The sequence below is a fragment of the Flavivirga amylovorans genome, assembly GCF_030540875.1.
Taxonomy (GTDB): Bacteria; Bacteroidota; Bacteroidia; order Flavobacteriales; family Flavobacteriaceae; genus Flavivirga; species Flavivirga amylovorans.
Map to the genome: position 1 here is coordinate 1 of NZ_JAUOEM010000010.1, position 57,671 is coordinate 57,671.

At 31.9% G+C, this 57,671-nt stretch carries 58 protein-coding genes and 1 tRNA gene (1 of these 59 running past the window's edge); 27 read left to right on the forward strand and 32 right to left on the reverse strand.

Annotated features, from left to right (window positions below; genetic code table 11):
* The 8 genes from Q4Q39_RS19560 to Q4Q39_RS19595 all read left to right on the forward strand — a co-directional run.
* Positions 1-2,908 (forward strand): T9SS type B sorting domain-containing protein (locus Q4Q39_RS19560; RefSeq protein ID WP_303284275.1); only part of this gene is annotated, 2,908 nt, incomplete at its 5' end.
* 29 nt (positions 2,909-2,937) lie between these two features.
* Positions 2,938-3,870, forward strand: a complete 933-nt coding sequence (locus Q4Q39_RS19565) for a PorP/SprF family type IX secretion system membrane protein (RefSeq protein WP_303284276.1) — start codon at positions 2,938-2,940, stop codon at positions 3,868-3,870.
* Positions 3,871-3,884: 14 nt separating this feature from the next.
* Positions 3,885-5,780, forward strand: coding sequence for an OmpA family protein (locus Q4Q39_RS19570; protein ID WP_303284277.1), 1,896 nt, complete (start codon positions 3,885-3,887; stop codon positions 5,778-5,780).
* Positions 5,781-5,915: 135 nt separating this feature from the next.
* Positions 5,916-6,440, forward strand: coding sequence for an isopentenyl-diphosphate Delta-isomerase (idi, locus tag Q4Q39_RS19575; RefSeq protein WP_303284278.1), 525 nt, complete (start codon positions 5,916-5,918; stop codon positions 6,438-6,440).
* Positions 6,437-6,847 carry a 6-pyruvoyl trahydropterin synthase family protein gene (locus Q4Q39_RS19580; RefSeq protein WP_303284279.1) on the forward strand — a complete coding sequence of 137 codons (411 nt, stop codon included), beginning with the start codon at positions 6,437-6,439 and terminating at the stop codon, positions 6,845-6,847. Before idi ends, Q4Q39_RS19580 begins: the two co-directional genes overlap by 4 nt.
* Positions 6,848-7,819 carry a type I phosphomannose isomerase catalytic subunit gene (locus Q4Q39_RS19585; RefSeq protein ID WP_303284280.1) on the forward strand — a complete coding sequence of 324 codons (972 nt, stop codon included), beginning with the start codon at positions 6,848-6,850 and terminating at the stop codon, positions 7,817-7,819.
* Between the two features lie 27 nt (positions 7,820-7,846).
* The gene (locus Q4Q39_RS19590) at positions 7,847-8,116 is read left to right on the forward strand and encodes a hypothetical protein (protein ID WP_303284281.1); all 270 of its coding nucleotides are present in this window, start codon (positions 7,847-7,849) and stop codon (positions 8,114-8,116) included.
* A gap of 61 nt (positions 8,117-8,177) precedes the next feature.
* Positions 8,178-8,251 (forward strand) — tRNA-Thr (locus tag Q4Q39_RS19595).
* 221 nt (positions 8,252-8,472) lie between these two features.
* Here the strand turns inward: Q4Q39_RS19595 and Q4Q39_RS19600 are convergent.
* Positions 8,473-9,171: a DUF4369 domain-containing protein gene (locus Q4Q39_RS19600; RefSeq protein ID WP_303284282.1), complete on the reverse strand. Its 699-nt coding sequence runs from the start codon at positions 9,169-9,171 to the stop codon at positions 8,473-8,475.
* Positions 9,172-10,003: 832 nt separating this feature from the next.
* Between Q4Q39_RS19600 and Q4Q39_RS19605 the strand changes: the two genes are divergently transcribed.
* On the forward strand, positions 10,004-10,669 hold the full coding sequence (locus tag Q4Q39_RS19605) for a M15 family metallopeptidase (RefSeq protein WP_303284284.1): 666 nt from the start codon (positions 10,004-10,006) through the stop codon (positions 10,667-10,669).
* A 59-nt stretch (positions 10,670-10,728) separates the two neighbouring features.
* Here the strand turns inward: Q4Q39_RS19605 and Q4Q39_RS19610 are convergent, their stop codons facing one another.
* Positions 10,729-11,076 carry a DUF6249 domain-containing protein gene (locus tag Q4Q39_RS19610; protein ID WP_303284285.1) on the reverse strand — a complete coding sequence of 116 codons (348 nt, stop codon included), beginning with the start codon at positions 11,074-11,076 and terminating at the stop codon, positions 10,729-10,731.
* A 141-nt stretch (positions 11,077-11,217) separates the two neighbouring features.
* Between Q4Q39_RS19610 and Q4Q39_RS19615 the strand changes: the two genes are divergently transcribed.
* Both Q4Q39_RS19615 and Q4Q39_RS19620 read left to right on the forward strand, forming a co-directional pair.
* Complete coding sequence (locus tag Q4Q39_RS19615; protein WP_303284286.1) at positions 11,218-11,805, forward strand: RNA polymerase sigma factor; 588 nt, start codon at positions 11,218-11,220, stop codon at positions 11,803-11,805.
* Entirely contained in the window at positions 11,786-12,199 is a 414-nt protein-coding gene (locus Q4Q39_RS19620; protein WP_303284287.1) for a hypothetical protein, read from the forward strand. The genes Q4Q39_RS19615 and Q4Q39_RS19620 overlap by 20 nt, the downstream gene beginning before the upstream one ends.
* Here Q4Q39_RS19620 and Q4Q39_RS19625 read toward each other — a convergent pair.
* The 12 genes from Q4Q39_RS19625 to Q4Q39_RS19680 form a co-directional block, all read right to left on the reverse strand.
* On the reverse strand, positions 12,196-12,699 hold the full coding sequence (locus tag Q4Q39_RS19625; RefSeq protein WP_303284288.1) for a cupin domain-containing protein: 504 nt from the start codon (positions 12,697-12,699) through the stop codon (positions 12,196-12,198). The two genes, Q4Q39_RS19620 and Q4Q39_RS19625, sit on opposite strands and share 4 nt — an antisense overlap.
* Positions 12,700-12,715: 16 nt before the next feature.
* Positions 12,716-13,636: a sterol desaturase family protein gene (locus tag Q4Q39_RS19630; protein WP_303284289.1), complete on the reverse strand. Its 921-nt coding sequence runs from the start codon at positions 13,634-13,636 to the stop codon at positions 12,716-12,718.
* A gap of 95 nt (positions 13,637-13,731) precedes the next feature.
* Positions 13,732-14,973, reverse strand: coding sequence for a DEAD/DEAH box helicase (locus tag Q4Q39_RS19635; protein WP_303284290.1), 1,242 nt, complete (start codon positions 14,971-14,973; stop codon positions 13,732-13,734).
* A 42-nt stretch (positions 14,974-15,015) separates the two neighbouring features.
* Positions 15,016-15,651 (reverse strand): MOSC domain-containing protein, encoded by a 636-nt coding sequence (locus Q4Q39_RS19640; protein ID WP_303284291.1) that lies wholly within the window; start codon positions 15,649-15,651, stop codon positions 15,016-15,018.
* Between the two features lie 16 nt (positions 15,652-15,667).
* Positions 15,668-17,326, reverse strand: coding sequence for a sulfatase family protein (locus tag Q4Q39_RS19645; RefSeq protein WP_303284292.1), 1,659 nt, complete (start codon positions 17,324-17,326; stop codon positions 15,668-15,670).
* 66 nt (positions 17,327-17,392) lie between these two features.
* The gene (locus Q4Q39_RS19650; protein ID WP_303284293.1) at positions 17,393-18,079 is read right to left on the reverse strand and encodes a helix-turn-helix transcriptional regulator; all 687 of its coding nucleotides are present in this window, start codon (positions 18,077-18,079) and stop codon (positions 17,393-17,395) included.
* 103 nt (positions 18,080-18,182) lie between these two features.
* A complete protein-coding gene (locus Q4Q39_RS19655) occupies positions 18,183-18,560 on the reverse strand; it encodes a VOC family protein (RefSeq protein WP_303284294.1) in 378 nt (125 codons plus the stop codon).
* A gap of 126 nt (positions 18,561-18,686) precedes the next feature.
* The gene (locus tag Q4Q39_RS19660) at positions 18,687-19,382 is read right to left on the reverse strand and encodes a DUF8737 domain-containing protein (RefSeq protein WP_303284295.1); all 696 of its coding nucleotides are present in this window, start codon (positions 19,380-19,382) and stop codon (positions 18,687-18,689) included.
* Between the two features lie 74 nt (positions 19,383-19,456).
* Positions 19,457-20,035 carry a Crp/Fnr family transcriptional regulator gene (locus Q4Q39_RS19665; RefSeq protein WP_303284296.1) on the reverse strand — a complete coding sequence of 193 codons (579 nt, stop codon included), beginning with the start codon at positions 20,033-20,035 and terminating at the stop codon, positions 19,457-19,459.
* 163 nt (positions 20,036-20,198) lie between these two features.
* On the reverse strand, positions 20,199-20,654 hold the full coding sequence (locus tag Q4Q39_RS19670) for an SRPBCC domain-containing protein (RefSeq protein ID WP_303284297.1): 456 nt from the start codon (positions 20,652-20,654) through the stop codon (positions 20,199-20,201).
* Entirely contained in the window at positions 20,647-20,976 is a 330-nt protein-coding gene (locus Q4Q39_RS19675; RefSeq protein ID WP_303284298.1) for an ArsR/SmtB family transcription factor, read from the reverse strand. Before Q4Q39_RS19675 ends, Q4Q39_RS19670 begins: the two co-directional genes overlap by 8 nt.
* A gap of 292 nt (positions 20,977-21,268) precedes the next feature.
* A complete protein-coding gene (locus Q4Q39_RS19680; RefSeq protein WP_303284299.1) occupies positions 21,269-21,598 on the reverse strand; it encodes a hypothetical protein in 330 nt (109 codons plus the stop codon).
* A 337-nt stretch (positions 21,599-21,935) separates the two neighbouring features.
* Between Q4Q39_RS19680 and Q4Q39_RS19685 the strand changes: the two genes are divergently transcribed.
* Complete coding sequence (locus tag Q4Q39_RS19685) at positions 21,936-22,163, forward strand: hypothetical protein (protein ID WP_303284300.1); 228 nt, start codon at positions 21,936-21,938, stop codon at positions 22,161-22,163.
* A gap of 271 nt (positions 22,164-22,434) precedes the next feature.
* Positions 22,435-22,749 (forward strand): hypothetical protein, encoded by a 315-nt coding sequence (locus tag Q4Q39_RS19690; protein ID WP_303284301.1) that lies wholly within the window; start codon positions 22,435-22,437, stop codon positions 22,747-22,749.
* A gap of 201 nt (positions 22,750-22,950) precedes the next feature.
* Here the strand turns inward: Q4Q39_RS19690 and Q4Q39_RS19695 are convergent, their stop codons facing one another.
* From Q4Q39_RS19695 to htpG, 5 genes are all read right to left on the reverse strand, one after another.
* The gene (locus Q4Q39_RS19695; protein ID WP_303284302.1) at positions 22,951-23,283 is read right to left on the reverse strand and encodes a hypothetical protein; all 333 of its coding nucleotides are present in this window, start codon (positions 23,281-23,283) and stop codon (positions 22,951-22,953) included.
* Between the two features lie 177 nt (positions 23,284-23,460).
* Positions 23,461-24,684 (reverse strand): hypothetical protein, encoded by a 1,224-nt coding sequence (locus tag Q4Q39_RS19700; RefSeq protein WP_303284303.1) that lies wholly within the window; start codon positions 24,682-24,684, stop codon positions 23,461-23,463.
* A gap of 893 nt (positions 24,685-25,577) precedes the next feature.
* Positions 25,578-27,275 carry a phytoene desaturase family protein gene (locus tag Q4Q39_RS19705; protein WP_303284304.1) on the reverse strand — a complete coding sequence of 566 codons (1,698 nt, stop codon included), beginning with the start codon at positions 27,273-27,275 and terminating at the stop codon, positions 25,578-25,580.
* A 186-nt stretch (positions 27,276-27,461) separates the two neighbouring features.
* Positions 27,462-28,217 (reverse strand): leucine-rich repeat domain-containing protein, encoded by a 756-nt coding sequence (locus tag Q4Q39_RS19710; RefSeq protein WP_303284305.1) that lies wholly within the window; start codon positions 28,215-28,217, stop codon positions 27,462-27,464.
* A gap of 299 nt (positions 28,218-28,516) precedes the next feature.
* Positions 28,517-30,427 carry a molecular chaperone HtpG gene (gene htpG / locus Q4Q39_RS19715; RefSeq protein ID WP_303284306.1) on the reverse strand — a complete coding sequence of 637 codons (1,911 nt, stop codon included), beginning with the start codon at positions 30,425-30,427 and terminating at the stop codon, positions 28,517-28,519.
* A 257-nt stretch (positions 30,428-30,684) separates the two neighbouring features.
* On the opposite strand from htpG, the gene Q4Q39_RS19720 reads away from it, so the two are divergent.
* Complete coding sequence (locus Q4Q39_RS19720) at positions 30,685-31,692, forward strand: 3-oxoacyl-ACP synthase III family protein (RefSeq protein ID WP_303284307.1); 1,008 nt, start codon at positions 30,685-30,687, stop codon at positions 31,690-31,692.
* Positions 31,693-32,305: 613 nt separating this feature from the next.
* Here the strand turns inward: Q4Q39_RS19720 and Q4Q39_RS19725 are convergent.
* From Q4Q39_RS19725 to Q4Q39_RS19735, 3 genes are all read right to left on the reverse strand, one after another.
* A complete protein-coding gene (locus Q4Q39_RS19725; protein WP_303284308.1) occupies positions 32,306-33,166 on the reverse strand; it encodes a fructosamine kinase family protein in 861 nt (286 codons plus the stop codon).
* 33 nt (positions 33,167-33,199) lie between these two features.
* Positions 33,200-33,739, reverse strand: a complete 540-nt coding sequence (locus Q4Q39_RS19730) for a dihydrofolate reductase family protein (protein ID WP_303284309.1) — start codon at positions 33,737-33,739, stop codon at positions 33,200-33,202.
* A 78-nt stretch (positions 33,740-33,817) separates the two neighbouring features.
* Entirely contained in the window at positions 33,818-35,032 is a 1,215-nt protein-coding gene (locus tag Q4Q39_RS19735) for an RsmB/NOP family class I SAM-dependent RNA methyltransferase (protein ID WP_303284310.1), read from the reverse strand.
* A 141-nt stretch (positions 35,033-35,173) separates the two neighbouring features.
* Between Q4Q39_RS19735 and Q4Q39_RS19740 the strand changes: the two genes are divergently transcribed.
* The 8 genes from Q4Q39_RS19740 (at position 35,174) to Q4Q39_RS19775 (ending at position 40,765) form a co-directional block, all read left to right on the forward strand.
* Positions 35,174-35,752, forward strand: coding sequence for an RNA polymerase sigma factor (locus Q4Q39_RS19740; RefSeq protein WP_303284311.1), 579 nt, complete (start codon positions 35,174-35,176; stop codon positions 35,750-35,752).
* A gap of 40 nt (positions 35,753-35,792) precedes the next feature.
* The gene (locus tag Q4Q39_RS19745) at positions 35,793-36,104 is read left to right on the forward strand and encodes a hypothetical protein (protein WP_303284312.1); all 312 of its coding nucleotides are present in this window, start codon (positions 35,793-35,795) and stop codon (positions 36,102-36,104) included.
* A gap of 6 nt (positions 36,105-36,110) precedes the next feature.
* Positions 36,111-36,620 carry a Spy/CpxP family protein refolding chaperone gene (locus Q4Q39_RS19750; RefSeq protein ID WP_303284313.1) on the forward strand — a complete coding sequence of 170 codons (510 nt, stop codon included), beginning with the start codon at positions 36,111-36,113 and terminating at the stop codon, positions 36,618-36,620.
* 253 nt (positions 36,621-36,873) lie between these two features.
* Positions 36,874-37,170, forward strand: a complete 297-nt coding sequence (locus Q4Q39_RS19755) for an EF-hand domain-containing protein (protein ID WP_303284314.1) — start codon at positions 36,874-36,876, stop codon at positions 37,168-37,170.
* A 478-nt stretch (positions 37,171-37,648) separates the two neighbouring features.
* Positions 37,649-38,428: a YHYH protein gene (locus Q4Q39_RS19760; RefSeq protein ID WP_303284315.1), complete on the forward strand. Its 780-nt coding sequence runs from the start codon at positions 37,649-37,651 to the stop codon at positions 38,426-38,428.
* Between the two features lie 63 nt (positions 38,429-38,491).
* Entirely contained in the window at positions 38,492-38,995 is a 504-nt protein-coding gene (locus Q4Q39_RS19765) for a toxin-antitoxin system YwqK family antitoxin (protein ID WP_303284316.1), read from the forward strand.
* A complete protein-coding gene (locus Q4Q39_RS19770; RefSeq protein ID WP_303284317.1) occupies positions 38,992-39,615 on the forward strand; it encodes an SCO family protein in 624 nt (207 codons plus the stop codon). Before Q4Q39_RS19765 ends, Q4Q39_RS19770 begins: the two co-directional genes overlap by 4 nt.
* Positions 39,616-39,694: 79 nt before the next feature.
* A complete protein-coding gene (locus tag Q4Q39_RS19775) occupies positions 39,695-40,765 on the forward strand; it encodes a WD40/YVTN/BNR-like repeat-containing protein (protein ID WP_303284318.1) in 1,071 nt (356 codons plus the stop codon).
* A gap of 93 nt (positions 40,766-40,858) precedes the next feature.
* Here Q4Q39_RS19775 and Q4Q39_RS19780 read toward each other — a convergent pair whose 3' ends face one another.
* The 7 genes from Q4Q39_RS19780 to Q4Q39_RS19810 form a co-directional block, all read right to left on the reverse strand.
* Entirely contained in the window at positions 40,859-41,296 is a 438-nt protein-coding gene (locus Q4Q39_RS19780; protein ID WP_303284319.1) for a sensor of ECF-type sigma factor, read from the reverse strand.
* Between the two features lie 13 nt (positions 41,297-41,309).
* On the reverse strand, positions 41,310-41,810 hold the full coding sequence (locus Q4Q39_RS19785) for a hypothetical protein (RefSeq protein ID WP_303284320.1): 501 nt from the start codon (positions 41,808-41,810) through the stop codon (positions 41,310-41,312).
* A 36-nt stretch (positions 41,811-41,846) separates the two neighbouring features.
* Positions 41,847-42,389, reverse strand: a complete 543-nt coding sequence (locus tag Q4Q39_RS19790) for an RNA polymerase sigma factor (RefSeq protein WP_303284321.1) — start codon at positions 42,387-42,389, stop codon at positions 41,847-41,849.
* A gap of 283 nt (positions 42,390-42,672) precedes the next feature.
* A complete protein-coding gene (locus Q4Q39_RS19795; RefSeq protein ID WP_303284322.1) occupies positions 42,673-44,496 on the reverse strand; it encodes an ABC transporter ATP-binding protein in 1,824 nt (607 codons plus the stop codon).
* Positions 44,496-46,226 (reverse strand): phospho-sugar mutase, encoded by a 1,731-nt coding sequence (locus Q4Q39_RS19800; protein ID WP_303284323.1) that lies wholly within the window; start codon positions 46,224-46,226, stop codon positions 44,496-44,498. Before Q4Q39_RS19800 ends, Q4Q39_RS19795 begins: the two co-directional genes overlap by 1 nt.
* Before the next feature lie 144 nt (positions 46,227-46,370).
* Positions 46,371-47,321: a glycosyltransferase family 2 protein gene (locus Q4Q39_RS19805; protein ID WP_303284324.1), complete on the reverse strand. Its 951-nt coding sequence runs from the start codon at positions 47,319-47,321 to the stop codon at positions 46,371-46,373.
* 39 nt (positions 47,322-47,360) lie between these two features.
* A complete protein-coding gene (locus Q4Q39_RS19810; protein WP_303284325.1) occupies positions 47,361-47,891 on the reverse strand; it encodes a DUF4199 domain-containing protein in 531 nt (176 codons plus the stop codon).
* Between the two features lie 159 nt (positions 47,892-48,050).
* On the opposite strand from Q4Q39_RS19810, the gene Q4Q39_RS19815 reads away from it, so the two are divergent.
* From Q4Q39_RS19815 to Q4Q39_RS19830, 4 genes are all read left to right on the forward strand, one after another.
* The gene (locus Q4Q39_RS19815; protein WP_135876988.1) at positions 48,051-48,302 is read left to right on the forward strand and encodes a type B 50S ribosomal protein L31; all 252 of its coding nucleotides are present in this window, start codon (positions 48,051-48,053) and stop codon (positions 48,300-48,302) included.
* 160 nt (positions 48,303-48,462) lie between these two features.
* A complete protein-coding gene (locus tag Q4Q39_RS19820; RefSeq protein WP_303284326.1) occupies positions 48,463-49,638 on the forward strand; it encodes a GlmU family protein in 1,176 nt (391 codons plus the stop codon).
* 77 nt (positions 49,639-49,715) lie between these two features.
* Positions 49,716-50,630, forward strand: a complete 915-nt coding sequence (locus Q4Q39_RS19825; protein ID WP_303284327.1) for a TolB-like translocation protein — start codon at positions 49,716-49,718, stop codon at positions 50,628-50,630.
* 731 nt (positions 50,631-51,361) lie between these two features.
* A complete protein-coding gene (locus tag Q4Q39_RS19830) occupies positions 51,362-52,057 on the forward strand; it encodes a lysoplasmalogenase family protein (protein ID WP_303284328.1) in 696 nt (231 codons plus the stop codon).
* Here Q4Q39_RS19830 and Q4Q39_RS19835 read toward each other — a convergent pair.
* The 3 genes from Q4Q39_RS19835 to Q4Q39_RS19845 are packed head-to-tail and all read right to left on the reverse strand — an operon-like array spanning position 52,044 to position 56,632.
* Positions 52,044-53,669 carry an ABC transporter substrate-binding protein gene (locus Q4Q39_RS19835; RefSeq protein WP_425555577.1) on the reverse strand — a complete coding sequence of 542 codons (1,626 nt, stop codon included), beginning with the start codon at positions 53,667-53,669 and terminating at the stop codon, positions 52,044-52,046. The two genes, Q4Q39_RS19830 and Q4Q39_RS19835, sit on opposite strands and share 14 nt — an antisense overlap.
* 34 nt (positions 53,670-53,703) lie before the next feature.
* On the reverse strand, positions 53,704-55,464 hold the full coding sequence (locus Q4Q39_RS19840) for an MFS transporter (protein WP_303284329.1): 1,761 nt from the start codon (positions 55,462-55,464) through the stop codon (positions 53,704-53,706).
* Between the two features lie 10 nt (positions 55,465-55,474).
* Positions 55,475-56,632 (reverse strand): ATP-binding cassette domain-containing protein, encoded by a 1,158-nt coding sequence (locus Q4Q39_RS19845; protein WP_303284331.1) that lies wholly within the window; start codon positions 56,630-56,632, stop codon positions 55,475-55,477.
* A gap of 147 nt (positions 56,633-56,779) precedes the next feature.
* Here Q4Q39_RS19845 and mtaB point away from each other — a divergent pair, with 147 nt between their 5' ends.
* Positions 56,780-57,671 carry the 5' portion of a tRNA (N(6)-L-threonylcarbamoyladenosine(37)-C(2))-methylthiotransferase MtaB gene (mtaB, locus tag Q4Q39_RS19850; RefSeq protein WP_303284332.1) on the forward strand. It continues 449 nt past the right edge of the window, so the window shows 892 of its 1,341 coding nt (coding positions 1-892); the start codon lies at positions 56,780-56,782; its stop codon lies off the right edge, out of view.

Below are 57,671 nucleotides of genomic sequence, written 5' to 3' on the forward strand. Positions count from 1 at the left end.
AGGTACCCCGAACGCAGAGATCACCTATAACATAGACGGGGGGGGCAATACGACGATCACATTAAGCGGAGCAGGCAGCGCGACCTTGAGCGCCTCCAATACCGCCAGCAGTACGGTTAACCTGGTCAGCGTGGAGAACACCACTACGAGCTGTAGCCAGGCTGTAACGGGCAGTGCGACAGTCACAGTAAATCCATTACCAATAGCTGCTCCAATTACAGGTCCTTCAGAGGTTTGTGTAGGCGAAACGATTGATTTGACCGAAGGAACAACTGGTACTATAAATTGGACTTCATCAGACATTAGTATTGCTATTGTAGATGCTAGTGGTGTAGTAACAGGAGTTGATTTCGGTACTGTTAATGTTTATTATGAAGTAACTGATACGAATGGTTGTACCTCTTTACCATCTGCAAATTATACAATTATTGTAGGATCTTCTACTGATACAGATGGAGACGGTTTAACCGATTGCGAAGAGACTACAGGTATTGATGATCCATCAACACCGGAAGTACCAACAGGTACGAGTGATGAGAACGATCCATGTGATCCGATGCATACTGCTGTAGCGTTAATCGATACAGACGGAGACGGACTTACCGATTGTGAAGAGACTACAGGAATTGATAATCCTGCTACACCTGAGGTGCCAACCGGAACTAGTGACGAGAACGATCCATGTGATCCGATGCATACTGCTGTAGCGTTAATCGATACAGACGGAGACGGACTTACTGATTGTGAAGAGACTACAGGAATTGATAATCCTACTACACCGGAAGTACCAACAGGTACGAGTGATGAGAACGATCCATGTGATCCGATGCATACTGCTGTAGCGTTAATCGATACAGACGGAGACGGACTTACTGATTGTGAAGAGACTACAGGAATTGATAATCCTGCTACACCAGAAATACCAACAGGTACGAGTGATGAGAACGATCCATGTGATCCAATGCATACTGCTGTAGCACTAACGGATACCGATGGCGATGGTTTAACCGATTGTGAAGAAACTACAGGAATCGATAACCCTGCTACACCTGAAGACCCAACTAGTTATGGTCCAGGTCCATTTGATCCAAATAATGCCTGTGATCCGGTAGGTATTACTACTATTGATAGTGATGGAGACGGGCTTACTGATTGTGAAGAAACCACAGGAATTGATGATCCTGCTACACCTGAAGTACCAACCGGTACGAGTGATGTGAACGATCCATGTGATCCGATGCACACTGTTGTAGCGTTAACCGACACAGATGGCGATGGTTTAACCGATTGTGAGGAGACTACAGGAATCGATAACCCTGCTACTCCAGAAGTACCAACGGGTACGAGTAATGAGAACGATCCATGTGATCCGATGCATACCGTTTTAGCATTAACCGATACAGATGGAGATGGTTTAACCGATTGTGAAGAAACCACAGGAATTGATAACCCGGCTACCCCAGAAGTACCAACCGGAACTAGTGATGAGAACGATCCATGTGATCCGATGCATACCACTGTAGCATTAACAGATACCGATGGGGATGGTTTAACCGATTGTGAAGAGACTACGGGAATCGATAACCCGGCTACACCTGAAGTACCAACTGGTACGAGTGATGAGAATAATCCTTGTGATCCATCACATACAGCCGTAGCGTTAACCGATACCGATGGTGATGGTGTAACAGATTGTCATGAGTTAACACCACCAGACGGAGAAAGTCCTACTGATCCAAACGATCCTTGCGATGCTATATTAGCAGATATTACATTAGTTCAAACAGGAGTTTATTTGGTAGTAGATTGTGATGGAGATGGTGTGACAAACGGAGACGAGCTAACACCACCAGATGGTGAGAGTGCCACGGATCCAAATGAACCATGTGACTTTATTACTAGTGATATCACGTTAACCCCAGATGCAGCATTTTTAGCAGCAGACTGTGATGGAGATGGTGTGACAAACGGAGATGAATTAACACCACCAGATGGTGAAAGTGCCACGGATCCAAATGTACCATGTGACTTTATTACCAGTGATATGACATTAACCCCAGATGCAGCATTTTTAGCAGCAGACTGTGATGGAGATGGTGTCACAAACGGTGACGAATTAACACCTCCAGGAGGAGAAATGCAAACAGATCCGCATGACCCATGTTCATACAGACCTTCAGATATTACTGTAGTCGTAACAACGACAGCAGATTGTACAGCTGGATTAGAGGTCACTAAATATGCAGATGCGTCAGATATAGAATTAGGCGATGAAATTAGATATACCATCGAGGTAGAGAATACAGGAAATGTAACGTTAACTGATGTTGCTCTGATAGATATCTTCACAGATATTAACGGTAATCCACTAACCTTAACTGAAGAACCAGTATTTGATGATGCCGATCTAGGCAGCACAGAAGGGACTCTGTTAGTAGGTGAGATAGCTACTTATACAGCTACTTTTGAGATTACACAGCAAGCGATTAATTCCGGAGGTGTTATGAATAGTGTAGAAGCCTCAGGTATCAGCCCAAGTTTTGAAACTGTAACCGATATAAGTGATGATGGTGATGATGTAGATGGGAATACAGAAGATGATCCAACTGAGACCGAATTAGGTTGCTTAATAGTCATCAATGAATTCTCACCAAATGGAGACGGAGTCAACGAGTTTTTAATTATAAACTGTATCACCAATTATCCAAACAATAAGTTAGAGATCTATAACCGTTGGGGTAATATCGTTTATAAAAAGAATGGTTATAACAACGAATTTGAAGGAACATCTAATGGAAGAAGTACCATAAACGGTACAGAGAAATTACCAGTAGGAACCTATTACTATGTATTAGACTTAGGAGATGGTTCTAAACCAAAGGTAGGATGGTTATACATTAACAGATAAAATAGAGCAAACACCTAAAGAAATTAAAAATGATAAAGCTATCTTCATTAACAAAAAATTTGATTTTAATAGTGTTTGTTACACTATTAGGTCTAGAGTTAAATGCCCAGCAAGACCCGCAGTACACACAATATATGTATAATACGATGAGTGTGAACTCAGCCTATGCGGGTCAGAGGGATGTATTAAGTATCACAGGTCTATACCGTACCCAATGGGTTGGGATGGAAGGTGCGCCCAAAACAATAACTTTTGGAATTCATTCCCCTTTAAGAAGCAACCGTTTGGGACTAGGGTTAAACCTAGTAAGTGATAAACTAGGCCCAGCGAGTGAAACCAATGTAGATATTAATTTCTCATATACCATCCCTATAGATGAAATACGAGGGACTGAGCTATCTTTTGGGATAAAAGGAGGTTTTCATTTATTAGATACAGATTGGAGTAAAGGTGTATTCCAATATCCAGATAGAGTTTTTAATGATAATCTAAGTTTATTTTCTCCAACTATAGGAGCAGGCTTATATTTACACTCAGAAAAGTGGTATTTAGGACTTTCTGTTCCGAACTTTTTTACAACAGACCATTATGATGATGTTCAAGAGTCTATAGCTACAGAACGTTTACATTATTTTTTAATAGCAGGATATGTATTTGATATAGGAGAAAATACAAAACTGAAACCAGCAGCATTGGTAAAGGCTGTTTCTGGGGCACCATTAATAGCCGACTTATCCTTGAATGCATTGTTTAATGAGAAACTAACCTTAGGATTAGGTTACAGGTGGGACGATTCCATCAGTGGATTAGCAGGTTTTCAAATAAATCCGGGACTATTTATCGGTTATGCATACGATTTAACCACGACAGGGTTGAATAACTATAACAGCGGATCGCACGAAATAATGCTGCGATTTGAATTACAACAAGCAGGGAGAATATTATCACCAAGATTCTTCTAAAAAGATACAGGGACATGAAAAAAATATTATTAATACTACCGTTATTGACATTACTGTTTGTAAACGTATCCTTTGGTCAAAAAGGTGTAACCAGAAAAGCGAAGAAGACATACAATAATTTATCGTATGTAAAAACGACCGAACAACTATTAGAATTGGCAAACGAAGGGAATAGAAACCCTGAGCTGCTAGAGAACTTAGCTAATTCCTTTTATTTTAATAGTAAAATGGAAGAAGCTTCACAATGGTATGGAGAGTTAATAGCTCAAAAAGAAAAAAACATAAATCCTGAAAACTACTTTAGATACTCTCAAGCTTTAAAAGGTATAGGAGCTTATGACAAAGCAGATAAAATCTTAAAAGAATTTATGAGATTACAGCCAGAAGATTCCAGAAGTAAACTATTTCACGCAGATTATTTAGAAACAATTGAAAAACTTTCGGATGATTTTGAGATGAATAATCTAGAAATCAATACCCCATTATCAGATTTTGGAACTTCAATATATAAGGAACAATTAATATTTGCATCCTCAAGAGGAGACGATGAAGAACTGTATAATTGGAACGAACAACCCTTTTTAGATATTTATGAATTGAATGCTAACGGAACAGCCGCAGAGATAAAAGGCGATATAAATACAAAATATCACGAATCGTCGACTGCCTTTACAAAAGATGGCAAAACAGTATACTTTACAAGAAACAATTACTATAAAGGAGAATTCAAAAAGAATTCAAAAAGAATCCATGGCTTAAAAATATATAAAGCTGAATTGAAAGAAGAAGGTTGGACCAATATAGAACCATTACCATTTAATAGTGACGACTATAATGTAGCCCATCCTGCTCTTAATGTAGATGAGACAAAATTATATTTTGCATCCGACATGGAGGGGACTTTAGGTGCATCCGATATTTATGTGGTAGCAATAAATGAGGATGGTACTTATGGTGAACCAAAAAACTTAGGTTCTAAAATAAATACTGAAGGCAGAGAGAACTTCCCATATATAAGTGAAAAAGGGACGCTTTACTTCTCATCTAATGGTCATCCGGGTTTAGGAGGGTTAGATGTATTCTATTTCAGAAATATAGAAAACATAGCTGCTTCAAACAATAAGACGATCAATATCGGGAAGCCAATCAACAGTTCGAAAGATGACTTTGAGTACATTATAAACGAAACCAGCTATGAAGGGTATTTATCTTCAAATAGAGAAGGTGGAAAAGGGGATGATGATATTTATAGCTTTACGAGAAATCCGTATCTACAATATATAACAGGAACTGTAGTCGATAAGAAGACGAATCAGGTTATATCTGATGCAGATGTTGTAATTTATAATCACGCTAATGAAGTTGCTAAGACATTAAAGTCTGATGCAAACGGAGCATTTAGTTTGAAGCTATCAGGAAGTCATAGTGAGTATAAATTAGGGGTGACAAAAGCAAACTATAAAGAAGCCATAGAAGTTTTTGATATCGATACAGATGCATTAGAATTACAACTAATAGCTAAGTTAGAGCGAAATGAAGTGGACTTATTTAAGTTATTAGATTTAAATCCTATATATTTTGATTTTGATAAATCTATTATACGATCTGATGCAGAATCTGAATTAACAAAGATCATTAATTATATGAAGGAGTATCCGGAAACAAAAGTAGATGTAAGATCTCATACAGACTCCAGAGGAGACAAAGCATATAATTTAATATTATCCAATAGAAGGAATAAATCGACGATAGATTACCTTGTAGAAAAAGGAGGAATAGATGCAGGTAGGTTTACAGGACAAGGTTATGGTGAAACTATACTAATAAATAAATGTTCAAAAGGAGTTAAATGTTCTGAAGAGGAACACCAAGCTAATAGAAGAAGTGAGTTTATATTAGTAAAGGACTAACGTTATTATATATTTATCAAATAAAGAAAAGCATTCGTATAACTATGAATGCTTTTTTATTTTATGGTGAAGCTTTAATTTTAATTTCTGATTAGAATATGTTTTTTAATATTTACTTGGTATTTTTGCTTTTCTATGGAAGAAGAAAAAGTAATTCTGGTAAATGAAAAGGATGAACAAATTGGGTTAATGCCAAAAATGGAAGCCCATGAAAAAGCTTTATTGCATCGTGCATTTTCAGTTTTTATTTTTAATAATAAAAATGAATTAATGCTTCAGCAGCGAGCTTTTGGAAAGTATCATTCTCCTGGTCTTTGGACGAATACTTGTTGTAGCCATCAACGGGATGGTGAAACTAATATTGAAGCAGGAAAAAGACGATTACAAGAAGAAATGGGATTTGTAGTTGCTTTAAAAGAATCAATTTCATTTATCTATAAAGCGCCTTTTGACAACGGATTAACCGAACATGAGTATGATCATGTACTGTTAGGTAACTATGAAGAGGAACCTACTATTAATCCGGAAGAAGTAGCTAGCTGGAAATGGATGCCTTTGGAAGAAGTAAAAGCAGATATTCTATTAAGACCAGAATTATACACAGAATGGTTTAAAGTCATTTTCGATAAATTCTACGAACACATAAATATTTCTAAATGAAGGTAACTGTTAGTAGGAAAGCACATTTTAATGCAGCACATCGGCTGTACAGAAAAGATTGGACTTTTGAAAAGAATGATGCTATTTTCGGTAAGTGTAACAATCCTAATTTTCACGGTCATAATTACGAACTTATTGTTAGTATAACAGGTGAGATTGATCAGGAAACGGGTTATGTTATTGATATGAAAATTTTAAAAGAGCTTATAAAAGCTGAAGTTGAAGACGCTTTCGATCATAAAAACTTAAATGTAGAAGTACCAGAATTTAAAGACTTAAACCCAACAGCAGAAAACATTGCTGTCGTAATTTACAATAAAATGAAGTTAAAGTTGGCGTCACATTTAAAATTGGAGATTACCTTATTTGAAACACCTCGTAATTTCGTAACCTATTCAGGAAAATAAATGAATAACACATTATACCCAATTAAATTCAGTCCTATTTTAAAAGAAAAAATATGGGGTGGACAAAAATTAAAAACCATTCTCAATAAAAAAAGTGATTTACCAAATATAGGTGAAAGCTGGGAGATTAGTGATGTAGAAGGGGATACATCTATAGTGTCGAATGGGACTTTAAAAGGGCATTCTTTAAAGGTGCTTTTAGAAACTTTTAAAGGTCATTTAATAGGAAATAAAAACTATAAAGTATTTGGAGATAAATTTCCTTTACTTATAAAATTTATTGATGCCCGAGAAGATTTATCAATTCAATTACATCCTAATGATGAGTTAGCAGCTAAAAGACATAACTCTTTTGGGAAAACAGAAATGTGGTACACGCTACAAGCGGATGAAGGTTCCAACTTAATCGTAGGCTTTAATCAAGACATGACCTCAGAAAAGTATTTAAGCCATTTAGAAGATAAAACACTTACGGATATTTTAAATTTTGACGAAGTAAAAGTTGGTGATACTTATTTTATTGAAGTTGGTCGTATTCACGCTATAGGAGCAGGAGTTATGGTAGCCGAAATACAACAAACAAGTGATATTACATATCGTGTTTACGATTGGGATAGAGTAGATGATGAAGGTAATGAAAGAGAGCTACATAATGATTTAGCCATAGATGCCTTCGATTTTAATATGCCAGATAATTTTAGAGTGGCATATTCTAAAACGGAAAATCAACCTAATGAAATGGTTAGTTGTCCTTATTTTACCACTAATTATTTAAAGGTTACTGAACCACTTAAAAAGAAAAATGAACATGATTCATTTATAATATACATGTGTGTAGAAGGAGATGCTGAAATTTTGGTAAATGGTATTTCTGAATCTATTAAAAAAGGAGAAACTATATTATTACCAGCGGCAATAATAGATTATGAAATTGCTTCTAAAAATGCTACACTATTGGAAGTTTATGTTTAATTTTGCAATCAAATAAAAACACAGATTATGGCAAATGTTAGAGACCTAAAAAAGGATATTAATTATGTTTTAGGTGATATTATTGAAGCAGTTTACGTTTGGGAATATGCAAACACAGACAAAGACACAAAAAAGAGTGAAGCAATTATTGACGAAGCAATTGCTACATTTGATGAGTTAATAGCTAAAGTTAATACTAAAAGTGTTGAAAATGCAAAAGCACACTTTAAGGCGATTAATACGGAGCTAGAAACTAAAGGAAGAGCTTTAATTGAAAAAATTAATAAATTAGGATAAATTTTTTAACGGACTCCTTGTAAATGTTAAATTAGATATTATATTTGCAACCGTTAAATAAGCCGATGTAGCTCAGCTGGCTAGAGCAGCTGATTTGTAATCAGCAGGTCGTGGGTTCGAGTCCCTCCATCGGCTCTAAAAAAGTAAATAACGCAAAGGAAGTCAATATTAGTTTTAAAGCTATTTTTTGACTTGGGAGAAGAAGTTTATCCTGAGCATTACTGAGAAACAAAATATATTTTGTTTTAAAGGTAGCAAACAAAGTTTGTCGAAGGGAGTCCCTCCATCGGCTCTTAATAAAAACAAAAAAGACCTTTCATTTGAAAGGTCTTTTTTGTTTTGGTAACATTTTGATTCTATTTTTCTGAAGCTTTTATTTTATCAATAAATGATTGTAATTTTTTGCCATACTTAGACTTTTTAACTTTTGGTGTTAAGCTAATATTTATCGTATCAAGAAGAGCAATTCTAGCATTGTAGATTTCCGAAAGAGCAAGATAAGGTGCTACTTCACTATCTTTATTGTTTAAAGCAAAATTAACTGTATATAAATATTTTCTTTTTAATATATTATCAGATTCTTTTTTTAGAGCGCGAACTTTAGCTGTATCATTGTTTTTTTGAGCTTCAAAGTGTTCTTTTATTAAATCTAGGTTTCTATCTTGCATTTTAGACATAATAGCTCTGTATTCTTCTAATGTTTTCTGTTGAACAGAACCCTTAATTTTTGCATCATAAACAAAGTTTTTCAAAGTAGTATTGATTTCTGTAATGCCTTTATCTGCAAAAAAAGTGATTCTATCTTTTTCCGAACTATTTTTATCTAAATACAAAAAGAATACTTCTGGAGATTCTAAATCAGAATGTAATTCAAATTGAGAATTACCATTTATAACTAAAGAATCTACAGTTACTATTACGGTATCATTTGCCTTTTTAAGATAAATAGTTCCTTTTTTTAAATCTTTAATATGTCCTTTAACTATTAAATCATGCTGTTTTTCATTACAAGAGATTATTAAAAGTGCTAAAAGTAAAAATGTAATTTTTTTCATGAATAGGGTCGTTTTATATATCGACAAATATCTTATAATTATATTTTAAATGCTAACAGCATATAGTTATTTTATAATATGGTGTTTTTTTAATTTTTTTATTCAATTAATTATAAAATAAATTTTAATTTTTTTAGTTTGGCACAGATATTGATGTACGTATAATAATTATATTTAATTAAAAAGTTTATTGAGTGGTTACTTTAAACTTAAAATGTAATTCATATTTTTGGTTAGTTAGTTAGTAAAAAAGCATTCTTTTCAGGATGCTTTTTTTATTACTAATGTTTTGGACTAAACCTATTTTATTATAAAGATGTTAGTAATGAGGCTTGTATCTGTGAATATCATAAGCTATTATATGTAAATAGACCATTTTATCCCGCAAAGGAAAGCCTTAAATGATTATTTATTAAAGGTAATCATGAGAGATTAATAACTCAGAAGTTTTTTATAAAAACCTATTCCATTATATAAACAATTTTTTAAAAAGTCCAAATATTTAAAATTTTAATTATGTATTTTGACGAGATTAACAGTCTTTTCGTCTGAAAATGTTAAAATTTAATGTATTTCATCGATTTTATATGTTTTTTGTCGTTTTAAATGAATTATAATTTTACTTTTGAAGTGTACTAAATAACACACTTTTTAGTTCAATGGATTAATTAATTAATATTTGCATTATGTTGTACGATATAGAGACCCTAAATCTAGCTTCATAATATAAAAAGCAAATTGAAAGAAAACCGAGTTTGAGGGAACTCGGTTTTTTTGTGTTCAATTTTTAAATACATTAATATTTTATCTACTTTAGCTTATCGCTTAGATTATGAGAAAATTATTGACCCTTCTGTTTATATTTTATTGCGCTTTTTCTTTTGGACAATTAGAAAAAGGGTTTACATATGTTCACGATATTATTCCAGATTTAGATGTAGAATTGAGATACTATACCACAAATAATTTTGTAGGAACACCTATTAGAGGATATCAATCAAATAAACTTATATTAACGGTTGAAACAGCAAAACAACTAAAGTTGGTTCATGAAGAGTTACAAGAGCAGAATTTATGTTTAAAGATTTATGACGGTTACAGACCACAACAATCTGTAAATCATTTTATTCTTTGGGCAAAAGATTTAAACGATACTGTAAACAAACATATATTTTACCCAGAAGTAAAAAAGAAGCATTTATTTAAAGAGCAATATATTGCTTCAAGATCTGGTCATAGTAGAGGCAGTACTGTCGATTTAACGATAATTAATGGAAATACAGGCGAAGCATTAGATATGGGAAGTCCTTATGACTATTTTGGGCAAGAGTCTTGGGTGAATTATGAAAAAATTACTGATAAGCAAAAAGCCAATAGGCAATTATTACAGGCTATTATGCTAAAACATGGTTTTAGAAATTATTCTAAAGAATGGTGGCACTTTACTTTAAAGGGAGAACCTTTTCCTAATACTTATTTTGATTTTCCTATTAAATAAAAAAACCTGTCTTTTTTAAAAACAGGTTTTAATCTTTTTTGATTGATGTATTGTTTGTGTTATTCTTTATCTAGGTTTTTAGTCATATTAAAACCTACAAATAAACCAGCACCAGCCATTAAAAATATGCAACTCACATATAGAGGTTCTTCGTCTATAGCTGTGTAATTCTCTAAAATGGCTGCAATTAAGGTTCCTAAACCTATCCCCATTAATAATAATGATAAGTTTAAAATGAGCACTTTCCATATTGGTGCTGTATGATTTCTGCCTTTAGTAAAAATAGTAGCGTCTACTCCCTTTTCTATAAGTGCTAAACGCTCTTTGTTACGTGTTGAAAAATATAAATAAAAGACTCCGAAGATGGCTCCAAAGATTATTGGTACTATGATTAATTCTGATCCCATAATTGTTTGTTTTTAATTGATTAATTTTAAACTATTCATAGCTTATGACGACACGTTCTTTGTTTTGGTTACACTTTTATTAAAAAAATATTTTTTTGTTATAATGTAACCTTAACGAGTGTATAGTCGTCTTACTTAAAAATGACCACCAACGACCAACATTATATCAATCTAATTATTGATGGCGACACGAATGCTTTTGAAGTATTGGTGGAACGTTATAAAGATTTAGTATTTACTTTAACCTTGCGTATGCTAAAGAATAGAGAGGAAGCCGAAGAAGTCGCACAAGACACTTTTATAAAAGTATATAAATCGCTAAATAAGTTTAAAGGAGGAGCTAAATTTTCGACTTGGATTTATAAAATAGCTTATAATACGAGTCTGGACAGGTTAAAAAAAAATAAAAAACATTTTAATGATGTCGCTATTGACGAATTTACAGAGCATCAATTACGAACCATTGATAATGCCTTAGATAATTTAGAAGATAAAGAACGAGAACAATCTATTAGAGATTGTATCGCTTTATTACCCGAAGATGATGCTTTTTTGCTAACTTTATATTATTTTGAAGAGCAATCTTTAGAAGAGCTATCAAAAACGATTGGGATAAAACCCAATAATGTGAAAGTTAAATTATTTAGAAGTAGAAAAAAGTTAGCAACTATTTTAAGAAAGCGATTGGAACCAGAAATAATTGAACATTATGAAAGAGAACGCAGATAAATATTTAGATAGCTTAGCTAAAAAAGTAATTAAAGAAGCGTCTTTAGAGCGCCCATCTTTTAATTTCACTGCTTCAGTAATGTCTCAGGTTACTGAATTGAGCAATAATACTATTACAGTTTATAAGCCTTTGATTTCTAAAACAGGATGGATTGTTATTTCAATAGTGTTTTTAGCTCTAATCATATATATGCTTTTGGGTATTCAGGAAGAACCAGTGAGTTGGTTTGATTCTTTAGATTTAAGTGTGTTATCCGATAATAAAATACTAAATTTATTTTCAGGATTTTCAATTCCAAAAACACTTATTTATGCTGTTGTACTTTTTGGACTCATGTTTTGTATACAAATCCCCTTGTTAAAAAGCCATTTTAATCAAAGATTACAAAATTAGAGCCTTGAAAAGGCAGTAATGATATTTTTATGTTCTGGGAATTTTGAAATAAGAGTATCTCTTTCTGGGAGTTCAAAATCTTTAAAATCAAAACCAGGAGACACGGTACAACCTACCAAAGCATAAGCATTTTTATCAATAACTTCAGCAGCAAACCAATCTTTAGCTTTTACTACAAATTGTGGATGCTGTCCCTTTTCCATATTATTTCCTATAATGGTGTTAGAATATATACCATCATTGGAAATTATATGAAGTTTTATGGGCGATCCTTTATAAAAATGCCAAATTTCATCTTGCTTAATTCTATGGAATGCAGAGAATGATTCAGATGTTAAAAGAAAATAAATAGACGTGGCATAGTTTCGTTGTCCGGAAAAATCTTCACCAAGATTGTCTTCATTAATAAGTCCATTACTTCTGTAAACTTCTTTAAAATAGCCACCTTCGGGGTGCGGTTGTAATTCTAACTGATCTACGATGTCTTGAATAGTACTCATAATTTATTGAAGAGATTTAATTTTCTTTTTTTAATTGCTCTCTCATTTGTTTAATAGTTAACGAACTTCCATCATGGCTCCATCCAGGAGGGCCAAAGGCATACATAAACTTATGATATATATTGGAGGATTTTTTCATATCATTCCAAATATCTTTGTATTCATGAGTTAATATAATTAAGGGGTTATAAGAGTTTGGAGGTTTTGTAACGCCATAGGCTATATCTATATCGTCATCTAATTCCTTCCAAGTACCAAATAATTTATCAAATAAATTTAGAAACCCACCATGGTTTTTGTCCATATACTCTATGTTTTTAGCATGATGTACCTGGTGCATAGTATGGGTGTTAAATATCTTTTCAATAATCCCCATTTTTGGGATATATGTAGAATGCAATTGAAATTGCCAAAGGGCTTCAATTCCTAAGCAAACGATGACCATTTCTGGAGGAAAACCAATAATAGGTAACCACATGTAAAATAAAGGTTTATACAGAATAGTAAACCAACCATTACGTACGGCAGTTCCTAGGTTAAAATTTTCAGACGAATGATGGACAATATGTGCAGCCCATAAAAAACGTACCATATGATTTTGCCTGTGAAACCAGTAATATGTGAAATCATCTAAAAATTGACACATTAACCACACAGGCCAAGTATAACCAAAAGATTGCCATCCCATAATATTTGTGCGTACGCCATCCACCATAGGATTAAAAAATTCATATAAATAATTAAAAATTATAATAGCAGAAACCGTTTTAATTAGTGGAGCTAAAACGACCGACCCTATTCCCATGGTTAGACTCGACATTAAATCTTTCCATTTGTATAGATCTTTGTGGTTATGTGTTTTGCTATATGTAAGCTCTACTAAAATGAGACCTAAAAAACATGGAATACCGTAAACTAATGGGTTTGTAAAATTCATCTACTTAAATTGAGAGAGACGTTCATAAAAATATAAAAATCAGTGCGATTTTATTTTGGTGAAGGTATTGTTTATATAACGGAATTCTTAATGAATTAGTACCAACGTTTCTTTTTCTTTTTAGAAGCTTCACTTTTACGGCCTTTTTTATACTTACTACCTGTTTTTTTGGATTTATGAATAATAGGCTTCGCTTTTGGATCTAAAGGATATGGATGGTCTTCAATAACGTCTATTTGAATCTGAATAAGTTGCTGTATCGTTTTTACATAATTTTTTTCATCAGCAGAACAAAAAGAGTAGGAGGCTCCTGTATTGCCTGCTCTGGCAGTTCTGCCTATTCTATGCACGTAAGTTTCTGGTACGTTGGGCAAATCAAAATTAATAACAGCATCCAAATTATTTATATCTATACCACGAGCAGCAACATCGGTAGCAATTAAAATATTAACGTTGTTTGACTTGAAATTTTTTAAAGCCTCTTGTCTTAAATTTTGGCTTTTGTCACCATGGATACTATCAACCTTATAACCGTTTTTTAATAATGTTTGTTCTAATTTTTCAACACCAAACTTGGTACGTCTAAAAATAAGGATGCTCCCCTTTATAGTGTTTCTTAATAAGTGTAAGCACAGTTCAATTTTATTGCGTTTTGGTACATAAAAAAGTGCTTGATTTATGTTTTTTGAGGTTGAAGAATTTGGAGCTACTTCAACACGTTTTGGTGTTTTTAAAATGGTGTTGGCTAACTGTTCTACTTTATAAGGAATAGTAGCAGAGAATAATAACGTTTGTTTTTCTTTGGTACAAAGACGTTCAATTTTTTTAACATCGTCAATAAAGCCCATATCTAGCATTAAATCAGCTTCATCTAATACGAAAGTTTCTACGTGATCTAAATTAGCAACGTCTTGTTTGTGCAGGTCAAGTAGCCTACCAGGCGTGGCAATTAAAATATCCACTCCTTTTTTTAGAATATCTATTTGAGGTTCTATAGAAGTGCCTCCATAAATTACAGTGCTTCTTAAGTTGGTGTAAGTACTGTATTTTTTAAAGTTTTCTCCAATTTGTATAGCTAATTCACGGGTCGGGCTTACAATTAAGGCACGTATTTTTTTTCCTCTTTTTGAAGCCTCTTGTTTATCAAACAATAATTGTAGAATAGGCAATGCAAAAGAAGCTGTTTTTCCTGTACCGGTTTGGGCAGAAACAATAACGTCCTTTTTATTTAAAACTAAAGGAATGGTTTTTTCCTGGACAAGTGTTGGTTCATCATAACCAGTTTCTGCAATAGCTCTTAGAATAGGTCTGTTTAATTGTAAGTCTTTAAATGACATGTTTAAATTTTATGTCGCAAAGATACATCAAAATTACTACTGCTATTTTAAAAGTTTTTTTAGTTTTTCGCGTTTTCTTAATGGTAAAGCCTCATTTTCTATAGCCAATTTAATAAGTGCTTTATTTTTGTTTTTTGAAAATAAAAGATGAAAAAGTTGCCATGTGGTAACGCTGTTTTTTGCTTGTTCAACTAACTCGAAAGTATCTCCATTTTTTACAATCCCTTCTTTTAAAACACGAACATAAGTTCCAGGGAAACCATTTTCAATGAATTCTTTTAATGCGTTTTGAGTTCCAAATTTAATGCCGAATTTAAAACAAGGTTCGCGAGGTTGTGTAACTTGTACTAAAGCATCACCAATCTTATAGATATCACCAATATAGATTTCTTTTTCGTTTAAACCAGAAACCGTAAGGTTTTCTCCAAACATACCATAATCCCAATCTAAGTTCGGATATCTTTCTTTCCAATAAGCATAATGATTGTTAGAAAATATATAACATGCTTTAAACGTGCCGCCATGTACTTTTTTATCTGATACTTCATCATTTCTCACACCTTCTTTACCTAAGTAAATAGCACTATTTGTTGGTTTTTTATAGATACCCGTGGTTAGCTCTTTCCCATTCCAAATAATAGATGTTGGTTTAGCGATGTTTGTAGATAGGATTTTCATAAATTGAAAAGTTTGTTTATGTTTTTCTTAATTCTTTCCATTTCGATTTTTTCCAGTTTGATGGTGGTGCATAATCTTTGGAATCTTCATAATATAAAGCTGAAAGTTCCTTTACCAAATCGGGCATTTTATCGGCTAAATCATGTGATTCTGCGGGGTCGTTTTTAATATTAAATAACTCGAGAACAGGGTCGCGTCCTGCCATACTTTCAAGATAGACGCCTTTTTCTAGAATACCTGTAAAACGTAATAAATAGTCACCTTTAATAACAACCCATGCTGGTGGTGCAAAATATGGTTCCTCTCTAACATTTTTAGTGCTTTTAGTAATTAAATAACCCCACTTATAAGAATGTATTCCAGACCATGTTAAGTGGTCGTGAATAGGTATATTTGTATTCTTATTTATAAGCGGCAGCATACTTTTTCCATCTATTTTATCAGGAACTTTACCACCGGAAATAGCAATGGCCGTAGGTAGAATATCCATAGTAGATACTAATTGATTACTAATACCATGAGTTTTTAAACCTTTTGGCCAATGTACAAACATAGGGACTCGAATACCGCCTTGAAAATACGTGCCTTTATGACCAGGAAATGGTGTGTTTGCAGGTAGTGGAGACCCTGTTTTATGATTGTTATAAACACCTGCAGACATGGCACCATTATCTGAAGTGAAAACAATTAATGTGTTTTTGTATTCTTCTTTTGATTTAAGGTATTTAATAATGCGTTTTACATTAGCATCTACACCATAAACATGTGCATAAAAATTGTTTAAAACATGAGAATCTGAATTAAATTTGCTGTAATATTTTTTTGGTGCCACTGGTTCTAGAGAATCATGAACTGCATGGTAATGCAACTGTACATAAAAAGGGTTGTCGCTTTTAACTTGGTTGTCAATAAATTCTATAGCTTTATCTGTAAACGTATCCGTATTGTAATTTTCTTGTTTTCCAGCATGCTTAAAATTTTCCCAAACGTTGGTAGCATTATAAAAATCACTACTCCAATGGTTATAACCATAATAATAATCAAACCCATTATTTAAAGGGTGCTGTTCCTTAGTTACAGACCCATTATAACCACTTTTTTTAATCTTATTGGTATCTCTTTTATTTCTTTTTTGTTTACTCAAATCAGGTTTTATATTCTCAAGAAGTTGTTTGTCCTTTTTTCCAATATGCCATTTTCCAATATGAGCTGTGTTGTAATTTCTTTTTTTTAATTGTTCTGCAAGATGGGTACCCGGAATTAGACCTGAGTTGTCGCAATCGGCATTAGTATAGACACCAAACCTGTTTTGTGAGGTTCCCGTTGCAATTCCCAATCTGGAGGGGGCACAAATACTGCTTGTTGTATAGGCATTGGTAAAAACCAGACCTTCTTTAGCAAGATTAGTAAGCGTTGGTATTGCTGTTTTTGAGAACTCTAAGGATTTATCTAAAGAATATCCTTGTAGGCTATCGACCAACTTAACAAAGTACGAGTCAAAATCGGCTGTAGTAATGGTATCGTTGTAAATTCCAAATTGTCCATAGCCTAAATCATCCATCATAATAAAAAGGATGTTTGGTTTTTTTTCTTCAGATTTTGTACAACTGTTAAATAAGGTTAAGGTAATAAAAAATAAATAGGGAATAATATTTTTACCATCCTGTAATTTCATGAAAAAGATTGAAGCGTTAGAAAGACTTAAAAATAAGAAAATAATTTATTAATGCGCGTACTATTTTTAATTGTATGGGCACGACTGAAAATAATCTTGAAGATTGAATTTTCTATCTTCAAAGGTGTCATTCAATATGTTAAAATGTTGGATTCTATCAATTCGAAAAGCACGATAGTCATTTCGTAAGTGGCACCAAGCAATGAGTATCCACTTTTGCTGAATAGAATATATGGCATAGGGCTCTATTCTTCTAAATGAAATATTGGTATCATTGACTTTGCAGTAGTTAATTTCAATAAAGTTGAAATTGGTAATAGCCAATTGTATTTCAGAAAGAGCATTACTGGAAATGTTTTCGTAAGTAGGATTAAAAACATAGATTTTGCTCTGTAATAACTCACTTTTTTCCTGTATGGAGGTTCTGAAAACAGACTTGATTTTCGTTAAGGCTTCATTAAAATTTTCAACAAAAGAGGTGTCTTTCGATTGATTTATTAATTGTTCTGCCGTGATTAAAGCATTGGCTTGCTTTTCAGTAAATTGTACAGGAGCAACTGAATATCCTTCCATTAAGGAATAGCCTCGACCCTCAATAGTAGTAACTGGTACACCAGCTTCTTCAAGCTTTCTAATGTCTCTGTATATGGTTCTTACACTTACTTCAAACTTTTTAGCAAGCTCATTGGCTGTTAAAAGACGTTTTGATTTTAACAGTGTTAATATGGCTATGAGTCTTGATAATTGAGACATAAAACAAAGATAGTGAACCGCTTTACAATCCACTATCTTTTAATAACGTGTGTTAATTTTTTGATTGAATAAATTGTAAACCACTTCCGTGATTTATTTTAGATTACATCATAGAGTGTAATGCAATTCTATTGCCTTCAGTATCTATAAACTGTGCTATAAATCCATTTTCGGCAATATCTGTTTTTGGCATGATTATTTTACCACCATTTGGTTCTACTCTAGATAGTGGAGTACTTAAGTCGTCTCCACCATTTAAATAGATGGTTGCCCCCTCAGTTGTTGGAGTTTGCCCTTCTCCCTGAATAATAGCACCTCCAACGCCTTTATTTTCCATATCGTAAGCAAAAACACCATACTTAATATTGTCATCTGGCATCGGGTGATCCATAATTTCTGTACCAATAACGGTGGTGTAAAATTGTTTAGCTCTTTCGTAATTTTTTACTGGGATTTCAAACCAGTTAACTGCATTTTTCATTTTTAAATTGATTTTAATTATTAAACTTAATGCAAAGATATTTGGGCTTATGTCATATTATGTCAGGGGTTGTTTTTTGTTGGAAAAAAATTAAAGTAGTTTATTTAATTTTAGAAAAAACTGTTTTTAATTTATAGTCAATTGCTCTTCTTTTAGAAGGATATATAGTTGCCTTATACTACTTAAGTGAGAAACTAAAACTATAGGTACAATTATTGCAGGAAGCCATACAAAAGGGACATAAGCTACGCCTATATTTGGTTGTTCAAATGCCAACTTTTGTAAAGGTGTTTGGGCACTTAGAAAAGCTATTGTTAGCACATTTATAAGTAACCCCAAGCATATAATATTCCAAAATAAAAGCCCTTTATAACTACCCCATTTTTTTATAAATACCAGATAATAAATAACAGGAGCAGTCATACCAGCAAGAATGTCAAAATTAAATCCATCAAAGGTCATAGATTTAGGTATTAATCCTTCCAAAAACATATAATAGAGACTAAATTCTACGGGAACCCTTATAACATGAAGCAGGGTTAACCATTTTAGATGAAACGAATCTGTAACTTGTCTTGTATTTCTGTTTAGAAAAATGATGAGGACAAAAAGTATTCCTGGACCTAATAGGAAAAAGAACCTTGGAGGAAACGCCGTTGTATTTCTATAAAATCCGGATAGTCCGAGTACGCCAACTATAAACATCCATATCATGATACCTAAAAGAATTTTTTTGTTTCTAGAAGCTTTATATAAAAACCATAATGTAACAAGAGTCGTTAGGATAAAGCCTATTATTGAAAAAGTAGATATTTCAGCCATTTGTTATTTTTTAGAGTATAAAATTCTATTAAAACTCATAAAAATTACTTGACAAAAGGCAAGAAATTAAGCAATTATATTTTTCTTCGTAATCTGCTTAGGGTGCTATCTGTAATGCCTAAATAGGATGCAATATATTTTAAAGGGGCCTGTTGTATGATTTGCGATTTTGAAGATAATAAATTTTGGTAGCGTTCTTCGGCTGTTCTATTAATCATACCATAATTACGTTTTTTTGAAGTAATAAACTCTTTAACTAAAATAGCACGTCCAAAATCTCGAAAAGCAGGTTTGTTATGGAAGAGTGTATTAAGCTCATCATAAGAGATTCTAAATCCAGAACAATCTGTAATAGCTTGAATATTAGTTTCTGAATGAACCCGATTAAAAAAGGAGGTAACTTCAAAAACGATGTTATTTTCAATGAAAAAATCAGTTGTTATTTCGTTACCTTTTAAATCGAATAAAAATGTACGCATTAACCCTTTTTCGAGGTAAAAATAGTCATTGTTAATATGATTCCCTCTTAATAAAAAATCTCCTTTTTTTAATTGAATTGGATGAAATGTATTGGCAATTTCTTCTGCCTCACTTTTTGGTATAGGAACAGTATCTAGAATAAAATGTATTAAAGAGTTCTTTTTTTCTAACATTTATAAATTTATTTAGGCATAGACAATTAAGATATCCCTATGTCCTCAAACCTGTTACTAAATTCTATATTAAAAATACTATTTCCAATGGTAGCTAGTATTATTAAAGTAAGTAAGGCTGTAGCTATAACGTAAATGGTTTTCCTGGTTTTTGTACGCATTATTATGTTGTTAGTGTTTCTAAAGTTTTGTCTAATCGTTCCAGAGCAGACCCCCAACCATTATAAAAGCCCATGTCTTCTTGTTGTTTACAATATGCCTCTGTAGCATGAATAACACTAAATGTAAACTTTGTTTTTTCGCCATCTGCTTCAAAGTGTGCCTGTAATTCAACATTTTCGGTCATAGGTTTAAAATCTGCTGAAGTAACAATTTTCTTTAATGCAATAATTTCCTTGTAAGTCCCTTCAGAAATAAATTCATTTCCATCTGGCATGGGCATGGCATATTTCCATGTCCCACCAACTTTAAAATCGTGCTCAATAACTTTAATGTCCATGCCTTGTGGCGCCCACCATTTTACAATGTGTTCCGATTGTGTCCAAGCATCCCAAACTAATTGTAAAGGGGCATTAAACGTTTTTTCAATAGTTAACGTTCTGTTTTTTAAATCACTCATTTTTGTTGTTTTTTGTTTGAAGTTGATTAATGTAATTTTCAAAGGAATCTATTCTATCTTCCCATAGTTTATGGTATTGTTTTATCCATAAGAACGCGGGAATTAGTTTTTGTGGTTGTATTAAACATAAACGTTCTCTTCCTTTTTGGTTAAAATCGATGATGCCACATTCGTTCAATATTTTTAAATGTTTTGAAATTGCTGGCCTGCTGATTTCAAATTTCTCTGCTACCTCGTTAACACTTAATGTTTCAGTAGCAAGTAGTTCGATAATATCTCTTCTAACAGGATCAGCAATTGCTTGGAAAACGTCTCTTCTCATAATTTAGGTAACTGATTGGTTACAAATATATATGTAATCATTCGGTTACGCAAATTTATTTTGTAAAAAATGATTTTATAGATCTTAATATCTTTTTCTGTATGTCGTTTTTATGTTTAATTTAGAGCTACTACGTCATCCTACTATTAGGTTAAACTTCTTATTAAACGTGAGTTTTTAATAAAAGAGGCTGTCTTAAAGGCATTATTTAAGTCTTTAATTCAACCTCTTGAGCTAAAAATTAATTCAACACTTCAAGTTGATAATTGAGAGACTGTTTTTTTTGGTTTTGCTAAACCATATTTGCTACATCGTTTGTTCTAACACATAGCTCTATATTTTCAATAATAGTATTTGCAGGAATTAGTTCTCTATTATTAAAATACGCGATAGGACATAAAGAAAAGAACGCATCGAACTCTTTTCTAGATAAAAGATTGGTTCCTGTGTTGTAGTTTGTATCTGCATAAATAATCCCTATAACCTTTAAACCTGTTTTGCAATGTTTTTTAACGGCATGGGTTAGGTGAGATTTATCTATTAGTACCATGAGTACGGCTATAATACTATATTGGGGCAGTATAAGACAGTCGGGGTATTTAAAGGCTTCTGTTTTTGTCATAATAAATATGTTACGTTAAAGCCTGTAATGTATGGAAACAAAAAAGGCGTGGAACTCAGCTTATTGTATCAGAGGCACTAGTATACCGAGCAACAATAAGTGAGCCCACGCCAAAAAGACGTGAGCATCTTACTTATCATCTCGTTGCTTAAAAATTACTAGTTTTCTGATACGAGATTCAAAGCGATGACTTCAAATATTTTCTATACGAAGAATCGCAAATATAAAAATTACAGTTCAATACTAATAGAACTGATTAAAAAACAAATATAAAAAATAATTACCGTATTGTCAAATTTGACAATTATTATTTTGAAAAAAAACACAACTTCACAAAGTGAAGAAAACCAACAAAGCATATTATAAAGCATTTGGAGAGCACCTAAAATTATTACTTGAAAAGTATAATAAAGATGTAATGACAGTTGCCTCCATAGGTAAAATAGAACCTAAACAAGTATATCGTGTGTTAAAGGGAGAACATGGAGCTTCTATGAAAACAATCTTGTCTTTAGCTGAAGGTCTAGAAATACACCCCAAAGAATTATTTGATTTTGAATTATAGAAAGTGGATTTTAAATAGAATATATTTTTAACTTACTCTTACTCGATACCCACACCCGGGTACGTGAGCAAATCTGCTTATCATCTCATTGCATAAAATTATCAGTTTTCTTTCTGAGACTCTAAGCGAAAACTTCTAATTTTATTAGAAATGCTTTCGCAAATTTATTCAAATAGTATCTAAATAAATAGATATATAGCCAAATATATATAAAATTATCGGTACGTTTTAACGTACCGATAATTTGTTTGCTAAATAGTTAATTGCATAGATGAAAAAGGAATCAATTCAGCTTATTCGTTTCAAAATTGCATTTAGCTTAAATGAGCTCTTGATGATGAGTAAAGATTTTAATCAAGAGGGGGATGAAATTGCCAAAAGCTATAATCAAATTGCTTTAAATGCAGATTTAAGGAAAGCAACGGTTTCTGATACTTTTAATGCAAAATCCGCACCTAGTGCTACTACATTAGTTTTAATTGTAGAGGCAATGGGGTTTAAATTAAATGACTTCGCTGAAATATATGACTCGGTTACTGATGCTGATATTGGTAAGTTTAAAACACTTAAAAAGAAATTGGAATAAACCGCCTTAGCTTATCCGGTGGAATAAGTTCTTCTATACTAGTTGGGAAAAGCCAATTTTGTTGCTGGTTATAGTCTTTAAAATTGGTAGTCATATGATGAAATACTTTTAGATATTAAAATACAAAACTACTATGCTAAATCAAAAAAAAGCTGCCTCGGTTTTGAGACAGCTTCTTTTTTTTATGAAATTGTGATTATCTTATTCTATTGATAGAAAAGAATACCTTACCTGTTTTATGGTAATTTCCTTTTTTGTGTTTTCAGTGGCATCAATAAGATAAATTGTCTTCGCTTCCTGCATTAATTCTTTTGTTTTCGAATACCCCATCTTTTCCATAGTATCCAGAGTGATGATAATATCCTTGTTCCGCTTCAAAAAGCTCTTGTTTACCTTAAAATACGGAACTGGTCTATCCGAATTTTGCGAATCAAAGTCGTCATAATGAGAATATCTAAGAGTTATTCGTACGTCGTTTGACAACGTATCATTTTTATTAACAACATAATAGTTATAACGAATAGTCGCACGCATACCTTTTGACCTTTTAGATATCCATTTAGAATGGTAGTTTCCATTTTTACCAGAATGAAGTAGAAACAGCACTTCATTGTTTCGATGAGTCTCTTCAATATTTTGCGAATGAAGATGAAGGTTAACGGAAAAAAATACAAGACAGATAATTACATATTTCATGACACTATTTATTATTTAATTACAATCTTTCGAAAAATCATTATTTCCTACTGTATTATATTTGAGAAAGTTTTGATACTTTGGGGAAGTTTCTGGAAAAACTTCAAATTGGAATGCATCACTTTTATGCAATCCCATCTGACTAAAATATTTATAGAAATCGTTCCAATTCCATGCAACGGTTGATCCACTTGGGTTGGTCTCATCTATGAAGTGGGTGTATGACTCAGCACTCACTTGATGGTTTGCAGGAACAAAGTCATCCCTGATTTCTTTCAAGATTTCTGATATCGTAGGAACTAAAAAATCATACATAAATTCGTGATCGCCCTGTAAAGCGCAAGCTGTGGAATGATATAGATTTATTAACTCTCCAAATTCAGTATCGTTCAATATGTCCAATGAAGTACCACCACATTTATATTGTTTGACCGTCAAATAAGCATGGAGGGATTCATGGATTATTGTTCTGGCAATTGAGTATGCGCTCCTACCAACAAGATTAGCCCTGTTAATTGAAATCAGTCCAGTATACCCAATAACCTCTTGTGTAACTGGATGTCGTTGTAAATTGGCTTCCGTTTCGGCATTGGCTCCACTTGCTAAGTTATCAACGAGTCTAAATCTGACGTTTAGGTTTTCACTATCTCCGAAGGTATCAAGGAATAAACTTTTAAATTTTGGAGACTTTGTAATTTTATTATAAATGCAGACTATCTTGGTTTTATCCGCGTCGGGACTCCAAGGTGTCGGAGTAATAAGACTCAAATCAATCTTGTATGGTGAAAGGAAACTCTCGTTTAAATCGATTTTGTAATTCGGGTCTATCATCCAATCTCCTATAGCTATACGTGCAAGTATTTGAGCGTTGTCATATTGAACAGTATATTTATAATCAAGAAGGAATTCTCCAATTTCCCATTTTTTATTCATATTTTCCAATTGGTCGAGCCATAAACGTTGCTCATTGGTCAAGTCCAATGCTTCGGCTATTACATTTGGATTTTCAATTACAGGGAGAGGATTTCCTGGCTCAGTTTGAGCATTTGGATTTTCCTCTGGAGCTGGACATTCCGTGTATCCTTCACTGTTCCTAATACAACCAAACTCATCACTTGTTGAAACAGAAGTATCTAGGTCTAAATCTGGATTTGGGGCTGGATTATTTAACAGTAAGTAATCATAATTCGCTGGACAGCTTATATAAGGGCCTCCAGAATAAACCCAATTAGGTCTCACAAAACATGTGCAAACGTTCGGGTCTATGTGTTGAACGCAGGGACATGGCGTTACATTATATACATACCGTTTCGTGCAGCCTCCACCTAAAGGTGTATCAACATATACCTGCACTGGTGGTTTACCAGATATGGATTTATCAGAGTTTCCCGGAACATGATTTCCTAGTTCTGTGAACTCTATGTCCTCAGAGCGATCTAATGGGTATTTGTAAATGAATTTTTTGATAGTCCCTTGAAACTCTTCCACAACAAGGTTGTAAGAATAGTTGTCTCTCGTATCAGTGCGCTCCATTAGAAAGACATAGATATTGTAATCTTTATAATGTTTCTGGACTCCCATATTGCTGACCAATTGTAAGCTGCGGGTGTCCGAGGTTTTCTTGGAAAGGGCTTCATTTTTTGATTTTATCCCAAATTCCTTGCTTGAAATGGAATTACGATTTAGAACATCATCAAAGGAAACTTTGGTTAGCGTACTGTTTTTGTTAACAGCGACTTCTTGGTCGGCGTCGTGAACATGTTCGTCTTCCTTTTGGCAATTCCATAATACGGTGGATAAGGCAAAAAGTAAAATACAGGTTCTTATATACTGTCTGAATTTCAGTCTTTTCATTTTTTTGTGTTTAAAAAATTATACTTAATTACTTGTCCACGTAGCAAAATATAATACGTATAAACTTACGTTTATAAATAGAAAGTACTACAGTCACAAATGGGGGATTTGTGCAGTTCGTCGAAAATTTAAAAAAAACTACTGTGGGAAACCCGTAAAATCTGGGTTTTTCTAAAAATTGAGATATTCCGATAGCGCGGATTTAAGGTACAAATCTGCGCTATCGAGGTAGTTTTAAATAACATGATGCGATTGCTAGTAACGATAGCACTTTCGGGTTACACCATTTTTGCTTTTATTTTAGCGCGTTTCATTTCTATTTTCTTGCGCATCCAATCAGGATAATTAGTGTCGTCTTCTGCTTCAAAAATTTGCAATTGTTGATCTGCCACAGGTTTTAGTAAGTCATCTTGACGACAGCCTAAAATAGCTGCAGCAGTTTGTACACCAGAGTAACTCGCGCCAGCAACACCATGTGATGCAATACTGGCACCACACATGTATAAATTTTCTATTTCACTTTTAGCTTTATACGAAAAAGGACCAATATTCTTTAGACTTTTTTCTGTGCCATAAACGCTGCCACGTGTAGAATTAATATAGTGCTTGTTGGTTAAAGGTGTGCCCAATTCTTTTTGTACAACATGATTTGAAATACCCGGAATTACTTTCTCCAGAGTTACAAAGAATTTTGCAATTAATTTTTCTTTAAATCTTAAGTATGCTTCACTTCGTTCCATATTTTCACCTTCATAATCCTCAAAAGCGTCGTAATTAATATATGTGATGGCCTCTATGGTATGATGTTTTCCATTAAAACTAGTCGGATCTTTTTTAGTGGGACAGCTAATAAACATACCAGAGAACTCTTCGCCTTCTAGGATGTCTTTTTTTTGCATGTCACTATTCAAATCATCTAAGTCTTCATTTGGTATACGCCAAATGTTTCCAGAATCAATACCAGCTTTTGTAACATCCATATCTACTGTTAGAAAGAGCATAAGTGACGTGCAAGAATATGTGGTTTTATTAAGTTTTTTCTTTAACTTTTTACTTAAATAGTCTTCTCCTATTAATTTTTTATATGTGATTTCAGGGTCTGCATTAGATATAACACGATCTGCATATACTTGCTCCCCATTGATTAATTCTACGCCTATTACTTGCTGTTTACCACCCGTTTTTTCCAAAAGAACCCGTTTTACGGCAGCTCTTGTTTTTACCACCCCACCTTTTGCTTTTATGGCCTTTACCATGGCTTTTACAATAGCTCCGCCACCACCCATTGGATAGAATCCGCCAACATGATAGTGATGCATAATTGCTGCATGTAATACAAAACTAGCTTTTGCTGGAGCCAGTCCATGATTTCCAACCTGAATATTTAAAATTAATTTTAACAATGGGTCTTTAATGTACCAACCCATAACCCGTTTTAAACTAAATGGAGCATATTTCCCCATATGCTTTGTGCGAAATGGTATGGTTATATGCTGCCACAACCCTTTTACTTTGGGTATTAACCCTAATTGCTTACCAATATTAGTAACCAGTTTTAGATATTTAATTATATTTTTTTTTTCGTGAGGAAAATGTTGTATTAAGCGTTCTTCAAATGTTTTAAAATCTGCGGGGTAATCGAAACGCTCATCACCTATCCAACAATGCTCAAAGGCATCTGGATTTTGACGATAAAAAGCCATGTCGTTCGCAATTCCTAAGCCCTCATAGAGCTCGCTTGTAGATAAGCCGTCTCCAACTAAGCCTACATAATGTACACCTGGTGTAAAGCGATAGCCATTAAGATAAAAGCTGTGACACCAACCGCCAGGAACATCGTGTTGTTCTAAAACCAGCACTTTTTGTTCGGCTCGTGACAAGCATATTGACGCAGCCAACCCACCAGCCCCCGAACCAATAATAATGGTATCAAATTTTTTGTTGTTTAAGGATTTGGTATGATTTTCAGATGGCATTTAGTGACTGTTTTAGATCAGTAAGATAGTCACTATTTTTTTATAAAATTTACGGAAATTGAAAATCGATTGCAGTTTAGTAGGTAACAACCAGATACCTATTGATTTAGGTTAAATATTTTATGTCAATTGAGTGAGATTTTTTACGAATTAGTTTTTTAAAGCGTAAATGTTGTTTTGTTTCTCTTAAAATTTAATAATACAGTTAGAAGGGAGTAAGCTTTTAATCTTTATTTTATTTACTTCGTCTATTTTGTTATTATATAATAGAAGTTTAAAGAGGTTATTTAAATTACTAATAGATTCTGGTAATTCTTTTATACTATTATCATTTAAATATATAGTGTTTAAATCCATAAGTTTGCCAATGGATTCTGGGACTTTAGTAATTTGATTATTTCCAATAAATAAATTTTTCAAACTGCTAAAATCTCCTATAAATTCTGGAAGCCTTTTGAGTTGAACGTTTGTCAAGTATAAATATTCTAGTTTTGTTAAATTCCTAAATGTATTTGGTAATTCAGTAATCTTATTATAATTGAGGTCAAGAGAGGTTAAATTGTGAAGTTCGTTAACAACTTCAGGGAATTTAGTAAGTTTATTACTATTTAGATTTAAAGATTCCAGATGAATTAATGCTCTTAAAGAACTTGTCATATCTGTAAAACTATTGAAACATAGATTAAGTTCAATAAGATTAGAGAGTTTGCTTATACCGTCTGGTAATGTTGTCAGATCATTACGGCTTAAATTGAGATGAGTCAGATTTTTAAGCTTTCCAATAGACTCAGGAATATCAGATAGTTTCTGTTTGCTTAGGTCTAATTTATAAACTAGGTCTTTATTTTCTAATGCATTTTCTAAAGAATTGTACATCTTATCTTTTTGAGAGAAGATTAAATTTTGTGAAACTAATAGAATTAATATTATAATTTTTTTCATAAACTAATATCTGTATAAGATAAGTTGGTTTCAAAGTTATTTAATAAGTAAACATTATATTTTCTTTCCATGTGATTTTGTCAAATGCACTACAATGCAAAGATAAAACCCGTTTTAATACTGAAATAAGTTCAGTACATGTGAATTTTATCGATTGTTAAACGAAGTTAGTTGAAAATTTTCACAAAGGCAATACATATATTATACAAAAAACCACCTTGTTTTCACAAAGTGGTTTTGGTATCTATATTAATATTTAAGATAGTTTCATGAGATTCCCTCCTTCGAGGGAATGACATTTATTTTATCATCTCGTAACTACGCTTAATAAAGTTTGTTAACTCTTCACCTTTTAATAGTCCTTGAGATAAACGTGCCAAATCTAAACTTTGCGTAATTAAACGTTCTTGTTTCTTTTTGGTTTTAGTAGCTAAAATTTCACCTACTAATTCGGAGTTTGTGTTTACTACAAGGTTGTGCATTTCTGGCATACTACCAAACATATTCATCCCACCACCACCGGTAGCCTGCATTTCTTTCATTCTACGCATAAATTCTGGTTGTGTAATAATAAACGGTGATGCATCGCTATCCATAGCTTCTAGTTGTACCATGAATTTTTCAGAAGGAATCACTTCTTTTAATAACTCGTCTAAAGCTTTTTTCTGATCTTCATCTAATTTAGAAATGGTTGTTTCATCTTTCTTAATTAAATTATCAATATGATCTCCATCTACACGTGCAAACGTTATGTTTTCTTTAGTAGATTCTAATTTTTGTATTAAATGAGATACAATAGGAGAATCTAATAACAACACTTCGTATCCTTTAGCCTTAGCAGATTCAATGTAACTGTGTTGTGCATCTTTATCTGAAGCATAAAGAATAACTAACTTATCATCTTTATCTGTTTGTTTTGCTTTAATTTTATTGAATAGCTCTTCGTAGGTGTAATACGTACCATCAACCGTTGGGTATAATGCAAAAGCATCTGCTTTTTCAAAGAATTTTTCTTCAGAAAGCATCCCGTATTCAATCACGATTTTAATATCATTCCATTTCGCTTCAAAATCTTCACGGTTGTTATTAAACAACGATTTTAATTTATCGGCTACTTTTCTGGTAATGTAAGATGAGATCTTTTTTACAGCACCATCTGCTTGTAAATAAGAACGAGATACATTTAAAGGAATGTCTGGAGAATCAATAACACCACGAAGCATGGTTAAAAACTCAGGCACAATACCTTCAACATTATCGGTTACAAAAACCTGATTTTGGTATAGTTGAATTTTATCCTTCTGAATTTGCATGTCGTTAGACATTTTTGGGAAGTATAAAATCCCCGTTAAATTAAACGGATAATCTACATTTAAGTGAATATTGAACAAAGGCTCTTCAAATTGCATTGGGTACAATTCGCGATAAAAGTCTTTGTAGTTTTGGTCTTCTAAATCTGCAGGTTGTTTAGTCCACGCAGGGTTAGGGTTGTTAATGATATTGTCTACGGTTATTTGTTTGTGAGGCTCGGTTGTTTCTTTACCGTCCTTATCTTTTGTCGTTTTTGGTGTAAAATCGGGGTCGTTTACTTCCTTTGTTCCAAATTTAATTGGAATAGGCATAAACTTGTTATACTTTTCTAGTAAACTTGTTATACGGCTATCTTCTAAAAACTCTGTAGAATCTTCAGCTATATGAAGAATGATTTCTGTACCTCTATCTGTTTTGTCTGAAGCTTCTAATGTGAATTCTGGGCTTCCGTCGCAAGTCCAATGAGCTGCTGGCGCATCTGTATAAGATTTAGTGATAATCTCAACTTTTTCAGCGACCATAAAAGCAGAATAAAAACCAAGACCAAAATGTCCGATAATTCCAGAATCTTTAGCAGAATCCTTGTATTTGTCTAAAAATTCTTCAGCTCCAGAAAACGCAACCTGGTTGATGTATTTTTCAACTTCATCTGCTGTCATACCTAAACCTTGATCTATAATATGAAGCTTTTTACCGTCTTTATCAATTTTAATTTCAATTTGCGGGTTACCGTATTCAACCTTTGCATCACCAACATTAGTTAAATGCTTTAGTTTTAAAGTGGCATCTGTAGCATTACTAATTAACTCACGTAAAAAGATTTCGTGATCACTGTATAAGAATTTTTTAATGAGAGGAAAGATATTCTCTACCGAAACATTAATATTTCCTTTTGTCATAATAAATAGTTTATTTGTCATTCCCTTGCAGAAGGGAATCTGATTAATTATTGTTTTTTATCTACCTTGAAGAGTTAGACAAAAAAAGTACCAAGAGTAAAAATGTGACAAACTGGCACAATGTTTTTGCAAGAAAAAGCAATTTTTGCACTAATGCAGAAGTGTTTTTTTAGTTCACATTTTGGGGTTTGATTTTTTTTATAATTGGAATTTAATGGCGCTTGTTGTACTTTGGTATGACTCAAAGAAAAGATTTTATGTATAATTCGAAAATAATAGGTTTAGGAAAATACCTTCCTGACAACGTTGTAACCAATCATGATTTGTCTAAATTGATGGATACTAACGACGAATGGATTCAGGAACGTACGGGTATAAAAGAACGTAGATGGATTGAGGAAGGTTCTGATGATACATCGGCAATCATGGGGGCCAAGGCCGCTAGAATAGCCATAGACCGTTCTGGATTAACAAAAGATGATATTGATTTTATTGTATTTGCAACTTTAAGTCCAGATTATTATTTCCCTGGCTGTGGTGTGCAAATACAAGATATGTTGGATATGCCTACTATTGGGGCTTTAGATGTGAGAAACCAATGTTCTGGATTTATTTATGCTATATCTGTTGCCGATCAATTTATTAAAACTGGAATGTATAAAAATATTCTTGTTATTGGGGCAGAATACCATAGCAATGGATTAGATAAAACAACTAGAGGGCGAGGGGTTTCGGTTATCTTTGGAGATGGAGCAGGGGCGTGTGTGTTATCCAGAGAAGAAGATAATACTAAAGGTGTTCTGTCTACACACTTGCATAGTGAAGGGAAATATGCCGACAAATTAATGGTAGCGTCGCCAAGTATTGCGCATTGGGTACCTGAAATTTTAGCATCTAAAGAAGAGGATATATCCTATTTTCCTTATATGGATGGCACTTTTGTTTTTAAAAATGCTGTAGTCCGTTTTAGTGAGGTGATAATGGAAGGCTTAATGAAGAACGGTTTACAAAAGGAGGATATAGATATGTTGATTCCGCATCAAGCAAATTTACGAATCGCTCAATTTATCCAGAAGAAGTTTGCTTTAAGGGATGATCAAGTATTTAATAATATTATGAAGTATGGTAATACCACTGCTGCATCTGTTATAATTGCTTTAACAGAAGCTTGGGAAGAAGGTAAGATAAAAGAAGGTGATCATCTTGTTTTAGCTGCTTTTGGAAGTGGGTTTACATGGGGTAGCGCCATTATAAAATGGTGTTAAAACCAACTTAAATATTTCGTATTAATGATTTAAAAATAAAAAACCCGAAACGATTTAGTTTCGGGTTTTTCTAGCTATTAATCAACTTCAACAACACTAATGTGAAGAATCTTAGTATATATGACGAATAAAGTTCTGCGATATTGCACGACCTTATAATATTTAACTTTTTTTAACATATATAAAAAAAACTCGAAATAAAAATTACGAGTTTTAGTTATACAAATCTCTTGATACGAATTTTTTGTGTATGTAGACGACTAACTCTAAATAATTATTCTTTCGTGTAATGGTTGGACTGTATACTACAGTTAAACGTAAGGATATTATATTTATTGTATGAAAGTTAATATGCATTCAAAATATTTTTTTCAAAACTAAATGACGGTTCTATTTGATGCCTTTTTTGTCATCATAATATTCTATAATTTAACCTGATTTCGACTTAAACTGTATTGAAAATATCTTTGTTTGTTATATCGATAGAGCGAAGCATGAGTCCTTCGATTACGCTCAGGATAAACTTTCGAGACATCCCATCATGATGAGATGTCTCCTCGTACCTAGATTGGAATGACACAACGTTACAAGTTGCGGGAATGGCAGTTAGTAACTAAAAATACTTTTTCAAGATAGTAGACACAGAGCCATAGTAAGAACTACCAAATAAGTTTAAATGAACTAAAAGGTAATATAATTGATAAATTTCTATTCTAGTTGAGGTGTTTTCATCTCTTTTTAAATTAGAATAATAAGCGTCATAAAAAGTTGCATCAAAACCACCAAATAATTTGGTCATAGCAATATCTACTTCATGATGTCCAAAGTATACAGCTGGGTCAATGAGATATGGCACGCCATTTTTAGAGATGAGGTAGTTACCACTCCATAAATCACCATGTAGTAAGGCTGGTTTTATATCTTTAAATAAAGACTTTAAGAAGTCTTTGATGTTTTGTGCAGATGGACATTCATATTTAGAAAGTAACTGTTTTTGTATGGCTAATTCTAGTTGAGGTACTAAACGTTCTGTTATGTAAAAATCGGTCCAAGTCCTATTTGGTTTATTACTTTGTGGCAAACTGCCAATAAAGTTATCATGATCTAAACCAAATTTATCAGAAGTGCATTGATGTAATTGAGCTAATTGATTTCCTAAGTTTATGTAATCTCTAGATGAAGGTAATTTACTTTCAATAAACTCCATGAGTAGAAAAGAGCTGTTTTGAAAAATATCGCAAGCTAAAACTTTAGGTGTTTTTATGGTGTTTGCTTCGTTAATTATTTGCAATCCGTAAGCTTCAGTTTGAAACATTTTTGCAGCATTTGTTGAGCTATTTAATTTCAAGAAGTAGGAATTATTTGAGGTTTTAACTTTATAAGCACTTGAAATATCACCACCGTGAACAGGAGAAACCACAGTAATGGATTCTTTAAGAATATGAGATAGATGTATTTTTAAATCATTATTCATTATCTAAAATAGGAAAGACTTAGTTGAAAGATGTTACCTCTTTCGTTTATAATGGCTTTGAACGATCTGATCTAAAAATACTTCCGTTTTAACATGGTTAAATATTAAGGGTTTTGGAAGTATATCAAATAAAGGGATACCATCTCCTAGTAAAATAGGAATTGTGGAAATTCTAAGCTCATCGATTAAATCGGCTTTAAGGAAATTTTGAACTGTTTTTCTGCCGTCAATATAAAGGTTATTAAAACCCTTTTTATGAATAACATCTAAAACATCATTTTCTTTTCCGTGTAACAGGGTTACTTTATCTTTAAGGTTATCTGGAACTTCTTTAAGTGAATGGCTTAATACAAAAACGTGTTTTTTATAGGGCCAGTCAATATCAAAACCAATAACGGTTTCAAACGTTGTTTTCCCCATGACAATCGCATCTATCTCTTCCATTAAATCGTAATAGCCCATGCTATTTTGTTCTGGATTAGGAATCATGTCTAACCAATCCAGTTCACCCTTTTTTCCAGCGATAAAGTCATCTAAGCTTTTACCAATAAACACAATGTTTTTATATTCCATACTTAGTTTTAAATTTAAAGAAAGAATATAAAAATAAAAGATTCAAAAAGTAAATACAGAATTATAAATGAAAAGTTATTAACCTTTTCTCTCTAAAAGCGCCATATAGAATCCGTCAAATCCAGAAGTATGAGCAAAAACATTTTTATCTTTTATTAAAGAAAAATTTGCACCTGCTTCAGATTTTAAAAATGTTTTTATTTGATTTTGGTTTTCAGACGGTAACACAGAACAGGTTGCATACACTAATTTACCTTCTGGTTTTACCATTCTGGAATACTGTTGCAATACGTCTTGTTGAGTTGCTCTAATTCTATCTAAAAACTCAGGTTCTAATTTCCACTTGGCATCTGGGTTTCTGCGCAAAACACCTAAGCCAGAACAAGGAGCATCAATTAAAACACGATCTGCCTTATTGTATAATTTTTTAATTGGTTTCGTAGAATCAATAACTTTTAATTCAACATTATGAACACCATTACGTCTAGCTCTTACCTTTAATTTTTTGAGCTTACTTTCGTAAATATCCATAGCCACAATCTGGCCTTTGTTTTCCATTAATGAGGCAATGTGCAAGGTTTTACCACCGGCACCAGCACAAGTATCCACCACTTTCATACCTGGTTTTACATCTAAAAAATCGGCCACTAATTGTGATGATGCATCTTGAACTTCAAAAAGCCCTTTTTGAAAAGCATCGGTTACAAAAACGTTGGCACGTTCTATTAGCCTAAGTGCAGAATCATGACCTTTTATAAATTCGGTTGCAATACCTTGGTCATGTAAGATGTTTTGTAATTTTTCTTTAGTGGTCTTAAGCGTATTGGTTCTTAAAATAACGTCAGCTTGTTCGTTTTGCTTTGCTATTTCTTTAGTCCACTTTGCTTCACCTAATTCTTCTAAACCTACATTATCAATCCAGTCAGGAATCGATTCTCTTAACTTTCTGGTTTTAGAAAGCTCATCAAAACGACCCTTAATCTTACGGGTAGGCGTGTTTTCAAAATATTTCCAATCGGGTAACTTGATACCTTTTAAGGTAGCCCAAACGGCAAACATGCGCCATAAGTTGTCTCTATCAAAAGGTTCTTTTACTTCAGCAATTTCAGCATACAAACGTTTCCAGCGTACAATATCATAAGTAGTTTCAGCAACAAAAGCTCTATCTCGAGCCCCCCAACGCTTATCTCGTTTTAATAGTTGTTGAATTACTTTGTCGGCATATTTACCCTCATTAAAAATTAAGGTCAGTCCATCTATAACAGAAAAGCAAAGGTTTCTATGTAATCGCATTTTTAAGATCTCTGTGTTCAGTAATTTAGTAAGTAATTATTGTTACTAAACTAAAAATGAACAAGTTTAAATTATTAAGGCTGCAAAGTTACGTTTAATTCAGCAATTAATTTCCTAATTTGCGCGTATTAAAAGACACATTTGACTGAGCAAAATTTTATTAATGATTTAAATGCAGGGAAACAATCCGCTTATAGTAAGCTGATTGACGATTTTCAGGATAAAGTATTTGCTACATGCATATCATTTGTACCAAATAAAGAGGATGCCGAAGATATTGCTCAAGATGTTTTTGTAGAAGTTTTTAAGTCTATTGGTAAGTTTAAGGGGCATTCTAAATTATCTACCTGGATTTATCGTATAGCGACCAATAAATGTTTAGAATTTATAAGAAAAAAAAGCACTAAAAAACGTTTTGCTTTTTTACAATCTATAATGGGAAAAGACATTCCAATGGATAAAAGCAAGTATTTTACAGAAATGAATCATCCAGGAATTATTTTAGAAAATAAAGAAAAAAGTGAAACACTATTTCTTGCTATTAATCAATTGTCAGAAGACCAGAAAACTGTATTTACGCTTAGTAAGATTGATGGTGTGAGTCATAAAGAGATAGGTGAGATTATTAATAAAAGTGTGTCTTCGGTAGAATCTTTGATGTTTAGAGCGAAGAAAAATTTACAGGAACTATTAGAGAATTTTTATAAAAATGAAAACTAACGCAAGTTTTTAAAAGTTATTGCATCTAACAATATATAACATGAAAACAAATAAGAATATAACGAATAAGATTGAGGATACTTTAAATGCTATGGATGCTGTTGAAGACGTAAAAGTATCTCCCTTTTTTAAAGATAAAACCATGCAGAAGTTGTTTGCTGAGCAGGAAGAAGAACCTTTAATTTTGTCTTGGTTTTCTCCTAAATTACAGCTGGCAACTTTAGTTTGTGTTATTGTTTTAAATGTACTAGCGTTTATACAACTAAATTCTAACAAATATGACAGTGATATTAATGATTTTGCAGAAACTTATGGATTGTCTTCAAGTTCGGATACATCATTATTTAATTAAATCATCATGAAAAAAAATGTACTCTTATATGTGTTATTAGTATTTTTAATAGTCGTTAATGTTTTTTTTCTATTTAATTATTTAGGGAATTCTGATGATACGGAAAATAGAGATAGGCCGAAAGGACCTATTAGTTTTATTGTTAAAGAATTAGACTTTAATGATGAGCAAATGCTACAATTAGAAAAGCTTAATAGAAAACATCATCATAGAATGATGCGTATTGATGATGATATTAAACAATTAAAAGATGCTTTGTTTAATAAATTATCGGACGTTTCATTAAATGAAAATTCAATAGACTCTATTACGGACTTAATAGCTGAAAGAGTAAAAGAAAAAGATATAGAGGCTTTCTATCATTTCAAGGATATTCAAGACTTATGTAATGACCAACAAAAAGAAAAGTTTAAAAGCATAATTAATGATGCGCTTCACAAAGGAGGTAGAAACGAACAAAGACCACATTTAAGAAACGGTGGGCGTGGACACAGGCCACCGCCACCAAGGCATTAATAGACTTGATTATATACTAAGAGGCTGTCTAAAAAGTGATATACTTTGTCACCAGAGCACAGAGAAGCATCTTACTGGTTTATAAATCAAAATATTAAAACCTTTATAGGTTCTTCATTTCATTCTGACACTTTTTAGACAGTTTCTTGTTTCTTTTTGATACAAATCATAAATATTTCTTAAAAAACCAATTGCTACACAAGTTTTTTTAATTCACGATATCTAAAATATCAAACACAAAAATATTATAGATATGAAACTAAACACATTAAAAACAGTAGCATTATTTTTTGGAATGGTATTATTTATTTCTACCGGTTTATTTGGCCAGGATAAACATCAAAGACCAGAAAAACCACCAACCATAGACAAGTTATTTGAAGATCTTGATGAGAATGAGGATGGTAAACTCTCAAAGAAAGAAATTAAAGGACCGCTAGAAAATCATTTTTCAAAAATAGATACAAATGAAGATGGTTTCTTAACAAAGGAAGAATTAGAAAAAGCTCCTAAGCCAAAAGGTAGAAAACCTCAAAAAGAAAGTAACTAATCTAAAATCAAATTAGGATGAAAAATAAAAATAGTAAAATATATTTTACTTGAGCGTATTTAGCGTAGCTATTGAGTAGCCTGCCAGCCAGGGAATCTCACCATGATGAGATGTCTTGTCCTCATATTTCGCTTCGTTGATATGAAACAGCTATTTTTCATTGGATTATATAAGGTGTTTTTAATAAAGTTTGCGTCAATCTCAGCAGGTTATTTAGATTAAAAATAGCATTATACGAGTTTTAATCTGGTTAGTTTTTTGTTAAAAAGCTTCATGACTGTACATTACGGAGCTTTTTTTGAAAAAAGTAAAAATTTCGCGCAAGGTTTTAAAAAGAAACGCATCTAAAAAGTCAAATATCAAAATAAATCAATGAAAATTAAAAGAAGAGCCTTAATAGTTAGTATTTCATTTTTAGTAATTTCTTTATTGGTACTAAACCTTATGCTTATTTATTCGTCATATTAAAAAATAGATTATGAAAAATTTAAAAAAAATATTGATTCTACCTTTATTAGCTATTATTATTCTTATAGCATGCTCTAATGGAGATGATTCAGTTGTTATGGCTGAAGAAGATGAAAATACACAACCTGCCGATACCGATTACGATATAAGTAGTATTCTTTCAAAATTTGAAGGCACTGGATTGTCTTATGCTATAAGTGGTAGTACTGTTAGATTTACAACACAAGATTTGCCAAATCATACAAGCCCATATTGGCCAACAAATAATCCGTTATATGAAGCTTATAATGGAACAAATTCTAATTGGAATATTAACCCAAATACAATTAGTGAGCAAAATATAGTCTTTACAATATCGCTAAATCCAGCTGAGGCTTCAAATAAGCAAGCAACTGGATTAGGACCCATTGGTATTTCAAGAAATGGTGTAGTGTTTTTTAATCAATATGCCGGGCCAGATCAGCCATTAACGAACGAAATTGATTCATTTGACCAGTGGTTAGGGCATCCACAACGAACAGGGCAATATCACTATCATATAGAGCCTACTTATTTAACACAGCAATTTGGAGAAGATGCTTTTTTAGGGCTTTTAGCTGATGGGTTTCCTGTTTATGGACCACTTGAAAACGGAGAGACAATTACTAATGATGATTTAGATGATTATCATGGACATACATCTGCTACAGCAGACTTCCCTGATGGTATTTATCATTACCATATTACAAGCCAAGACCCTTATCTTAATGGGAGCGGTTATTTTGGAACCCCTGGAAATATCTCTAACTAATTGCTTAGACATTTAAAATATATAATCTTGTGTACGATTGTATTTCACTCCTGTAAGCCAGAAATGAAGTATGAGGTTGTTAATACCAATAAAGATTTGGAATTAATAAACGGGATTGTATTTTTTAACAAAGTTCCTTTAATAGGAAATATAGTGTCTCATTATGAAGATCATAAAGTTAAATCTGATATTCAATATGCCCAAGGGAAGAAACACGGTTATGAGAAGCATTGGTATGAAGATGGTTCAAAAAAAATAGAACGCTATTACTTTGAAGGTTTTAAAACAGCATTACATAAAGGATGGTGGGAAGATGGGAAACTGAAGTTTGAATATTACTTTAATAAGCAAGGGGAGTACAACGGTAGGGTGAAGGAATGGTATAAAACAGGACAATTATTCAGAGACTTTAATTATTTAGAAGGAAAGGAAGTTGGAAGTCAACGCCTTTGGAAAATAGATGGTACTATTAAAGCTAATTACAAAGTGGTTCATGGAGAACGATTTGGTTTAATAGGTTTAAAAAAGTGTTATACGGTAACGACAAATAGCGACGAAATAAAATGAAATATTCTATTTTAATAATATTAGTTTTCATCATTACATCTTGTAAAAACAAGCAAAGTAATAATGTTGCTAAGTTGCCTTATTTTAATAGTACAGATTTTACTCCCGAGTGGGATAAAGCGATACATAAAATTCCAGAGTTTTCTTTTACTAATCAAAACGGAGAGGCTGTTACTAATAAAACTTATTTGAATAAGATTTATATAGCCAATTTCTTTTTTACTAGTTGTCCAGGTATTTGCCCAAAACTGACTAAAAACATGGGGGATCTTCAAGAAACATACAAAAATGATGCGGATATTATGTTGCTTTCGCATACCGTGATGCCTTGGAAAGATTCAATTCCTGTTTTAAAAGATTATGCAAAAAAAAATAATGTAAATGCTGCGAAGTGGCATTTAGTAACTGGCGATAAAGATACCTTATATGATATTGCAAGAACTGGTTATTTTGCTGATGAAGATTTTATAAAGACACAGGATGAAAGTGATTTTATACACACTGAAAATTTTGTTTTAATAGATAAACAAGGATATATAAGGGGCGTTTATAATGGGACTTTAGAAATAGATGTAGAGCGTTTAAAACGGCATATTACTATTTTGAAATTAGGGGGCTGATTTAATTCATAATAGTTTTATTGAAAAGCTTCGTGGTTCTTCACGGAGCTTTCTCTATTTTTATAGAAATTTTAATTTCATGAAAAAAGTAGTTGTTTTATTAATAGTAACGGTTGTTTTTTTTGGATTTAAAGAAAGTAATTTATTTGAGTCCCGAAAAATTAATAGCGTCGAAATAAAAACAATTATAAAAGACTCTTTACTAAATGTAAGAGCTTTAGAAATTATTGAAAATATTGATTTTTTGGTTTTTTTAACTTCCAGTGGAAATATAGGAGTTGTATCAATAAAAGACCATGTAGAGCCTGATAAAAAAGTAACTTATCCTATTAAGGTCAAGAGCGATTCGGTTACGCCAAATTTCAGAGCTTTAGCAGGAACTAGTAAACATGGTTTTGGTTTAAGTATTGGCTCACCAGCTTTATTGTTTAAGTTAGATATAGGAAAAGATAAAATAGTATATAAGGAAAATCATCCCAAAGCTTTTTACGATTCCATGGATTTTTGGAATGAGGAAGAGGGAATTGCTATTGGAGATCCAACAGGTAGTTGTATGAGTATCATTATTACTCGAGATGGCGGCGAAACTTGGACTAAATTGTCATGTGATGATTTACCAAAAGCTAAAGAAGGGGAAGCTGCTTTTGCCGCGAGTGATACTAATATCGCTATTGTAGGAGATCACGCTTGGATTGCTACAGGAGGAAAGTCCAGTAGAGTTTTATATTCCCCCGATAAAGGAAAAACGTGGAAGGTTTATAAAACACCAATAGTTCAAGGAGAAGAAACAACCGGTATGTATTCTATCGATTTTTATGATGAACTTAATGGTTTTGCTATTGGAGGTGATTATACTAAGCCAGATGATAACAAAGCGAATAAAATTAAAACGATTGATGGTGGTAAAACCTGGAAGCTGGTTGCTAAAAACGAAAACCCTGGTTACAGAAGTTGTGTGCAATATATTCCAAATAGAATGGGGAAGGAGCTAGTAGCTATTGGATTTAAAGGGATTGATTATAGTAACGATTTTGGAAATTCATGGAAACATTTAAGCGATGAAGGGTTTTATACCATTCGGTTTTTAAATGATTCAATTGCTTATGCTGCTGGAGCAGGTAGAGTCGCTAAATTAACTTTCAGGGAATAAAGAAACATCTCGCTAAGCTTCGCTATATATTTTCAATATAAAGCACATTTTTTTTTCAATAATGCTCGATGTGACAGTTCTTTATTCTCTATTTTATCTCTGGCGTTCTTTATTTTTATAACGTTCTAGCATTTTTCTTTTAAAATCGTCTTCAGCTATTTTTAATAGAATTATTTTTTTTGGAGGCATTATTTTTAGCAATTTAGAAGATAATTCTATACGCTGTTTATGAAGCGCAATTTCAACATCATTTAGCTTAGTAATTAATTCTTTTGCTCTTTTATCTGTTAACGTACTTATATCTTTTTTAATTTCTCGGCGGATATCCCTAATATCTTCATGTCTTATTTTAGATGTAGCTTTATAGTAGTTATTATATATTGGCCAGAATTTCTGTGCTTCTTGCTCTGTTAAGTCTAATTTTTCTGTAATAAAAGAAATTTTAAGCGCTTTTATTTTTTCTCTATTTTGCTGTGCTGAAGTATTCAGCAAAAAGAAAAATAGTAATGTGGGAAGTATGATTTTTTTCATATGCTTGTACTTTTTATTCAAGAATAATATCTTCAATGTCTAGATTATCTAATATATAGGTTTCTACGGTTTCATTTTCATCGTCTTTATATTCTATAAAATTTTCTTCTAACAAATCTTCTTCAAATAATAGTGTAGCAATTTCATAAGAACCAAAATTTTCGTCCATTATATAGTTTTCAACTATTTCTATATCTAAAGCCTCAAAAGTTGGTTTGTTTTCAGGAAAAGAAAGGTTAAATAAAAGTAAAACAGCCGCAGCAATACCAGATATATAAATGATGGCTCTTTTTCTAAACAAAGGAATTCTTTTCGTAGGTGTCTTAGTTGAAACCTTGTTTATAATGACATCTTCCAAAGTATTTAAATAACCTTCAGGTAATTTAAAACCAGAATCGTTTGCTACTTTTTCTAGTTTTATATCACTAAAAATAGCTTCTTCTAAAGAATTAAAATAATCATCTGGAACTTTAAATCCAGTGTTTTTGATGTTATGTAGTTTATCTTGTTTCATTATTTTATTAATAAGACTAGAGATCTTAATAAAGGTTTAATCTTTAGTTAAATACGCTTCAATTTTTTTGACTGCTATATGATACGATGCTTTTAAAGCACCTTCACTTGTCTCAAGAATATCAGACATGTCTTTGTACTTTATATCTTCAAAATATTTCATATTAAAAACCAGTTGTTGCTTTTCTGGTAAAGTGGCAATAGCTTGTTGTAATTTTAGTTGAATGGTGTTCCCTTCAAAATAGATATCAGATGTTAGATTGTTTATTGCTAGTTGTTGTATTTCCTCACTTGTAATTTGTAATCGTTTGGCATTTTTATTAATAAATGTAATTGATTCGTTTGTAGCAATTCGGTATATCCATGAAAACAATTTACTATCTCCTTTAAAGTTGTGAATGTTTTTATAAACTTTAATAAAAGTGTTTTGTAACACGTCATCGGTGTCATCATGTGACTTTACTATATTACGAATGTGCCAATATAAGCGTTCTTTATATAGAGTAATGAGTGTCCTAAAAGCTTTCTCCTTAAGGTTTTCTGATTTTAATTCTTCTAACAGTTGTGTTTCGTTGGTCACAAAAATTATTTAGTCTTTAGACTAATAAATATACGGAAAGTTTAAGTTTTATTTTTATTTTTTATAACTTTTTGAATAACAGTTGTTTATGTGTATTTTTATCGATTAAGTGTATTAAAATAACGATTAAATGCGTTTTTTCTTGTTAGAAAAGGTTTTTTGTATTATGTTTGTAACAGAAACCTACTTATTGTTGTTAGTCGTCCCCAAGTCTACCAATGAACAAAAAAAGGATAGAAACCCAAATCTCTATCCTTTTTTTATTTTAAGCGAATAAATCCTATTACCCGAAGCTTTGCATTTCTACTAGTTTGTAGTAAACGCCTTTTTTATCAATAAGATCTTTGTGTTTTCCTTGTTCGACAATTTCCCCTTTATTAAGCACGACGATTTCATCTGCATTTTGAATGGTAGATAATCTATGGGCAATAACAATAGAGGTTCTATTTTTCATCATATTCTCAAGGGCAACTTGAACTAAACGCTCACTTTCAGTGTCTAAAGCAGAAGTAGCCTCATCTAGAATCATAATAGGAGGGTTCTTTAAAACAGCCCTTGCTATACTGAGTCGTTGTTGTTGACCTCCAGAAACTTTGTCTCCCGAATCGCCTATATTTGTATTTATACCTTTGGGTAAAATTTTAACAAATTCCCAAGCATTAGCTATTTTTAATGCCTCAATAATCTCTTCATCAGTAGCATTTTCTTTACCAATGAGTAAATTGTTCTTTATAGTGTCATTAAACAAAATAGATTTTTGAGTCACCAAGCCAATTAAATTTCTTAAAGAATGTTTTGTTAAGTCTCTAATGTCTTTACCGTCTATAGTTATGTTTCCACTAGTTACATCGTAAAAACGAGTAACAAGATTGGCTATAGTACTTTTGCCACTTCCTGATTGACCAACTAAAGCGACACTCTTTCCTTTTGGTACTTCTATAGTGAACTCTTTTAAGACTAAGTCGTCTTCGTATTTAAAAGATACCTTATTGAGGTTAATAGCTTTAGAAAAATCTGTTTTAGTTTTTGCATTGGGTTTATCTGCTATAGGAGAAGATGTATTCAGAATTTCTAAAACACGTTCAGCAGCAGCATTTCCTTTTTTTACACTATAACTGGCTTTGCTAATGGCTTTAGCTGGAGTTAAAATATTATAAGCAAGTCCCATATAAACAATAAATAAACCAGCTTCGAGGCTTTTTTCATTTAAAACCATTTGTCCTCCATACCATAATAGGATGGCTATAACAAGTATACCTAAAAACTCACTAGTTGGTGAGGCTAGATTTTGACGGTTTAGTAGTTTATTGGAAAATTTATAGAATCTAAGAGTTGAATCTTTGAACTTTTGTCCAAAAATATCTTCAGCATTGAATCCTTTAATTACTTTAAGTCCTCCTAAAGTTTCTTCTATTATTGATAAAAAGTGTCCTTGTTCGGTTTGTACTTTATCTGAGTGTTTTTTTAAACTTTTACCTATTCTAGATATAATAAACCCGGAAACAGGTATAAAAATGAAAACGAATAAAGTAAGTTGTGAGCTTATAAGAAACATGGTAATGATAGTAAAAAGTATCATTAGGGGTTCTTTAACAATAAGTTCTAGAATAGATAGAAAAGACCCTTGAATTTCTTGTACGTCGGTAGTTATTCTAGCAATAGTATCGCCTTTACGTTTATCTGAAAAAAAAGACAAAGGTAAATGAGTGATTTTTTTAAATAACTCATTTCGTATATCTTTAAGAACGCCATTACGCAAAAAAGTTATAAAATACATGGCAAGATAGCCGAAGAAGTTTTTTAATAAAAACATGCATATTACCAAAACTACCATAAAAATAAGAACATCGTCATGCCCATCATTGGCTTTTTGGGTTACAAAATAATTAAGATAATTCTCTAAATAATCTTTTGCATTTGAAATGCCAGTCCAGACAGGTTTGATATTTAGTTGTTTAGTTTTATCGAATAAAACATTAAGCATAGGAAATAGAGAAACCATTGCCAACGTACCAAATAATGCATAAAAAATATTACTGATAATATTTAAAACGGCATAATTTTTATAGGGTTTTGCAAAACGAAGTATTTGCTTGAAGTAATTCATTAATTAAGTTTCATGTCTTTTAAAATAGCATCTATTTTAGATTCTAATTTTGCTTCTGTATCATTAAAAGCCTCTACAGATTCTAAATTATCATTGACGCTAATGTAGAATTTTATTTTAGGCTCAGTACCACTTGGTCTTAACGCTATTTGACTACCGTCTTCTGTATAATAAATTAATACATTAGACTTTGGAATATCGATCGTATTTTCTACACCTGTAATCATATTTTTGGTAATAGATAATAGATAATCTTCAACTTTTACTACTTTCGATCCGTTTACAACAGTTAATGGATTTTCGCGAGCATCAATCATCATTTGTTTAATCTCTTCAGCGCCTTCAATACCTTTTTTAGTTAGGGACACTAGACGCTCTTTGTAAAGTCCATGCTCTACATATAGTTTGATAAGTTCGCTATAAAAAGAACTTCCTATAGATTTAGATTGAGCAGCTATCTCACAGGCTAAAAGTGTTGAGGTGACTGCATCTTTATCTCGAACAAAATCACCGACCATAAAACCAAAACTCTCTTCGCCACCACCAATAAAGTCAAGCTCTGGGAAGTCTTTTATTAATTTAGCGATCCATTTAAATCCTGTTAAAACAATTTTGCTATCCACTTTATAAGCTTCAGCAAGTTTATTTAACATGGGCGTTGAGACTATAGTTGAGGCTATAAATTCTTTTCCTTTAATTTTGCCTTCTGCTTTCCATTGTTTTAATAGGAAATCTGTCATCATTAACATGGTTTGATTTCCGTTAAGCAGTTGTAGTTTATTTTCTGAATTGCGTACTGCAACACCTAATCTATCACAATCTGGATCTGTTCCAATAACAATATCGGCGTTTACATTATTAGCTAATTCTAATGCCATTTTTAAGGCTGCTGGTTCTTCCGGGTTTGGTGATGCTACTGTTGGAAAATCCCCATCTGGAACCTCTTGTTCTTTTACAATATGAACATTTTTGTACCCAGCACGTTTTAACGTTTCTGGAACTGCTGTAATAGAAGTACCATGAAGTGAGGTGAAAACAATATTTAAATTATCTTTTGCCTCTTGCGAAACTCCACAACTGCCATTTTCTACTGAAGCATTGATAAATACATCATCAACATCTTTTCCTATGTAGTGGATAAGGTTGTCATTGGCTTCAAATTTTATATTGGCATAATCAAGATTGTTTATAACTTGTATTAAGGCATCATCATGTGGTGGTACTAATTGACCTCCATCTTGCCAATATACTTTATATCCGTTGTATTCTGGTGGATTGTGTGAAGCGGTTAAAACAATACCACAATGACAGTTTAAATGTTTAACAGCAAAAGATAACTCTGGTGTTGCACGTAAATCTTCAAATAAATAAACTTCAATATTATTGGCCGAAAACACATCAGCAACAACTTTAGCTAGTGTTTTACTGTTGTGTCTACAATCGTAAGCAATAACAGCTTTTGGATTTTCATTTGGAAAAGATTTACGTAAATAATCACTCAATCCCTGAGTGCTTTTTCCAAGGGTATATTTGTTTATGCGATTGGTTCCAACACCCATAATACCACGCATACCACCAGTTCCAAATTCTAAGTCTTTATAAAAACTTTCTTGAATGTCTTTTGGATTATTAGCTATACTATCTTTAATGAATGCTTGTGTATCCGCATCAAAAGTTGGAGTTAGCCATTTATTTATTCTATCTAAAATATTAGGTTCTATGTAAATCATATGTCAATTAAATAAGTGCAAAAATAATCAATTAGTCAGATAATGTGTTTGTTTTTTCTACTGAACTCGCCATTTAACTACGTAAACGTTTTAGTGCTTTAGTAAGGTTATAGTATGCTGTATTTAGGGATCTAAATAATAATTCTAATCAAAATTCAGTTCATTTTTAATAGAATATCGTTTTTTACCTTGTTTAGTACGCAAAATAATTTCACCTAAAAAACCAGCAACAAAAAATTGTGTACCAATAATCATGGTGGAAAGTGCTATATAAAATTGAGGTCGTTGTGTGATAAGCCTTCCTGTAGGATTCAAAAACAATTTATCTATACCTAAATAGAAAGAAAATCCTAAACCGATTGTAAACATAATGAACCCTAATGCACCAAATAAATGCATAGGACGTTTACCAAAACTTGATAAGAACCAAATAGTAATTAAATCTAAAAAACCATGAACAAAACGGTTCATTCCGAATTTTGTTTCTCCATATTTTCTAGCTTGGTGTTGTACTACTTTTTCACCAATTTTTGTAAACCCTGCATTTTTAGATAATACAGGAATATAACGATGCATTTCACCATTGACATCGATATTTTTAACAACGTTTAATCTGTAGGCCTTAAGACCACAATTAAAATCGTTTAATTTTACCCCAGAAGTTTTTCTAGCTGCCCAATTAAATAGTTTTGAAGGTAAGTTTTTGGCAATAACAGAATCATAACGTTTCTTTTTCCATCCAGAAACTAAGTCGAAACCATCGTCTTTAATCATATTGTAAAGTTCTGGTATTTCATCAGGATTGTCTTGCAGGTCGGCATCCATGGTAATTACGACATCTCCTTTAGCCTTTTCAAAACCAGCATGTAGTGCTTGAGATTTACCGAAATTTTTAAAAAACCGAATCCCTTTTACATCATCGTTTTGCGATGCTAATTGAGAAATGATTTGCCAGGAATTATCTGTACTGCCATCATCAATAAAAATAATTTCATAAGAAAAATGATTGGATTGCATAACTTTTGCAATCCAATCATGTAATTCAGATAAAGAGTCTTGTTCGTTTAGTAGTGGTATAACTACAGATATATTCATTTAAATATTTTCAAAATTCAATATTCAAAAATAGCGAATTTATTCTGTGTCTGGATTACTTTTTTTCATTGCAGCAGCAACTATTAATCCGATGATACTAAAAAACACTAAATACCCTGCTAGTCCTTTAGCAATGTTTCCTAACGAATATTGATTTTGAGATTCAATTTGTTCGACAGATTTAGCAATAGCATCACTAGGTGTATTAAAACCCTCAAGCATTTCGATCGTTTTTTCAATGGTTTTTTCTTTTAATACTTCTGCTGCATCCGTATCAATGAAATTGAATAATAAATAAGAAACAAACGTGCTTATAACCAAGCCTATTAAAACAGTGAAAAAATATGAAGTAAAGGCTTCTTTAAAAGAGGCATAGCCGTTTTGGAGTTGTTTCGTTTTTGCAACTGAAATAATACCCAAGACTATTATAACAATTAAAATAAAAATACCATACCACATATTTGTTAGTAAATCTAGGCTTACTGCATATGCAACAACAGTTAAAAGAGCAAGTATTGCTCCTAAATATAATCCATAATTTGAGGCTATAGATTTTAATGATTTTTCCATAATATTTTGTTTAAAACGTTAGTTGATTTGTTAGTGTCCAAATATAAGAAAACGTTACACTAAAGGTTAAAATAAAAAATAACAAAAAGTATTGCGCATTTATAAAAAATGCTTAAATTTGCAGCTCCAAAATTGTAAAGAATAATAAAGCATTTAGTGATGAGAAAAGGTATACATCCAGAAAATTATAGATTAGTAGCATTTAAAGATATGTCTAACGATGATGTGTTTTTAACAAAGTCTACTGCAGATACTAATGAAACTTTAGAGGTTGATGGTGTTGAGTATCCACTTGTTAAAATGGAGATATCAAGAACATCACATCCATATTATACTGGTAAATCTAAATTAGTAGATACTGCTGGTCGTATTGATAAGTTTAAAACTAAATACGCAAAATTTAAGAAATAGTTTAAGCGTAAATCATAAGATAAAATAAAAAAGCCTTTCATTTTTGAAAGGCTTTTTTATTTTATCTAATTGAGTTACTTTTGGATACTTAAAAATTACTTAATATTAACGCGTAAAAACTAGTAACTTTTAACATCATAACTCACAACTTTATTTTTTTATGAATTACATTCTTTTTGATGGATCTTCTCGTAACAATTTGTTACCATTTACATTTACTAGACCAGTAGCGGATATTAGAGTTGGCATATTGACCATTCGTGAAAAATGGGAATTTTTTTTAAAAATGACAACGACTACTGTTACCGAAGATTATTTATCTGATAAATATCCTATGGTGGAAATGGAAGAAAATGTGATGATTAATGCATCATATTTTCCAAATTTAGAGTTGGTTGAAAGAATTAAGGGACTAAAAGAAAATCAGGCCATTTTTAAAGACGAAGCTATTATTGCATTTTTTTCTAAAGAAGGGCAAGATGATATTGATTTTGATCGCTTTGAAATATTTGATTTTGAAGGTGATATTATTAAGATTGAAAATACTTGGGATATTTTTTCTAAAAATGGAGAAGCTATTCAAGAAGATTTTAACTTAATCACAAAAGATAGAACATCACAGCCCATACCATCCAGTAATAATGTTATAGCACCGGAAAATATTTTTGTAGAAGAAGGAGCTAACTTGGAATTTGTGACACTCAATGCTAGTAGCGGGCCAATTTATATTGGTAAAAACGCGGAAATAATGGAAGGGAGCGTGATACGAGGGGCTTTTGCCTTATGTGAATCTGCAGTAGTAAAAATGGCTGCAAAGATTTATGGACCAACTACAATTGGACCTTGTAGTAAAGTTGGAGGAGAGGTTGGTAATTCCGTTTTGTTTGCTAATTCTAATAAAGGCCATGAAGGCTATTTAGGGAATTCTGTTTTAGGAGAATGGTGTAATATGGGTGCAGATACCAATACGTCTAATTTAAAAAATAATTACGCAGAAGTGCGTTTATGGGATTATGAAACCGAGAGCTTTGCAAAAACTGGATTGCAATTTTGTGGTTTAATGATGGGAGATCACAGTAAATGTGGTATCAACACGATGTTTAATACAGGAACAGTTGTAGGGGTTAGTGCCAATATTTTTGGCAGTGGTTTTCCTAGAAATTTTGTGCCAAGCTTTAGTTGGGGCGGTCATAGTGGATTTACTACTTATTTAACTAAGAAAGCATTTGAAGTTGCCGATATTGTTATGTCCAGACGCAATAAGGAATTCACAGAACAAGATCAAGCTATTTTAGAATATGTTTTTGAAGAAACTAAGAAATATAGAAGAGAGTGATTTTTTGAGATGATGCTATAATCAATAGTAATAGATTTAAATTCTAATGATTATATTTGCTTGTAGCACAATGATTTATGCTTAAGCTATTTTATTATATAATCTTTTTAATTGGACTGATAGGTTTTTCCCAAACTAAAAATTTCAGTATTAAAAACTTAGAAATTAACACTGAATATCCGCATTTTGGTTTGATGCCAATTAATGATTCAAAAGTTGTTTTTACTTCATATTTATTAGATAAAAAGGGAAGGCTAAAACGATATGAAGGTAACCCCATCTTAACCATTTTTGAGGGCAACTTATCTGAAGAAGGTCATATCGTTAATGTTGCTCCTATACAAATAGATCCAAAGCAGAACATATCTCATATTACAAGTGCCACGATATCTCCAGATGGGAAACACATTTATTTAGCGACTAATTATACTAGAAAAAATATGCCAAAAGGCAATTTTAATGAAGCTAATTTTCATATTACAGTAGGAGAGTATAAAACTGGCATTGGATGGACTAATTTTAATGTGTTGCCTTTCTGTAAACTTAAATACTCTTATGCCCATCCAGCTTTAAGTAAAGATGGAAAAACGTTATATTTTACCGCTAATATTAGAGGGGGAAAAGAGACCACTAGAGGAGGTTCGGATATATTTAAAGTAGATATTTTAAAGGATGGAAGGTATAGTGAACCAAAAAATTTAGGAAGCAAAGTTAATTCTTATAGTCGAGAGATGTTCCCTTTTATAAGTTCTGATGGCATTTTATATTTTGCATCCAATAGACCCAATGGTTTTGGTGGATTTGATATTTATAAAAGTATTGTGAATGACGAGGGAGTGTTTAAAAAAGCTGAAAAATTACCAAAACCAATAAATAGTAAGCAAGATGATTTTTGCTTGATTGTTGATGTTGAAAAAGGAACGGGGTATTTTTCCTCAAAGCGCCAAGGAGGAAAAGGAGATGATGATATTTATTTTTTTGTAATTAAATGAAGGCGATATATTGCACGATTTTTAAATCTCTATAAACCGAACTCATTTAGGCTTTTTCAATTTGCTAAAAAAAGGCAAGAACTTCTAATTTTCGCTTAAATCCAAAAAGTTTAAATGAGTTTACCAATATTAGGGCGGCTTTATTTAAAGATAGTCATCTATTTTCAATTGTTTTTCTTAGTATTATTTATAGATATCTTAATAAAATTAAGTTTAGAGGCACCAATTTTATGGGCTCCCCCAATATTTTATAGTACTTGGTGTAGTTGAAGAAACTAATTTTTTATTAGTTAACGTGAATCTTGCTTAAGAGTTCAAGATGTCACTTCGGGTGAAATTCTGGAAGAATTTTGTATCGAGAAGCTTTTTGGGGCGAAAATTTACTTGTTTTCGATACGATTTTTTGCAAAAATCACTCAAACTGACATAAATTTTCTTATCCAAGATTCACGTTAGCTAAAAAGAAACATTCAATTTAATTTTTGTGTTAGAAATTTTACGTATTTATTTTACATTATGTTGAAGAGAAAATAAAAAAAACAGGAACAGTTGTAAAAGATGACATCAATGATATTGGTAAGGATTTAAAGAGCGATTAATTACCTTAAAAGTAAAAGAAAAGAAAAATTAATTTCGGCTTGTTTATAAAGGTGTAATTTTTTTCTTATTTTGTCAAAGGTTTACAACTTTATTGGATGTAGATTTTTTTAATAGCCCTTAAAAGATATACTGTGTTGCATATTTTTAAAAATGAAAAAAAAATCAGTATCATTTTTTTTATCATTTTAACTATAGATATTTTAGTTAAACTAAACCTTGATCCTTTTCCTTATAGATATATTTCAAAGCCGCCTATAATACTCCTTTTATTTTTGTATTACCACTATAATAATAATGAAAAACGAAAGATAAAAAAATTATGGGTAACCTTGGCATTATGCAGTTTTCTATTAGCAGACATATTTATTATAAAACATACTAATATCATTCTTTTAAGTGTAAGCCTGCTTCTTTTTGCTTTAGCAAAAGTTTTTTTGAGTTTACGGCTTTCACATAAATCAGATTTTAATATTATAAGGTTGATTCCTTTTTCTATAGTTATAGGTGCCTATACAATTTTTATAGTGAGTTTGCTTTTCGATAGCTTAAAAAGTTTTTTTGTACCAGCTTTACTTAGTTTTTTTATATCATTACTGCTTATTCAATTTGCTTTTTTAAGAAAAGACGTTGTAGATAAAACTAGTTATTTATATGTATTCTTTGGGATTATTCTATATATGATATGTGAGAGTATGATGGCAATTAAAACGTTTAAAATGGACTTACCAATGCAAGACATTTTAATTATGCTATTTTATGGTATAGCCATATATCTTATTGTTTTTGGAATTGTAAAAGAGCATAAACATGATATCAATTCTTTTTAACTCGTCTTAAATCCAATAAATTGATAGGGTTGATACCCAGCCCAGAAACGTTTTTCCTTGTAAATCGGACCACTTCATCATAGTATAAAGGAACCATAATAGCATTTTGCATGGCTATAGAATCCATGGTTGTGTATATATGCTTTCTTTCTTCAATATTAGTAATGGTAAAAGCTTTGTTGTACAAGCTATCAAATTGTGCGTTTTTAAAGTGAAAATAATTTGAGCCGTTGGGAGCGAAATTTTTACTATAGAATATAGATAAATAATTTTCTGCATCCAAATAATCTGCAATCCAAGAGCTTCTAAACATATCAACTTTACCATTTGATCTAGCAGTTCTTAAAGTGGCTTCAGGCATCACATCAACTTTAATTATTAATCCTGTTTTTCCAAGTTCACGTTGAATAAATTCGCAAAAGCTTAAGTAGTTGCTCGTAGTTGTTAAAGTTATTTCAGGTTTTGAGATACCACTTTCTTTTTTAAATTGCTCAACCAATTGTTTTGCCTTTTCTGGTTGATAGCTAAAACCAATAGATTCATTATGCCCAGGAAGACCTTTGGGAATAAAACCACCATTAGCAGGATTACCGATGTCGTTTCGTAAATAAATCATCATTTTTTTTCTGTCAAATCCATAATTTATGGCTTTCCGAATTAATTCAGATTGTATTTCTGGTGTTTTGGAGTCTAAATAAAAACCCAGATATTCAGAGTTTAAATAAGGTCCCTGAATCATATTTATAGTTTCTTTATAAGTATTACGAAGCTGCCCATCTGCTGTTAACAATTCATCTTTATAAGAAGCGTCTAGACTGTTTAAGAAATCTATATTACCTTGAGCAAATTGTAAAAATTCACTTTGTTTGTCTGGTAAAAAAGTAATGGCTACAGCCTCTAAATAGGGTAGTGGTATACCATTACTATCTTTTTCAAAATAGTTGTTGTTTTTTCTAAAGACGAGTTTAATATTTTCTTCCCAACGTTTAAACTGAAAAGGACCGGTACCAATAGGGTGCGATCTAAAATCATTACCATAATGTTCTGCAATTTCTTTAGGAATAACTGAGCAATACTTCATAGATAATAATCCTATAAAAGCAGGGAATGGTTGCTTTAATTCAATTTTAAAAAGCGTATCATTTACGGCTTCAAAGTCATTCACTTTTTTTAAAACCCAATTTCCTGGTGCTGCAATTTTTTCATCTCTTAACCTGTTAAAACTATATTTAAAATCTTCGGCAACAACTATTCTTGTTGAGTCCTTTCCAAATAATTCATGTTTATGAAAATAAACATCATCTCGTAGTGTAAATGAGTAATGGAGTCCATCATCTGATATTGTCCAATTTTTAGCAATACATGGTAAAATGTTTAAGTCACTATCCAATTGTACTAAGCCATTAAATAATTGGTTGCTAACCCAGGTGTCTTGCAAGGTTCTTGAAAATGCTGGATCTAAGGTGTTTATGTTGGCGTGTTCATTATATCTGAAAACTAAATGGTCTTTATTAATTGATGTATTATTTGTACATGAATTTAATAACATATAAAAACAAGCTACAAATAAAAAAAATGTTAGGTATGTCGTGTTTGTTTTCACTAATTTCATTTAAATGTAAATAGTTTAAATAGTTGTTTTATTCTCATCCTTCAGGCAAAGCTTTCCAACTTTTAATAATGTTAGAATAAAAATATATAAAGAGTAAATTAACCACAAACAAAATATAACTCCAATATATGCCTAAACTATGTAATAGATTAAAACAAGCATCATTATTATAATGGGAATAATCTTCAACACATGCATCAGATTGGTGTAAAGATATAATTGTAATTATTAGAAAAATGTAAAGTATAAAACCAGCGATCGATATATTTAAACAAATTGAAACAATAAGTTTTTTTATTTTTTTTGCATAAAATAGGGGAATAGATAAAATGACGAAACCTAATATCAAGGTTAAATACGATACAAAATACTCAACGGTGTTACCATTTGATTTTGTTATATATGCATAAAGAGCGGTTAACAATATTACTAGCATAGTCAATAAACCAATACTTATTATTGTAAAGAGTAATGACTTTAAGCCAGTAACTCTAAACATAAATACCAAAGAAGAGAAAAAGAATGCTAGCCATATAAAAAAGTGTATGCTTTGTGAAAAGGGATTACTTTCTTTTATGTCTTCAATATTTTCAAAGACCCTATGCAAAGAATCATTGTCTAAATAATAATTTGAGATATGATCTTTGTAAAAAGCTTCAATAGCAGTTTTGGGTTTACTTGGTTCAAATTGAAATTCTTCTTTAGGTTGATTTCTAATTAAGTGTTTTAATTCAAAGTTGTCATTTGGGTGATAAACCATATCAAACCAACTATCTGCAGTTAAGTTATGTTTAATACTATATTGATTGCAAATCATTAAAAAATCTGACAATATTTTTTTAATCTCGTTCGGATCATTTCGTTTTAAAAGGTCATAACCCAATTTATTCCATAGTTTATTTTTCTTGAAATCCGTTCGGTGATTAAGGTTTTCATACTCGTAAGTATCGTATTCAGAGTGATTATATTGGACATTTTCTTGATCTGACCTATCTTTTTCGGATAAATAAAAGTTGTTTGAATAATTAAAATAACTAGGTTTCACCGTTTGAACATGACTAGAAACATCAAAAAGAGAATCTTTAAAAAAATAAGTTCTAATGGTATCTTTTGTTTTATAATATACATAACCTTTATAAGAACTATCGGTTACCATTTGGTTTAAGGTTCCATCTTTTTTATAAAGCGTATAAAATCTGTAATTGTAATCCAAAAATTTTAAAGACAAACTATCTTTATCTTGGTTTGCTCCATTATAAGTTTCACAATAAAGGGTATCGAAAGGATGTGGGTAACTACGTTGATTAATAGTATAGTCTTGTGTGTTTTTAGAAAAGAACAATGCAGCAGCATTAGATGCAATAATTTCTCTTTCTACACTTTCGTCATCATATTTAAAAGATATATAAGACTTAACACCGAAATTATATGAAATATAATATGTGGTGGAAAATAAGATTAATATTAAATAAATTAAAAATTGCTTAAATAATTGTAATCGGGTAGTTGGATAAAAACTTTTAAAGGCATTATTTTTAAATAGTAAAATAAGCCATATAACGAGCATTAAGATAGATATTATAATGCTGATGTAAATAGTGCCATTTTCGAAAAAAATAGATTTGGCACTATATTCGTGTAAAATTTCTGGATTAGTAATTGCAAAGAACCCAAAAATAAAAAATAAACCATGTAAAATTATTGCTGAAGCTAAAACCCATAATAGCTTTGTATTCCAGATTATGGGATGATTTTCAAGCAGATATTGATTGGTCTTATGTATAAAATTTTTCATTGATTTAACTTTAGGAAACGAAGAAACGTCTTGTGGATTTTGTTATGTTACGTATGTAAATAACATCTATTTCATGCTTTCCTAAAGTTTCAAGTACTAAAGGGAAAGCTATTTTAATAGGGAAATAAACAATAAAAATTCCACCATTAAAAATTAGTTTTTCAAGACTTAAATCGGTAAAAATCTGTTTGAGTTTTTCCCTTTCACAATTACAGTCAATTTCTACGATTAAATAATTACTGGTATTAGTAGTCGCACTTTCAGCCTTATTGTGCTTATGCATTCCATTCTTAAGATATATTACTTTATCAGATACCTTTTCTACTTCATATAATTGTTGAGAACTTAATATTAATGCGATGGGGTTATTTATCGAGTTACATATAGACTTTAAATCTTCTAAAATTACTTGCTGCGCTAATACATCTAAGTTAGCCAAAGGTTCATCTAAAAGCAATAATTCAGGTTGTCTTAATAATGTTCTAGCCAACTCAAAACGCATTTTATAACCAGAAGACAGTTCATTCCACTTTAAATGTTTATAATTCCATAAACCAAAACGAGCAATCATCATCAAAACTCTAGTTTCGTTTTCTTTAGGATCCATACCATAATTTGACAAAACGAATTTTAAATTATCTTTAAGACTGCCATACCATTTTTGAGTTCGTTGTGGAATGTATACTAAGTTAGAGCGCAAATCATAGTCGCTATTAAAATCCTTATCAAAATTAAATTTTAAAGAGCCTTCGTTGTGTTTTAATTCTTTAGCTAAAATTCTTAATAGTGTGGTTTTTCCATTTCCATTTTCACCAACTAACCCATAAACATCGCCTTTATGAATCTTAATTGAAATTGGCCCCAATTTAAAGCGATTGGCACCATAACTTTTAATAATATTGGTTCCTGTTACTACTGGATGTTTTGTATTGTAATCTTCAATGGGGATTTTTGAGATTCTGCTCAGAATTTCTAGGCTTCTTTTTATAAGTTTTTCTTCATCATTTGGGTGTTTTTCTTTCCAATCTGTAAGTGCTATAACGTCATTGTAAATATCTAAGTCTTGCGTGTCTATAGCACAATCCATAAGTTTTCTATACCCTAAAAAAGTGTCTTTGTTTTCAAAAAAAGCAACCACTTCTTTAATTCGCGTTTCAGCTCTTGTCATTTGTTATTGTAGATTATTAGCTTTTAGTTCAAGTCTTCAAACTTAGATTGTATTACTTGTAGCAATTACGTAAATTTGCAGGCTTTTAAGTTAGAAAACAAGTAAATATAAATACATTTCCATCGTAAAGGAAATGAAAAAGAAAAAATGAAGAAAAAAGTCGCATTTTATACTTTAGGTTGTAAGCTGAATTTCTCAGAGACATCAACTATAGCAAGAACCTTTACAGATGAGGGTTTTGATCGTGTGGATTTTTCTGAAAAAGCAGATATTTATGTGATTAATACTTGTTCGGTTACAGAGAATGCGGACAAACGTTTTAAAACAATAGTAAAGCAAGCACAGAAAGCCAATTCAGATGCATTTGTTGCAGCAGTAGGATGTTACGCCCAATTAAAACCTCAGGAATTAGCAGATGTTAATGGTGTAGATTTAGTTTTAGGAGCTACTGAGAAATTTAACATTACTGCTTTTATTAACGATTTGCTTAGTCATCCCGAGCGCAGTCGAGGGGTTGGACAGATACATTCTTGTGAAATAGAAGATGCCGATTTTTACGTAGGGAGTTATTCTATTGGGGATAGAACGCGAGCATTTTTAAAAGTTCAGGACGGCTGCGATTATAAATGTACTTATTGCACCATCCCTTTAGCACGTGGTATTTCACGAAGTGATACCATGGAAAATGTTTTAAAAAATGCTCAAGAGATTTCTAAACAAAATATAAAAGAAATTGTTCTTACTGGTGTTAATATTGGTGATTACGGAAAAGGAGAGTTTGGAAATAAAAAACATGAACATACATTTTTAGATTTGGTTACTAAACTGGATACCGTAGAAGGTATTGAACGATTAAGAATTTCGTCTATAGAACCCAATCTTTTGAAAAATGAAACTATTGATTTGGTATCTAAATCAAGAGCTTTTGTTCCCCATTTCCATGTTCCGTTACAATCTGGAAGTAACGAGATTCTTAAAAAAATGAAACGACGTTATATGCGAGAATTGTATGTAGATCGTGTTTCAAAAATAAAAGAAG

Excerpts from the sequence above, each read along its gene's own strand:
- Q4Q39_RS19800 (WP_303284323.1), bottom strand. The coding sequence starts at position 46,226 with ATGATTTACATAGAACCTAATATTTTAGATAGAATAAATAAATGGCTA.
- Q4Q39_RS19655 (WP_303284294.1), bottom strand. The coding sequence starts at position 18,560 with ATGAAAAATGCAGTTAACTGGTTTGAAATCCCAGTAAAAAATTACGAA.
- Q4Q39_RS19570 (WP_303284277.1), top strand. The coding sequence starts at position 3,885 with ATGAAAAAAATATTATTAATACTACCGTTATTGACATTACTGTTTGTA.
- Q4Q39_RS19645 (WP_303284292.1), bottom strand. The coding sequence starts at position 17,326 with ATGAAATTACAGGATGGTAAAAATATTATTCCCTATTTATTTTTTATT.
- Q4Q39_RS19775 (WP_303284318.1), top strand. The coding sequence starts at position 39,695 with ATGAAAAAAGTAGTTGTTTTATTAATAGTAACGGTTGTTTTTTTTGGA.
- Q4Q39_RS19690 (WP_303284301.1), top strand. The coding sequence starts at position 22,435 with ATGAAAAAGGAATCAATTCAGCTTATTCGTTTCAAAATTGCATTTAGC.
- Q4Q39_RS19765 (WP_303284316.1), top strand. The coding sequence starts at position 38,492 with ATGAAGTATGAGGTTGTTAATACCAATAAAGATTTGGAATTAATAAAC.
- Q4Q39_RS19720 (WP_303284307.1), top strand. The coding sequence starts at position 30,685 with ATGTATAATTCGAAAATAATAGGTTTAGGAAAATACCTTCCTGACAAC.
- Q4Q39_RS19735 (WP_303284310.1), bottom strand. The coding sequence starts at position 35,032 with ATGCGATTACATAGAAACCTTTGCTTTTCTGTTATAGATGGACTGACC.
- Q4Q39_RS19665 (WP_303284296.1), bottom strand. The coding sequence starts at position 20,035 with ATGTTAGAAAAAAAGAACTCTTTAATACATTTTATTCTAGATACTGTT.
- Q4Q39_RS19795 (WP_303284322.1), bottom strand. The coding sequence starts at position 44,496 with ATGAATTACTTCAAGCAAATACTTCGTTTTGCAAAACCCTATAAAAAT.
- Q4Q39_RS19565 (WP_303284276.1), top strand. The coding sequence starts at position 2,938 with ATGATAAAGCTATCTTCATTAACAAAAAATTTGATTTTAATAGTGTTT.
- Q4Q39_RS19615 (WP_303284286.1), top strand. The coding sequence starts at position 11,218 with ATGACCACCAACGACCAACATTATATCAATCTAATTATTGATGGCGAC.
- Q4Q39_RS19635 (WP_303284290.1), bottom strand. The coding sequence starts at position 14,973 with ATGTCATTTAAAGACTTACAATTAAACAGACCTATTCTAAGAGCTATT.
- Q4Q39_RS19650 (WP_303284293.1), bottom strand. The coding sequence starts at position 18,079 with ATGTCTCAATTATCAAGACTCATAGCCATATTAACACTGTTAAAATCA.
- Q4Q39_RS19730 (WP_303284309.1), bottom strand. The coding sequence starts at position 33,739 with ATGGAATATAAAAACATTGTGTTTATTGGTAAAAGCTTAGATGACTTT.
- Q4Q39_RS19745 (WP_303284312.1), top strand. The coding sequence starts at position 35,793 with ATGAAAACAAATAAGAATATAACGAATAAGATTGAGGATACTTTAAAT.
- Q4Q39_RS19660 (WP_303284295.1), bottom strand. The coding sequence starts at position 19,382 with ATGGCTGAAATATCTACTTTTTCAATAATAGGCTTTATCCTAACGACT.
- Q4Q39_RS19640 (WP_303284291.1), bottom strand. The coding sequence starts at position 15,651 with ATGAAAATCCTATCTACAAACATCGCTAAACCAACATCTATTATTTGG.
- Q4Q39_RS19760 (WP_303284315.1), top strand. The coding sequence starts at position 37,649 with ATGAAAAATTTAAAAAAAATATTGATTCTACCTTTATTAGCTATTATT.
- Q4Q39_RS19725 (WP_303284308.1), bottom strand. The coding sequence starts at position 33,166 with ATGAATAATGATTTAAAAATACATCTATCTCATATTCTTAAAGAATCC.
- idi (WP_303284278.1), top strand. The coding sequence starts at position 5,916 with ATGGAAGAAGAAAAAGTAATTCTGGTAAATGAAAAGGATGAACAAATT.
- Q4Q39_RS19695 (WP_303284302.1), bottom strand. The coding sequence starts at position 23,283 with ATGCGTGCGACTATTCGTTATAACTATTATGTTGTTAATAAAAATGAT.
- Q4Q39_RS19705 (WP_303284304.1), bottom strand. The coding sequence starts at position 27,275 with ATGCCATCTGAAAATCATACCAAATCCTTAAACAACAAAAAATTTGAT.
- Q4Q39_RS19605 (WP_303284284.1), top strand. The coding sequence starts at position 10,004 with ATGAGAAAATTATTGACCCTTCTGTTTATATTTTATTGCGCTTTTTCT.
- Q4Q39_RS19835 (WP_425555577.1), bottom strand. The coding sequence starts at position 53,669 with ATGAAATTAGTGAAAACAAACACGACATACCTAACATTTTTTTTATTT.
- Q4Q39_RS19805 (WP_303284324.1), bottom strand. The coding sequence starts at position 47,321 with ATGAATATATCTGTAGTTATACCACTACTAAACGAACAAGACTCTTTA.
- Q4Q39_RS19780 (WP_303284319.1), bottom strand. The coding sequence starts at position 41,296 with ATGAAAAAAATCATACTTCCCACATTACTATTTTTCTTTTTGCTGAAT.
- Q4Q39_RS19770 (WP_303284317.1), top strand. The coding sequence starts at position 38,992 with ATGAAATATTCTATTTTAATAATATTAGTTTTCATCATTACATCTTGT.
- Q4Q39_RS19585 (WP_303284280.1), top strand. The coding sequence starts at position 6,848 with ATGAATAACACATTATACCCAATTAAATTCAGTCCTATTTTAAAAGAA.
- Q4Q39_RS19620 (WP_303284287.1), top strand. The coding sequence starts at position 11,786 with ATGAAAGAGAACGCAGATAAATATTTAGATAGCTTAGCTAAAAAAGTA.
- Q4Q39_RS19600 (WP_303284282.1), bottom strand. The coding sequence starts at position 9,171 with ATGAAAAAAATTACATTTTTACTTTTAGCACTTTTAATAATCTCTTGT.
- Q4Q39_RS19610 (WP_303284285.1), bottom strand. The coding sequence starts at position 11,076 with ATGGGATCAGAATTAATCATAGTACCAATAATCTTTGGAGCCATCTTC.
- Q4Q39_RS19840 (WP_303284329.1), bottom strand. The coding sequence starts at position 55,464 with ATGAAAAATTTTATACATAAGACCAATCAATATCTGCTTGAAAATCAT.
- htpG (WP_303284306.1), bottom strand. The coding sequence starts at position 30,427 with ATGACAAAAGGAAATATTAATGTTTCGGTAGAGAATATCTTTCCTCTC.
- Q4Q39_RS19755 (WP_303284314.1), top strand. The coding sequence starts at position 36,874 with ATGAAACTAAACACATTAAAAACAGTAGCATTATTTTTTGGAATGGTA.
- Q4Q39_RS19630 (WP_303284289.1), bottom strand. The coding sequence starts at position 13,636 with ATGAATTTTACAAACCCATTAGTTTACGGTATTCCATGTTTTTTAGGT.
- Q4Q39_RS19845 (WP_303284331.1), bottom strand. The coding sequence starts at position 56,632 with ATGACAAGAGCTGAAACGCGAATTAAAGAAGTGGTTGCTTTTTTTGAA.
- Q4Q39_RS19820 (WP_303284326.1), top strand. The coding sequence starts at position 48,463 with ATGAATTACATTCTTTTTGATGGATCTTCTCGTAACAATTTGTTACCA.
- Q4Q39_RS19580 (WP_303284279.1), top strand. The coding sequence starts at position 6,437 with ATGAAGGTAACTGTTAGTAGGAAAGCACATTTTAATGCAGCACATCGG.
- Q4Q39_RS19810 (WP_303284325.1), bottom strand. The coding sequence starts at position 47,891 with ATGGAAAAATCATTAAAATCTATAGCCTCAAATTATGGATTATATTTA.
- Q4Q39_RS19710 (WP_303284305.1), bottom strand. The coding sequence starts at position 28,217 with ATGAAAAAAATTATAATATTAATTCTATTAGTTTCACAAAATTTAATC.
- Q4Q39_RS19670 (WP_303284297.1), bottom strand. The coding sequence starts at position 20,654 with ATGAGTGATTTAAAAAACAGAACGTTAACTATTGAAAAAACGTTTAAT.
- Q4Q39_RS19675 (WP_303284298.1), bottom strand. The coding sequence starts at position 20,976 with ATGAGAAGAGACGTTTTCCAAGCAATTGCTGATCCTGTTAGAAGAGAT.
- Q4Q39_RS19825 (WP_303284327.1), top strand. The coding sequence starts at position 49,716 with ATGCTTAAGCTATTTTATTATATAATCTTTTTAATTGGACTGATAGGT.
- Q4Q39_RS19625 (WP_303284288.1), bottom strand. The coding sequence starts at position 12,699 with ATGAGTACTATTCAAGACATCGTAGATCAGTTAGAATTACAACCGCAC.
- Q4Q39_RS19590 (WP_303284281.1), top strand. The coding sequence starts at position 7,847 with ATGGCAAATGTTAGAGACCTAAAAAAGGATATTAATTATGTTTTAGGT.
- Q4Q39_RS19785 (WP_303284320.1), bottom strand. The coding sequence starts at position 41,810 with ATGAAACAAGATAAACTACATAACATCAAAAACACTGGATTTAAAGTT.
- Q4Q39_RS19815 (WP_135876988.1), top strand. The coding sequence starts at position 48,051 with ATGAGAAAAGGTATACATCCAGAAAATTATAGATTAGTAGCATTTAAA.
- Q4Q39_RS19680 (WP_303284299.1), bottom strand. The coding sequence starts at position 21,598 with ATGACAAAAACAGAAGCCTTTAAATACCCCGACTGTCTTATACTGCCC.
- Q4Q39_RS19750 (WP_303284313.1), top strand. The coding sequence starts at position 36,111 with ATGAAAAAAAATGTACTCTTATATGTGTTATTAGTATTTTTAATAGTC.